At 41.1% G+C, this 57,671-nt stretch carries 54 protein-coding genes (2 of these 54 cut by a window edge); 34 read left to right on the plus strand and 20 right to left on the minus strand.

The genetic code is table 11. From position 1 onward, the window contains the following. The 3 genes from V5804_RS14095 to V5804_RS14105 form a co-directional block, all read right to left on the minus strand. Window positions 1–516 carry the 5' portion of an ABC transporter permease gene (locus V5804_RS14095; RefSeq protein ID WP_369592037.1) on the minus strand. Its footprint begins 1,884 nt before the window's first position, so the window shows 516 of its 2,400 coding nt (coding positions 1–516); it begins with the start codon at window positions 514–516; the stop codon falls past the left edge of the window. 100 nt (window positions 517–616) lie between these two features. Beyond that, window positions 617–3,004, minus strand: coding sequence for an ABC transporter permease (locus tag V5804_RS14100; protein WP_369592038.1), 2,388 nt, complete (start codon window positions 3,002–3,004; stop codon window positions 617–619). Between the two features lie 154 nt (window positions 3,005–3,158). Then, on the minus strand, window positions 3,159–4,193 hold the full coding sequence (locus V5804_RS14105; protein WP_369592039.1) for a hypothetical protein: 1,035 nt from the start codon (window positions 4,191–4,193) through the stop codon (window positions 3,159–3,161). A 413-nt stretch (window positions 4,194–4,606) separates the two neighbouring features. Here V5804_RS14105 and V5804_RS14110 point away from each other — a divergent pair, with 413 nt between their 5' ends. Together V5804_RS14110 and V5804_RS14115 are read left to right on the plus strand one after the other, a co-directional pair. Next, window positions 4,607–4,819, plus strand: coding sequence for a hypothetical protein (locus V5804_RS14110; protein ID WP_369592040.1), 213 nt, complete (start codon window positions 4,607–4,609; stop codon window positions 4,817–4,819). After that, a complete protein-coding gene (locus V5804_RS14115; protein WP_369592041.1) occupies window positions 4,809–5,219 on the plus strand; it encodes a type II toxin-antitoxin system VapC family toxin in 411 nt (136 codons plus the stop codon). Before V5804_RS14110 ends, V5804_RS14115 begins: the two co-directional genes overlap by 11 nt. A 122-nt stretch (window positions 5,220–5,341) precedes the next feature. Here the strand turns inward: V5804_RS14115 and V5804_RS14120 are convergent, their stop codons facing one another. The 4 genes from V5804_RS14120 to V5804_RS14135 form a co-directional block, all read right to left on the minus strand. Further along, window positions 5,342–7,774 (minus strand): ABC transporter permease, encoded by a 2,433-nt coding sequence (locus tag V5804_RS14120; RefSeq protein WP_369592042.1) that lies wholly within the window; start codon window positions 7,772–7,774, stop codon window positions 5,342–5,344. A gap of 257 nt (window positions 7,775–8,031) precedes the next feature. Beyond that, window positions 8,032–10,413, minus strand: a complete 2,382-nt coding sequence (locus V5804_RS14125; RefSeq protein ID WP_369592043.1) for an ABC transporter permease — start codon at window positions 10,411–10,413, stop codon at window positions 8,032–8,034. A 114-nt stretch (window positions 10,414–10,527) separates the two neighbouring features. Then, complete coding sequence (locus V5804_RS14130; RefSeq protein WP_369592044.1) at window positions 10,528–12,894, minus strand: ABC transporter permease; 2,367 nt, start codon at window positions 12,892–12,894, stop codon at window positions 10,528–10,530. A 128-nt stretch (window positions 12,895–13,022) separates the two neighbouring features. Continuing rightward, window positions 13,023–15,413: an ABC transporter permease gene (locus tag V5804_RS14135; protein WP_369592045.1), complete on the minus strand. Its 2,391-nt coding sequence runs from the start codon at window positions 15,411–15,413 to the stop codon at window positions 13,023–13,025. A 52-nt stretch (window positions 15,414–15,465) separates the two neighbouring features. On the opposite strand from V5804_RS14135, the gene V5804_RS14140 reads away from it, so the two are divergent. After that, window positions 15,466–15,678, plus strand: a complete 213-nt coding sequence (locus tag V5804_RS14140) for a hypothetical protein (protein ID WP_369592046.1) — start codon at window positions 15,466–15,468, stop codon at window positions 15,676–15,678. After that, on the plus strand, window positions 15,668–16,072 hold the full coding sequence (locus tag V5804_RS14145; RefSeq protein ID WP_369592047.1) for a PIN domain-containing protein: 405 nt from the start codon (window positions 15,668–15,670) through the stop codon (window positions 16,070–16,072). The genes V5804_RS14140 and V5804_RS14145 overlap by 11 nt, the downstream gene beginning before the upstream one ends. A gap of 126 nt (window positions 16,073–16,198) precedes the next feature. Here the strand turns inward: V5804_RS14145 and V5804_RS14150 are convergent, their stop codons facing one another. Further along, a complete protein-coding gene (locus tag V5804_RS14150) occupies window positions 16,199–16,876 on the minus strand; it encodes an ABC transporter ATP-binding protein (RefSeq protein ID WP_369592048.1) in 678 nt (225 codons plus the stop codon). A 245-nt stretch (window positions 16,877–17,121) separates the two neighbouring features. Beyond that, window positions 17,122–18,378, minus strand: coding sequence for an efflux RND transporter periplasmic adaptor subunit (locus V5804_RS14155; RefSeq protein WP_369592049.1), 1,257 nt, complete (start codon window positions 18,376–18,378; stop codon window positions 17,122–17,124). Between the two features lie 398 nt (window positions 18,379–18,776). Between V5804_RS14155 and V5804_RS14160 the strand changes: the two genes are divergently transcribed. The 10 genes from V5804_RS14160 to V5804_RS14205 all read left to right on the plus strand — a co-directional run bounded on the left by V5804_RS14160 (window position 18,777) and on the right by V5804_RS14205 (window position 30,827). After that, window positions 18,777–21,164, plus strand: coding sequence for an ABC transporter permease (locus V5804_RS14160; protein WP_369592050.1), 2,388 nt, complete (start codon window positions 18,777–18,779; stop codon window positions 21,162–21,164). Window positions 21,165–21,349: 185 nt separating this feature from the next. Further along, on the plus strand, window positions 21,350–23,734 hold the full coding sequence (locus V5804_RS14165; RefSeq protein ID WP_369592051.1) for an ABC transporter permease: 2,385 nt from the start codon (window positions 21,350–21,352) through the stop codon (window positions 23,732–23,734). 227 nt (window positions 23,735–23,961) lie between these two features. Continuing rightward, a complete protein-coding gene (locus tag V5804_RS14170) occupies window positions 23,962–25,317 on the plus strand; it encodes a sigma-54-dependent transcriptional regulator (RefSeq protein ID WP_369592052.1) in 1,356 nt (451 codons plus the stop codon). Next, window positions 25,307–26,782 carry a PAS domain-containing sensor histidine kinase gene (locus tag V5804_RS14175; RefSeq protein WP_369592053.1) on the plus strand — a complete coding sequence of 492 codons (1,476 nt, stop codon included), beginning with the start codon at window positions 25,307–25,309 and terminating at the stop codon, window positions 26,780–26,782. Before V5804_RS14170 ends, V5804_RS14175 begins: the two co-directional genes overlap by 11 nt. A 58-nt stretch (window positions 26,783–26,840) precedes the next feature. Then, window positions 26,841–27,461 (plus strand): FMN-binding negative transcriptional regulator, encoded by a 621-nt coding sequence (locus V5804_RS14180; RefSeq protein WP_369592054.1) that lies wholly within the window; start codon window positions 26,841–26,843, stop codon window positions 27,459–27,461. Window positions 27,462–27,471: 10 nt separating this feature from the next. Next, window positions 27,472–27,639 (plus strand): hypothetical protein, encoded by a 168-nt coding sequence (locus V5804_RS14185; RefSeq protein ID WP_369592055.1) that lies wholly within the window; start codon window positions 27,472–27,474, stop codon window positions 27,637–27,639. A 177-nt stretch (window positions 27,640–27,816) separates the two neighbouring features. Further along, a complete protein-coding gene (locus V5804_RS14190) occupies window positions 27,817–28,410 on the plus strand; it encodes a DJ-1/PfpI family protein (protein WP_369592056.1) in 594 nt (197 codons plus the stop codon). 98 nt (window positions 28,411–28,508) lie between these two features. Continuing rightward, the gene (locus tag V5804_RS14195) at window positions 28,509–29,522 is read left to right on the plus strand and encodes an MBL fold metallo-hydrolase (RefSeq protein ID WP_369592057.1); all 1,014 of its coding nucleotides are present in this window, start codon (window positions 28,509–28,511) and stop codon (window positions 29,520–29,522) included. A gap of 86 nt (window positions 29,523–29,608) precedes the next feature. Beyond that, on the plus strand, window positions 29,609–29,782 hold the full coding sequence (locus V5804_RS14200) for a zinc-binding dehydrogenase (RefSeq protein WP_369592097.1): 174 nt from the start codon (window positions 29,609–29,611) through the stop codon (window positions 29,780–29,782). Between the two features lie 70 nt (window positions 29,783–29,852). Next, window positions 29,853–30,827 (plus strand): PHB depolymerase family esterase, encoded by a 975-nt coding sequence (locus tag V5804_RS14205; RefSeq protein ID WP_369592058.1) that lies wholly within the window; start codon window positions 29,853–29,855, stop codon window positions 30,825–30,827. 322 nt (window positions 30,828–31,149) lie between these two features. On the opposite strand, the gene V5804_RS14210 is transcribed toward V5804_RS14205, so the two are convergent. Then, entirely contained in the window at window positions 31,150–31,509 is a 360-nt protein-coding gene (locus tag V5804_RS14210; protein ID WP_369592059.1) for a hypothetical protein, read from the minus strand. A 287-nt stretch (window positions 31,510–31,796) separates the two neighbouring features. Here V5804_RS14210 and V5804_RS14215 point away from each other — a divergent pair, with 287 nt between their 5' ends. Both V5804_RS14215 and V5804_RS14220 read left to right on the plus strand, forming a co-directional pair. Next, on the plus strand, window positions 31,797–32,075 hold the full coding sequence (locus tag V5804_RS14215) for a type II toxin-antitoxin system RelE/ParE family toxin (protein ID WP_369592060.1): 279 nt from the start codon (window positions 31,797–31,799) through the stop codon (window positions 32,073–32,075). 20 nt (window positions 32,076–32,095) lie between these two features. Beyond that, window positions 32,096–32,401 (plus strand): HigA family addiction module antitoxin, encoded by a 306-nt coding sequence (locus tag V5804_RS14220; RefSeq protein ID WP_369592061.1) that lies wholly within the window; start codon window positions 32,096–32,098, stop codon window positions 32,399–32,401. A gap of 129 nt (window positions 32,402–32,530) precedes the next feature. Here the strand turns inward: V5804_RS14220 and clpB are convergent, their stop codons facing one another. Next, a complete protein-coding gene (gene clpB, locus V5804_RS14225; protein WP_369592062.1) occupies window positions 32,531–35,122 on the minus strand; it encodes an ATP-dependent chaperone ClpB in 2,592 nt (863 codons plus the stop codon). A 139-nt stretch (window positions 35,123–35,261) separates the two neighbouring features. After that, a complete protein-coding gene (locus tag V5804_RS14230; RefSeq protein WP_369592063.1) occupies window positions 35,262–36,680 on the minus strand; it encodes an ATP-dependent RecD-like DNA helicase in 1,419 nt (472 codons plus the stop codon). Window positions 36,681–36,745: 65 nt separating this feature from the next. Between V5804_RS14230 and V5804_RS14235 the strand changes: the two genes are divergently transcribed. The 4 genes from V5804_RS14235 to coaD are packed head-to-tail and all read left to right on the plus strand — an operon-like array spanning window position 36,746 to window position 38,945. Further along, on the plus strand, window positions 36,746–37,546 hold the full coding sequence (locus V5804_RS14235) for a DUF3822 family protein (protein ID WP_369592064.1): 801 nt from the start codon (window positions 36,746–36,748) through the stop codon (window positions 37,544–37,546). Then, entirely contained in the window at window positions 37,546–38,079 is a 534-nt protein-coding gene (locus V5804_RS14240) for an RsmD family RNA methyltransferase (RefSeq protein WP_369592098.1), read from the plus strand. Before V5804_RS14235 ends, V5804_RS14240 begins: the two co-directional genes overlap by 1 nt. A 28-nt stretch (window positions 38,080–38,107) precedes the next feature. Continuing rightward, the gene (locus V5804_RS14245) at window positions 38,108–38,464 is read left to right on the plus strand and encodes a type II toxin-antitoxin system HigA family antitoxin (protein ID WP_369592065.1); all 357 of its coding nucleotides are present in this window, start codon (window positions 38,108–38,110) and stop codon (window positions 38,462–38,464) included. A 19-nt stretch (window positions 38,465–38,483) separates the two neighbouring features. Then, window positions 38,484–38,945: a pantetheine-phosphate adenylyltransferase gene (gene coaD / locus V5804_RS14250; RefSeq protein ID WP_369592066.1), complete on the plus strand. Its 462-nt coding sequence runs from the start codon at window positions 38,484–38,486 to the stop codon at window positions 38,943–38,945. Here the strand turns inward: coaD and V5804_RS14255 are convergent. Together V5804_RS14255 and V5804_RS14260 are read right to left on the minus strand one after the other, a co-directional pair. Continuing rightward, window positions 38,920–39,561: an NUDIX hydrolase gene (locus tag V5804_RS14255; protein ID WP_369592067.1), complete on the minus strand. Its 642-nt coding sequence runs from the start codon at window positions 39,559–39,561 to the stop codon at window positions 38,920–38,922. The two genes, coaD and V5804_RS14255, sit on opposite strands and share 26 nt — an antisense overlap. 407 nt (window positions 39,562–39,968) lie before the next feature. Beyond that, window positions 39,969–40,139 (minus strand): hypothetical protein, encoded by a 171-nt coding sequence (locus tag V5804_RS14260; protein ID WP_299289630.1) that lies wholly within the window; start codon window positions 40,137–40,139, stop codon window positions 39,969–39,971. Window positions 40,140–40,497: 358 nt separating this feature from the next. On the opposite strand from V5804_RS14260, the gene pyrE reads away from it, so the two are divergent. The 5 genes from pyrE to V5804_RS14285 all read left to right on the plus strand — a co-directional run bounded on the left by pyrE (window position 40,498) and on the right by V5804_RS14285 (window position 44,394). Continuing rightward, window positions 40,498–41,139: an orotate phosphoribosyltransferase gene (gene pyrE / locus V5804_RS14265; protein WP_369592068.1), complete on the plus strand. Its 642-nt coding sequence runs from the start codon at window positions 40,498–40,500 to the stop codon at window positions 41,137–41,139. A 23-nt stretch (window positions 41,140–41,162) separates the two neighbouring features. Then, entirely contained in the window at window positions 41,163–41,561 is a 399-nt protein-coding gene (locus tag V5804_RS14270; RefSeq protein ID WP_369592069.1) for an SRPBCC family protein, read from the plus strand. Window positions 41,562–41,629: 68 nt separating this feature from the next. Continuing rightward, on the plus strand, window positions 41,630–42,478 hold the full coding sequence (locus V5804_RS14275; protein WP_369592070.1) for an Rpn family recombination-promoting nuclease/putative transposase: 849 nt from the start codon (window positions 41,630–41,632) through the stop codon (window positions 42,476–42,478). 150 nt (window positions 42,479–42,628) lie between these two features. After that, window positions 42,629–43,288, plus strand: coding sequence for a peptide-methionine (S)-S-oxide reductase MsrA (gene msrA / locus V5804_RS14280; RefSeq protein ID WP_369592071.1), 660 nt, complete (start codon window positions 42,629–42,631; stop codon window positions 43,286–43,288). A gap of 128 nt (window positions 43,289–43,416) precedes the next feature. Further along, on the plus strand, window positions 43,417–44,394 hold the full coding sequence (locus tag V5804_RS14285) for a glycosyltransferase family 9 protein (protein ID WP_369592072.1): 978 nt from the start codon (window positions 43,417–43,419) through the stop codon (window positions 44,392–44,394). Window positions 44,395–44,659: 265 nt separating this feature from the next. Here V5804_RS14285 and V5804_RS14290 read toward each other — a convergent pair whose 3' ends face one another. The 3 genes from V5804_RS14290 to V5804_RS14300 all read right to left on the minus strand — a co-directional run bounded on the left by V5804_RS14290 (window position 44,660) and on the right by V5804_RS14300 (window position 47,480). Continuing rightward, window positions 44,660–45,130, minus strand: coding sequence for a hypothetical protein (locus V5804_RS14290; RefSeq protein WP_369592073.1), 471 nt, complete (start codon window positions 45,128–45,130; stop codon window positions 44,660–44,662). 173 nt (window positions 45,131–45,303) lie between these two features. After that, on the minus strand, window positions 45,304–46,230 hold the full coding sequence (gene fmt, locus V5804_RS14295; protein WP_369592074.1) for a methionyl-tRNA formyltransferase: 927 nt from the start codon (window positions 46,228–46,230) through the stop codon (window positions 45,304–45,306). An 8-nt stretch (window positions 46,231–46,238) separates the two neighbouring features. Next, window positions 46,239–47,480 carry an exo-beta-N-acetylmuramidase NamZ domain-containing protein gene (locus V5804_RS14300; RefSeq protein ID WP_369592075.1) on the minus strand — a complete coding sequence of 414 codons (1,242 nt, stop codon included), beginning with the start codon at window positions 47,478–47,480 and terminating at the stop codon, window positions 46,239–46,241. A gap of 145 nt (window positions 47,481–47,625) precedes the next feature. On the opposite strand from V5804_RS14300, the gene V5804_RS14305 reads away from it, so the two are divergent. Continuing rightward, the gene (locus V5804_RS14305; RefSeq protein ID WP_369592076.1) at window positions 47,626–48,846 is read left to right on the plus strand and encodes an ABC transporter permease; all 1,221 of its coding nucleotides are present in this window, start codon (window positions 47,626–47,628) and stop codon (window positions 48,844–48,846) included. A 10-nt stretch (window positions 48,847–48,856) separates the two neighbouring features. Here the strand turns inward: V5804_RS14305 and V5804_RS14310 are convergent, their stop codons facing one another. Continuing rightward, window positions 48,857–49,228, minus strand: coding sequence for a nucleotidyltransferase family protein (locus tag V5804_RS14310; RefSeq protein WP_369592077.1), 372 nt, complete (start codon window positions 49,226–49,228; stop codon window positions 48,857–48,859). A 368-nt stretch (window positions 49,229–49,596) separates the two neighbouring features. Here V5804_RS14310 and V5804_RS14315 point away from each other — a divergent pair, with 368 nt between their 5' ends. The 6 genes from V5804_RS14315 (at window position 49,597) to V5804_RS14340 (ending at window position 54,950) form a co-directional block, all read left to right on the plus strand. Then, window positions 49,597–50,715, plus strand: a complete 1,119-nt coding sequence (locus V5804_RS14315) for an NADH:flavin oxidoreductase (protein WP_369592078.1) — start codon at window positions 49,597–49,599, stop codon at window positions 50,713–50,715. Window positions 50,716–50,882: 167 nt separating this feature from the next. Beyond that, window positions 50,883–51,746 carry an SDR family oxidoreductase gene (locus V5804_RS14320; RefSeq protein WP_369592079.1) on the plus strand — a complete coding sequence of 288 codons (864 nt, stop codon included), beginning with the start codon at window positions 50,883–50,885 and terminating at the stop codon, window positions 51,744–51,746. A gap of 61 nt (window positions 51,747–51,807) precedes the next feature. Then, on the plus strand, window positions 51,808–52,533 hold the full coding sequence (locus V5804_RS14325) for a hypothetical protein (protein WP_369592080.1): 726 nt from the start codon (window positions 51,808–51,810) through the stop codon (window positions 52,531–52,533). A 53-nt stretch (window positions 52,534–52,586) separates the two neighbouring features. Beyond that, window positions 52,587–53,351 carry an alpha/beta fold hydrolase gene (locus V5804_RS14330; protein ID WP_369592081.1) on the plus strand — a complete coding sequence of 255 codons (765 nt, stop codon included), beginning with the start codon at window positions 52,587–52,589 and terminating at the stop codon, window positions 53,349–53,351. An 87-nt stretch (window positions 53,352–53,438) separates the two neighbouring features. Next, the gene (locus V5804_RS14335; RefSeq protein ID WP_369592082.1) at window positions 53,439–54,230 is read left to right on the plus strand and encodes a hypothetical protein; all 792 of its coding nucleotides are present in this window, start codon (window positions 53,439–53,441) and stop codon (window positions 54,228–54,230) included. 117 nt (window positions 54,231–54,347) lie between these two features. Next, the gene (locus V5804_RS14340) at window positions 54,348–54,950 is read left to right on the plus strand and encodes a GNAT family N-acetyltransferase (protein WP_369592083.1); all 603 of its coding nucleotides are present in this window, start codon (window positions 54,348–54,350) and stop codon (window positions 54,948–54,950) included. 31 nt (window positions 54,951–54,981) lie between these two features. Here the strand turns inward: V5804_RS14340 and V5804_RS14345 are convergent, their stop codons facing one another. Beyond that, window positions 54,982–55,191 carry a hypothetical protein gene (locus tag V5804_RS14345; RefSeq protein WP_369592084.1) on the minus strand — a complete coding sequence of 70 codons (210 nt, stop codon included), beginning with the start codon at window positions 55,189–55,191 and terminating at the stop codon, window positions 54,982–54,984. 227 nt (window positions 55,192–55,418) lie between these two features. Here V5804_RS14345 and V5804_RS14350 point away from each other — a divergent pair, with 227 nt between their 5' ends. Further along, entirely contained in the window at window positions 55,419–55,895 is a 477-nt protein-coding gene (locus V5804_RS14350) for an inorganic diphosphatase (RefSeq protein WP_369592085.1), read from the plus strand. A 7-nt stretch (window positions 55,896–55,902) separates the two neighbouring features. Further along, the gene (locus V5804_RS14355) at window positions 55,903–56,412 is read left to right on the plus strand and encodes a 2'-5' RNA ligase family protein (protein ID WP_369592086.1); all 510 of its coding nucleotides are present in this window, start codon (window positions 55,903–55,905) and stop codon (window positions 56,410–56,412) included. A gap of 111 nt (window positions 56,413–56,523) precedes the next feature. Here the strand turns inward: V5804_RS14355 and V5804_RS14360 are convergent, their stop codons facing one another. Then, on the minus strand, window positions 56,524–57,671 hold the final stretch of the coding sequence (locus V5804_RS14360; RefSeq protein ID WP_369592087.1) for a carboxypeptidase regulatory-like domain-containing protein. Its footprint extends 1,576 nt past the window's final position; the window shows 1,148 of its 2,724 coding nt (coding positions 1,577–2,724); its start codon lies off the right edge, out of view; the stop codon is at window positions 56,524–56,526.

Below are 57,671 nucleotides of genomic sequence, written 5' to 3' on the forward strand. Positions count from 1 at the left end.
ACCAACCGCTTGCTCCGTATTAAAATATTTTTTAGCCAGGTTTAAAGTAATAACCGCGGTATAAGGATTAGTTAAAGCCGTACTTGGATTGCCTGAAACCCAATGGTAAGTAAACATTTTAAACCAGTTGTTATCCGTGAAAGCAACGTTTTCAAATTCATAAAAAAGGCTTTGTTTACCCTGGTTTTTTTGAGGTATGGAAATGGTAAAACTGCGCTTGCTTAGCAATGCCGTTTCGTTGGCGACTACAGGCAACTGGTTTAAGAGTTGGCCTAAAACATAAGGTGAGCCTTGGTCATACTCAATACTGCCGTCCGGAATATGCAAATCTGTTACTGTTCTAAAAATTCGTTTGGCGTTGGTGTGGTAACGATCAAAACTTAAATGGTAGGAGATAAACAGGAATAAAATGATTGTACAAGCGATACCGATTGCCAAACCAAACACATTGATACCAGAATAAAACTTTTGCTTGTAAAAGTTACGCCAGGCGATTTTGAGGTAGTTTTTAAACATGGTTTTAGTTTTTTAAATGATGCTTCTTTTATCGGTATATTTTTGGTGTGAGGTATGAGGCTTTGCAAATCGCTGATACCTCGTACCTCAAACTTCCAACCTATTCGCTCCTCAAACTCTTCACCGGATTGGCCAATGCTGCTTTTACCGATTGAAAGCTGATGGTGAGCAAGGCAATTACGATGGCTAAGCTTCCGGCCAAAGCAAACATCCACCATTTTATTTCGATGCGGTAGGCAAAATCCTGTAACCATTTTTGCATGGTAAAAAAAGCAATAGGCGAGGCGATAAGGATGGCCAGTATCACCAATACAACAAAATCTTTGGAAAGCAACGCGGTAATTTGAGAAACGGATGCACCTAATACTTTCCGGATCCCGATTTCTTTGGTGCGTTGTTCGGCGGAGAAAGTTGCCAGGCCGAAAAGTCCAAGACAGGCAATAAAAATGGTAAGGCCAATAAACAGGCTAAATATATTAGCTAACCGGTCTTCTGCCTTAAACATCGCATTAAAAGTTTCATCCACAAACTGGTACTCAAAGGGCGTTTCCTTATCGTATTGGTTATATACTTTTTTTATTTGGGTAACCAATTCAGGCAGGTTGGTTTTACGGGCAGTTTTAATAAGGAGATAACTTCCGAAGTTGCCTGCCTGCCCCCATAGCGTTGTTGTATCCGGAGCAATAAACAAGGCAAGTGCATCAATTTTAGCCTCAAGCGATTGGTAATTGAAATTTTTAACTACACCTATAACCTCGGATTGCCGGTTGACAAAATCTATTGTCTGGCCGATTGGGTTACCTTGTAAATGAAGTTTTCCAATTGCAGCTTCATTGATAATTACTTTGTTTGGCCGGGTCATTTCTGCTTCCGAAGAGGGCTGAATTTTCCACTTAATACCTAACGTCGGTATAAAATTTTTATCAACAAGAAAACTTGGAAGCCCAATATTGGATTTTGTAAAATATTCATCATACCCTTTATACATTGCATAGTGGGCCGTAGCTACTTCTTGTACACCTGCCAAATTTTGAATGTCTTTTTTTAACGCCTGGTAATGTTTGCCAATCGTTTTTTGTACGGGAATGGTTAATACATTTTCGCGGTTTACGCCTGTTTCGGTATGGCGCATATAATACAGTTGCCGGTCTATAACAATCCCGCAAATAATCAAAGCAACAGAAATTACAAATTGTAAAACCGTAAATGTTTTTCTTACCCAAACGCCGCCAGTTTTATTGCTCATCTTTCCACTTAAAGTGGCTACAGGCTTAAAAGCCGATAAGATGATGGCCGGATAACTGCCAGTGCCAATAATCGTGGCCAGCAAGAAGATGATCATCATACCATTTACGGTTGGACTATATATAAAACCAGTATCAATTTTTAATTGCAGCAGATTGAAGAACCAGTTGTGTGATAAATTAACCAGTATATAAGCCAGTACAAATGACAGGACGGCATATAAGGCAGATTCGATATAAAACTGAAGAGCAATCGTTTTACGACTGGCACCTGTTACTTTTCTTACGCCAACTTCTTTAGCCCGAAGTGTTGACCGTGCCGTTGAAAGGCTCATGTAATTAACCAAAGCCAAAAGCAAAACCAAAGCAGCAACAAAGGGAAATATCCGAATGTATTTTAAGTTTGCTGTATCATCAAAATTCATCTTTAAATGCAGGTCGGGTAAGGCTGTGAGCAAATATTTATCGCTTGATTCAGGGGAACTTTTTTTTGCGATTGTTTGCATTGTTTGCTCTACATGTGCAGCATCTGAAGGTTTTTTGAGTGTGAAATAAGTTGCAAAACCTCCGCCTTGTAATAGTTGAGACTGCATGAGGCCAGCTCCTTCGGGCATTTTATTTAAGCTGGAAACCGATGCAACAAAATTTGCACCCAAGTCAGTATTTGAAGGACTGTTTTCCATCACACCGGTAACCTGAAAGGTAAAAGTACTTCCGCCAAGTAAGTTCAATGTTTTTCCAACAGGGTTTTCATTTCCAAAATATTTTTGGGCGATGTCTTTAGAAATCACAACTTGAAAAGGTTGATTAAGCACTGCATTGTTCTTCCCGGATAATAATCTGAATGAAAAGAACTGAAAGAAATTAGCGTCTGCATAAAGGATGTTGCTTTCGGAAAAACGCAAATCTTCATTTTCAGGGTTTTGTACCGTAACAGCAGCATATTGTTTAAAAATACGCATACTTGAAGTAACCGAACCATCGCTTTTTTTGACTAACGGAGCAGTTGCAAAACTCATTTTTGGCATTTGTATGGTATCAGAACCCATCACAAATTTAGAATGGACAGAAAATATACGGCCAGCATTGGCATGGAAACGATCAAAACTATACTCGTGTGCCACGTAAAGCATAATCAACATGCAGATGGCAAGCCCGAGCGCAAGTCCACTGATATTGATAAAGCTATATAGTTTATTCCGCCACAAATTACGGATAGCCGTTTTAAAATAATTCCTAATCATGTTTTTCGTTTTTTAGCCTAATGCTTCTTTTATCGGTACTTTTTTAGTGAGAGGTTTTTTTAGGTTCGAGGTAAGAGGTATGAGGGCTTTGCCATTCACTGATACCTCATACCTCCAACCTCATACCTGATAGCTCATACCCCACACCTCAACCCTACATCGTCAAATTAATCCCGCCGATACTCGTTTTAACCGTAACCGGGATGCCGCCGCCGTTCAATTTGCCCACCATGCGGCTGTCGTCTTTTTCGCCGTTAAAGTTGCTGGTTACGTTGGTACTGATGCGGTTGCCGTGCAAGTCCAAATCCAAGCCTTTGCCGCTAGGTATTTGCAAATCAACATGGCCAACGCTGCCGTTAATTTTGATGTATTTGCCCAAGCTTTCCATCTGCACATGTGTGCTGCCCGCGCTGGTCGAAGTTTCCAAACTACAGGCCATCGCCGTTAAATTAATGCTGCCGCCCGAAGTCCCGGTAACCAGTTCGCCCGAAATATGGTCGCCACTGATGCCGCCACCGCTCGTCCTGGCGTTGATGGTTCCGTTTAAGTTGGCCAAACGCAAAGCACCGCCCGAAGTACTCAGCGTAATCATACCCTCACAATTTTCGGCATTAATACTGCCTCCGCTGGTGCGCAACTCGATGTTACTTTTAGAATTGGTTACGCTGATGGAACCGCCGGAAGTATGCCCTTTTATAATACCGTTCAACCGGTCAATAGTCAAACTGCCGCCGCTGGTTGTAAAATTTTGTTCGCCGTTCAGGTTGCTTAGGTTGATGCTTCCGCCGCTGGTGGTTAAATTGGTTGATACTTCTTTTGGCACATAAATTTTAAAGGAAATGCTCAAGGATTTTTTCCAGTTGAAATTGTTTTTGGCTTTTGCTGTCGCTTGCAGTTCGTTTCCGTTTAAAGAAACATCCAAGTCGTAATTTTTCAGGCGTTCCGTCAGTTCTTCTTTCGATACGTTTTCATTGTTGTTATTCGCGTTAACATAAACTTCCACATGCGCATTGGCTGCGCTTCCGCCGCTCACCGTAATGCTGCCGCCGGAAGTTTTCACGTTCACGTTTTTAATCGCTGCGTTGGCAAACGACTTGTTTAAATAAGGCTGCTGGTTGTTGTTTTGTGCCGAAGTTGCCAAAGCCTGGCCAAGCAGGAACAGCATAAAAGTAGTTTTAAAAGTTTTCATAACGATATTTGGTTTTAGGGGATTAGGGGCCACCTTTTTCCCCTCCCAAAAAATGGGAGAGGATTTCAGGCTTCATTTAACATTAACATTTAACTCAGAACAACAGTACTCCTACTGCAGGTTAATCTGTACATCAGTTGTACCAAAGTTGTAACTAATTGATTATAAAAGAAGTAGTATTCTGGATTTTGTGCCGATGTCCGCTTTCGTTACAAAGACTGTTCGGTTATGGGCAAGGTTGAGGTGCGAGGATCGGGAACTTTGCAATCGCTCGTACCTCAAACCTAGTACCTCTTGCCCCAAACCCAATGCTTCTTTTACCGGTGTTTTTTCATTCCCGTTTAAATACCAAATTACTTGTACATCTATTTATTTGTATATTTAACCCTGATTCATTCTTTACTAAATTTATTATGAATACAATCACAATCAGAAAAAAATTAGAATCTGCCACAATCAAATTGGGTAAAGAAGCAGAAGCTTTGGTAGGCAAAAATGTGGAAATTATTATCCGAGAAGTAACCGATAAAAAACCAACTGAAAGAAAATGGACAACGATTGGAAGTGTATCTATCGGTACGGAGTCGGATAAAATAAATATTCGGGATTTTGCTTATGAAGACTAACCTCCTTATTGATACCAATGTGCTGATTTACACATTGAATAAGGATTCTGTTTATCATCAGGTTGCGGATGATTTATTGCTTAACCCCAATTATAATCTATTTGTTACAACTAAAAATATTAGCGAGTTTTTTGCTGTAGCATCTAAACTTAAGATTGCATTGTCATCCTGCTTAAGTTTTTATGCTGAAGTAAAATTAAATTTTACGATTTTGTTCCCGTCAATAACAAGTTTGCTAATCTTTGAAAAACTGGTACAACAATACCAGCCTAAAGGAAACCTTGTATTTGATTTGGAAATTGTTTCTATCATGCTTGATAACGGTATTGATCAAATTGCCACTTTCAACCAAAAAGATTTTGTCAATATAAAAGAAGTACATGTACTCGAACTTCCGTAGTGAACATTGCAAATCCCTCAAACCCAATGCTTCTTTTATCGGTGTTTTTTTGGTGAGAGGTTTGAGGTACGGCGTATGAGAACTTTGCAAGGTGCTGATGCCTCATACCTCTCACCCCAAACCTATTCGCTCCTCAAACTCTTCACCGGATTAGCCAATGCTGCTTTTACCGCTTGAAAACTTACCGTTGCCAAAGCGATGAAAAGGGCGATAGCGGCCGCAATGGCGAAAACCCACCAACTGATATTAGTGCGGTAAGCAAAGCTTTGCAGCCATTTGTTCATGGCAAACCAGGCAATTGGCGCGGCAATCAAAATGGCGATAAAAACAAGTTTGATAAAATCTTTAGAGAGCAGGGCGGTAACATTTGTTACGGTTGCGCCTAAAACTTTTCTAATACCTATTTCTTTGGTGCGTTGTTCGGCGGCGTAGGTAATCAACCCAAATAATCCAAGACAAGCAATCAAAATTGCAAAAAAGGCAAAAGAAATAAAGAGTTTTCCGGTGCGTTGCTCGGACTGGTAAAGATGGTCGAAATCCTCATCCATAAACGAATAAATAAATGGCTGGCTTTGCATTTCTTTAACCACGCCGTGATATTTGGTTTCTATTTGTGCGATAACCTGCGGCATGTTATTGCTTTTGATTCGAAATATAAATTTGTCAGCATATTTAGAAAGCCGGAGCACAATTGGCAAAGTTTTATTGCGTAAAGAACCGGTATTAAAATCTTTTACAACACCGATAATCTGACGTGCGTTTGTGGTGTTGTCCTGATTAGCATCGTACAATTTTTGCTGTACAGGATTTTTGAAACCCAAAAGGCGTGCAGCGGTTTCGTTGATAATCAAAGCATTAGAATCTGTTGGCATTTGGGCAGAAAAGTTTCGGCCGGCTGCAATTTGCATACCTAAACTCGAAATATAATCTGCATCAACAGACCAATCAGCAAGAGTTACAGATTCTGCCGCACTCATGGAAGCATCTTTCGAAAAAGCATTCTGGTTAAAATTTTGTTCGCTTGAAGTGGGTAAAGCACTGGCTCGCGCGCCAGAAGTTACGCCGGGAATTTGCAAAACTTCGTTCTTAAAAGTCTGTGCATAATTGCCAAGCGAATAGGCGTTCTTCAAAACCAAAACCTGGTCGCGGTTATAACCTAAGTTTTTGTTGCGGATATAATTAAGCTGATTGTAGATAACCAATGTACCGATGATCAAAATAATGGCGGTAGAAAACTGAAAAACAACCAGCGTATTACGCAGCCAGCTTCCTTTAAAACCGGTGGACATTTTGCCTTTTAAAACTGCAATTGGCTGAAAGGCGGACAAGAAAAACGCAGGATAAAGTCCGGCCAGAATGCCGATAAAAACCGTAATCAGCAGGAGCGCAGGAAGCGTCCAAACAGAAGAAAAAAGACTTAAACCCGTTTCTTTTCCGGCAAGCTGATTAAAGTAGGGTAAAAACAGCATCGCGATAAACAAGGCAATTACCATCGCCAGCAAACTGGTCAACACGGATTCGGTGAGAAACTGAGCAATTAGTGTTGATTTATCAGAACCTAAAACTTTTCGCACACCAACTTCTTTTGAACGGCCGGCTGAACGCGCGGTAGAAAGGTTCATAAAATTTACGCAAGCCAGCAGCAGGATAAAAACGGCAATCACAATAAAAATATAAACATATTGGATATTGCCGGAAGGTTCCGTTTCGTTCGTTAAATCCGAAAATAAATGGATGCGTGTTAACGGTATTGTTTGGTAGCGCAGGAAATCACCCTTTTTTGCCAGGTCGCTAAAGCTGCTGTGAAAAAGCGTTTGCACTTGTGGTTCTGCATATTTTTTTGCTGCTTCCTTTAAATAATTATCAACCGATTGCTGACTGGTGCCCGGACGAACAAGCAGATAAGTAACAAAGCTATTGTTTAGCCAAACCGCATTATTGGCAAATTCATTGCCAACCAACGATTTTATAAATTTAAAATGCAGGTGGGAAGCAGCAGGCATATCTTTAAATACGCCTGTAATTTTGTAAAAGGTGGTATTATCAACTTTTAAAGTTTTGCCGATAACATCCATCGTATTAAAATATTTTTTGGCGATAGCTGCCGAAATCACCATTGTTTTTGGCTGAGTTAACGCAGTTTTCGGATCGCCGGCAATCATCGGCAGCGTAAAAACATCAAATAAATTTTGATCGGCAGAAAAAGAATTGGGTTCGACTACGGTTTCTTCGCCTTTTGTAACCAGCATATCGTCATCAGCGCCTAATCGAACCGCTTGTTCAATCTGCGGATAATCTTTTACCAAAGCAGCAGCCATAGGAGCAGGCGTAACGCGCTGTTTAAAATCGCTGCCATTAAGGTGGATGTAAGTGTTTACGCGGTAAATGCGGTCGGCTTTTTTGTTGTAGCGGTCGTAGCTTAATTCATCAATTACGAACAAAGTAATCAGCAGGCAAATCGCCAAACCAATAGCCAGTCCGAAAATATTGATGGCCGAATAGCCTTTGCTTTTCCAAAGGTTCCTGAAAGCGATTTTAAAATGGTTTTTGATCATGGTTGTAGTGCTTTTAAAGTTCAATATTTTGGTGTGAGGTTTGAGGTGCGAGGACTTTGCAAGTTGATCTGACCTCAAACCCGATGCTTCTTTTATAGGTATATTTTTGGTGCAGAGATGCGGAGAGCGAGGTTCGAGGAATTGCAAGTTGCTCTTACCTTAAACCTGATGCTTCTTTTATCGGTGTTTTTTTGGTGAGAGGTATCAGGTACGAGGCATGAGGGCTTGCAAGACGCTCATACCTCAAACCTCAAAACCTATTCACTCCTCAAACTCTCCACCGGGTTGGCCAATGCTGCTTTTACCGCTTGAAAACTGATGGTGGCAATCGCAATTAGACAGGCCGCAGTTCCCGCAATCAAAAAAATCCAAAAGCTGATTTCGATGCGGTACTGGTAAGCTTGCAGCCATTGGTGCATCGCCCACCAGGCAATAGGGAAAGACAGGAGACAAGATAAACCAACGAGTTTTAAAAAATCAAACGACAACAAGCCGGCAATGCTGCCTACACTTGCGCCTAAAACTTTTCGTACGCCAATTTCCTTTGTCCGGCGTTCTGCGGTGTAGGCGGCTAACCCAAATAAACCGAGACAAGAAATGATGATGGCAAGCGATGCAAAAACGCGCGATAATTTGCTGATCAGTGTTTCGCTGATAAATAGCTGGTTAAACTGGTCGTCCACAAATTTGTAGTTGAAAGGATAAGCAGGATTATTTTTCCTGATAATTGTTTCAACCTTAGCCAAAGCTTGCTCCATATTAGTGTTGTGTTTTATCCGCAGGTACATTTTGTTTAAACGATTTAGCGGTGTGGCCAAAAACAGTACCGGATCTGGCGTACCATACATGTTGCCGTAAACGTAATCGTTGGTTACGCCAATTACCGTCATCTTTGTCCCGCTGGTATCGCCCGAACTCCAAATGGCTTTACCCACGGCACTTTCATTCCCCATCAATTTTTCCATCGTTCGGGTGATGATGACGTTTACATTTTTAGATTTTAAGGAATCTGTCGGAACAAAATCACGGCCTTCCAACAGTTTGATGCCAGACGTGCTGATATATTCGGGCGAAATCTTTCTAAAAGAAACCAAAACTTTTGAGCCGGCCGACTTCCCCTGCCAGGTTAAATTCCCCGTATTTGTACCGCCGTAAAGTGTGGGATGGTTTGATAAAGCAACGTTGCTAACCACGCCGCTTTGCAGCAAATCCTGCTTTAACGGATTGTAATATTTGCTGGCATCGCCCTGCGCATCTGTTTCGATCAAGTTGTTTTTATCAAAACCTAAAACCCTGTTTTTTACGTGTTGTATTTGTTGGTAAATGATAATGGTACTGATAATAAGCACAATGGAAACCGTAAATTGCAGGACCACCAAACTTTTACGGATAAAAGAAGCATTGCCGTCTTTCAGCTTTGCGCCTTTTAAAACCGAAACCGGACTAAAAGAAGACAAATAAAACGAAGGATAACTTCCGGCCACCAAACCACAGATGGTAGCAATCAACAATAAAACCGCCAAATGCGAAGGCTGTGTAAAACCCAACGAAAGCTGTTTTTGCACTAAGTTATTAAACGCGGGCAACGTGATCGCCAATAAAACAACGGCAACAACCGCCGCTAATAATGCCATCAGCAAGGCTTCGCCAATAAACTGGAAAACAAGGCTTTGCTTGCCTGCGCCAAGTACTTTCCGCACGCCAACTTCCCGTGCACGTTTTTCGCTGCGCGCGGTAGAAAGGTTCATAAAATTGATACAGGCAATCAGCAAAATTATCCAGGCGATTATGGAAAAAAGGTGGACGTATTGGATTTGTCCGCCGCCGGTTGCCTTGCCGTTTTCAAATTCATCGTACAAATGCCACTGGCTCATGTTCCACAAAAACGGACGGGAAACAGACTGTGGCGCGTGCTGCCGAATAAAACCAAGTAATTGTTTATTTACTGCGGAAAGGTTTGCTTTAGGTTTTAATTCAACATAAGTGCTCAACCAGTTTGATCCCCAACGCTTCGAATTTAGATCTTCATCAAACACAATTTTAAAAGGCGCAACATATTCAAATTGGAGGGTGGAATTGGTTGGAATGTCTTTTAAAACACCCGAAACAATGTAATCCTGTTTGTTGTCTACGCGGATAGTTTTGCCGACTACGTTTCTGGCGTTACCAAAAAACTTCTTCGCCGTTTTTTCTGTGATAACCAATGAAAAAGGTTGGCTAAAAGCAGTATGTGCATTGCCTTGCACAAAAGGCAAAGCAAACATGCTAAACAAAGCAGGGTCGGCATAAATACCACCGGCATATATGGTTTTATTGCCGATAGCAAAAAGCGTGGCATCCATATCGTAAATGCGGCAGGTATTGGCAACGCCGGGAATATCGGCCAGCATTTGCGGTGCTAAAAGGGCTGGCGTAGAACCTGTGGTTGCGGTGTAAGAATCGTACTTTTCATTAACCCGCACAAAGAACAGGTTGTCTTTTTTCAGGTTGAATTTATCCCAATTCACTTCATCTTCTACCCAAAGAAAAATAAGTGCGGCACAAGTAATACCGATAGCCAACCCAAAAATATTGAGCAAACTAAAACCCTTGTTGGTTTTGAAACTGCGCGCGGCAGATTTTAAATAGTTCCAAATCATAATTTAAATTTTTATAGGTGATGCTTCTTTTATCGGTGTTTTTTTGGTGAGAGGTTTGAGGTACGAAGACTTTGCAAGATGCCCTTGCCTGATACCTCTCACCTCAAACCTTCCTCATTCACTCCTCAAACTCTTCACCGGGTTGGCCAATGCTGCTTTTACCGACTGAAAACTGATGGTGGCCAAAGCAATCAACATGGCTCCGGCACCGGCCAACACAAAAAACCATACGCTGATACTGATTTTATAGGTATAACTTTCTAACCATTTGTGCATGGCCCACCAGGCAACCGGCGATGCAATTACGATGGAGACCAGCACCAACTTTAAAAAATCTTTAGAAAGCAGGGTTGTGATGTTGGCCACAGAAGCACCTAAAACTTTGCGCACGCCAATTTCTTTAAGCCGGTTTTCGGCCATGTAGGTAGCCAAGCCAAACAAGCCTAAGCAGGAAATAAAGATGGTTAAGCCGGCAAACAAACCAGCCAACGCGCTTATACGTTGCTCGTCCTGAAACTTTTTGGCATATTCTTCATCCACAAACTTATATTCAAAAGGATATTGCGGGTTATTTTGCTTAAATATTTGTTCAATCTTGGCTAAATCTTCTGCAACTGGTTTTGCCGGGTTAAGCTTAATATGCATCACACTAAAGAAAGAACCCGGCCCAAAAACCATCAACTGATGTACATTTTCGTAAGGAGATTCGAAAATGAAATCCTTAACAACGCCAATTACATGCCAATCGTCGCGGCCGTTGCCCTTTATCGTTTGGCCTATCGGGTTTTTTAAGTGCATTACTTTTACGGCGGCTTCATTCAGCAAAACAGCAGTTGAATCGGAAGGGTAATTTTTGATGTCAATGTCCCGTCCCTGCAAAAGTTTTACCCCCATTGTTTTTACAAAATCAGCTTCAGAGGATTGCCTGATGAAATCTATTTTTTGATCCTGTTCTGTATTTCCTGACCAGGAATAGCCCCAGCCGTCGCTGTTCCGTTGTGTAATCGGACTCATAGATTTGGTTACAGCCGTAGCTGCTCCTGAAGAAACCAACTCGCTTTTAATCAGGTCATAATGTTTTCCTATATCACCTTGAAGATTCATATAAATCAGGTTGTCTTTTGAATAACCTGTTTCTCTCAATTGCGCATATTTAATTTGGCGGACCACAACAATGGTACAAATGATGAGCGCAATGGCAAACGTGAATTGTATCACCACCAAAACCTTGCGTGGCGTAACCAAAGCATTGGCCGCTTTAAAAGTGCCTTTTAATACTTTTACCGGTTTAAAAGAAGACAAATAAAGGGCAGGATAACTACCGGCCAGCAAGCCGGTAAACAAAATAAAGGTAATGGCAAACAGCCAGTAAAAAGGGTTGGAGAAAGGAATGAACAATGTTTTATCCACCAAATGGTTAAAGCTGGGAAGGCTTAGTTCAACGATCAAAATTGCAATAATTCCGGCAAGAAAAGCCAACAGAATACTTTCGCCAATAAATTGGGCGATTAGAGAGCTTTTTGGCGCACCAACCACTTTGCGGATGCCAACTTCCTTAGCCCGCTTTTCGCTGCGTGCCGTGCTTAAATTCATAAAATTGATACAGGCAATCAGTAAGATAAAGGCAGCAATGATTCCGAACAATTTCACCCTTTCTATCCGTCCGCCTACGTATCCTCCGTTCTCGGATTTATTATTCAAGTAAGCGTCGCTAAACAGTTGGGTAAATACCTGCGCACTTACTTTATAAGCATCTTTGTTATGGCTAATGCTGATGTTTTTGATTTTTGCATCAAAACTTGCTTGTGTAACGCCGGGCTTTAACAGGATAAAGGTGGTAATAGAGTTATTGCTCCAGCTATTGTCATCCCCACCAATTTTTGTTAAGTACGACCACGGCAATAGGTATTCAAAATCAAAAGCTGTATTGTTGGGCAAATCTTTTAGCACGCCGGTAACGGTAAAAATATCGGTACTGTCTATCTTGACGGTTTTGCCCATGGCATCCTCGTTACCAAACAATTTTTTTGCTGTTTTTTGGGTAAGTACAATATTGTATTTGCCATTTAAAGCTTTGGGATTGCCTTCTGATAGCGGAAAACTAAATACATTAAAAAAGCCAGGATCAGTAAAATAACCTGACAAATTGAGGTGTTTATCACCAACGGTAAACAAAAAAGGCGCATTGGTTATGCGCACAGCATCTTCTACTTCGGGATATTCCTGTTTTAAGGTCCCGGCCAATGGTTTCGCTGTAATGCTATAGGCCAATGTTTCACCATTAATCTTATCGCGGTTGTTTGCTGTATACAATCGGTCTTTTTTCTCATGAAACCGGTCGTGGCTCATCTCATTTTGTATCCATAACAAAATCAGGATCGCGCTGGCCATGCCCATTGCCAAACCCAAAATGTTGATGGTAGAAAAGCCTTTGTTTCGCAATAGATTACGCAGGGCAATTTTGAAATAGTTTTTAAACATAATATTTGGTTTTATAACTGATGCTTCTTTTATCGGTATATTTTTGGTGAGAGGTTTGAGGTACGGGGTATGAGGACTTTGCAAGATGCCCTTACCTGATACCTCAAACCTCTTACCTCAAACCTTCCTCACTCAACCTTCAAACTCTTCACCGGATTGGCCAATGCTGCTTTTATGGACTGAAAACTGATGGTGATAAAAGCAATCAGCAATGAGCCCAAACCGGTGAAAAGCAAAATCCAGAAACTTAGGTTGATGCGGTACGGGAAGTTTTCCAGCCATTTGTTCATGGCAAACCAGGCAAGCGGCGAGGCAATCACTACGGCAATCAAAACCAGCTTTAAAAAATTGACGGTCAGTATCCCGGTAATATCGGTTAAGGTGGCGCCTAAAACTTTGCGGATGCCAATTTCTTTTACCCGTTGCTCAATTGCTAATGTTGCCAAACCAAATAAACCTAAACAAGAAATCAGAATGGACATCACGGAAGCAATGGTGATGATTTGTTTCCACCGGCTTTCCTGATCGTATTGTCCGGCAAGCATATCGGTTAAAAAATTATAAGTGCAGGGATAATCCGGCACCATCTTTTTAAATTCTGTGTTGATGGCTTTTAAGGCTGCTACCTTTTGGTTTTCGTCAATTTTTATCAATACCTGGCCGTATGTAGCGGCTGCTGTTTGTTTCAAAACCAAAGGTTCAATCTTGGAATTTAAAGAAGCATTATGAAAATCAGCGGTAACACCAATTACAGTATACACGTGTTTATTCTCTCCAATTAAGTGTCCGATCGGACTGTCTTTCCAACCGGCAGCTTTTGCAAAAGACTGGTTGACGAGACAATGCGTAGTATCTCCGGCAACGGTTGTAAACCCTCTTCCTTGTTTGATTGGGATGTTTAATTCTTTTAAAAATTGATCGTCAATTTCAAAGAACGGTGTGTTTAATTTTTTGCCGTCAACATCAAATTCCATTCCTGTCCAGGCGGTAAAAGGCGATCCTTGTCCGGATACTTCTTTTATGGATGGATATTTGGAAAGCTGGCTTTTAAAAACTTCAAAGTTTGGATGTTTTTCCTGCGGAAATTGTACATCTACAATGTTTTGTGGTTGGTACCCAAGATCAGCATTAATCAACAAGTTAAATTGTTTTTGCATTACAATTGTCCCGATAGCCAAAAATACGGCAACCACAAATTGTACAACAACCAAACTTTTGGCCAGGTAATTATTACTGCTGATTTTAAGTTTGCCATACAAAGTTTGCACCGGGTTAAAACCAGAAAGCACAACGGCAGGATAAAAGCCCGCCAGTAAAGTATTTGCTAAAATAAGGAGGATAAAAACAGCTAAAGTTTGGCCGTTAACGAGATAAGAAGTTTGCAGTTGTTTGCCGGACAACTGGTTAAATTCGGGTAAACAGATGACCACTAAAATTATGGCGATAAAAGAAGCAATCAGCGTAAGCAGCAACGACTCGCCAAGAAATTGCAAGATTAATTGTCCACGTGTGCTGCCATTTACTTTGCGGATGCCAATTTCTTTGCTTCTCCTTAAAGAACTGGATAAGCTTAAGTTGATAAAATTGATGCAGGCAATAAACAGGATAAACAAAGCAATACCACCTAAAATATAAGAAAAATCAACTTTGCTTGAAGGCGTTATACCATTGCCAGTGCCGTAATCTTTATCTAAGTGAATGTTATAATAAGGTTGTAACTTATAACTGGAAACTGCTTTTTCACCATAGGTTTTTTTCATTTCGGCTATTAGTTTGCCTGCATATTGGTTAAATACCTGTGCCATTTTTTGCTCTGCAACCTGTGGGTTTGCACCTTTTTTTAAATAGATAAAAGAGTTGAGGAAAGAATTGAACCAATCCAACGAAGTATATTTTGGAGGAAGCGTACGTTCAATATTCAGCAAAAAATCAAACCTTACGGTAGAATTATAAGGGGTTTCATTGGCCACGCCCGACACGATAAAAGGTACAAAACTACCATTCTGATTAATCTGTAAAGTTTTACCTATCGGGTTTTGATCGCCAAAGTATTTTTTTGCAATGGTTGTTGTAATAACCACATTGGTAATTTGATCCAATGCTATTTTAGGGTTGCCTTTTACCAAGGGAAAAGAGAACATTCTGAAAAAGCTTTTATCAGCATAAAGCATTTTTTCGGGAAGTACATCTTCACCTTTTTTTACCAATTCTTCGCCGCCGCCATTTATCCGGCAAAAATCCTGTATTTCGGGTATTTCCTGTTTAAACGTTTCGCCTTGTACGGCTCCTGTAAACCCGCTTTTAGATTCTGTACCGTCCGGCCTGTGCCCATCTTGTACAATCCGGTAAATTTGTGCGCCATTTGCTTGAAAGCGGTCAAAACTAAGGTCATCTTTAATATATAATGCAATCAGCATAACGCAAGCCAGGCCGATGCTTAAACCAAAAATGTTGATGGCGGTGTAAGTTTTGTTCCGCAGCATGGTTTTGATTGCCGTTTTAAAGTAGTTCTTAAGCATGGTTAATACTCGGTTTAATGATTAATTTTGTATTTTGTTAATAACCAATGATATGATCAGGGAAATTGTTATACCTACCAATACCAAGCAAACCATTGAGTTTCCGAAGGAATTTATTGGCAAGCAAGTAGAAATTATTGCCTTTACAATTGAAGAAAAAACCATAGGCCAGCCTGAAACGGAAAAAGCTTTTGACTTTTGGAAGTCGCACAGCATTGATATGGGCAATTTTAAATTTAACCGCGACGAAGCCAATGAACGCTGATTTTTTTATTGACTCGAACATTGCTTTGTATGCTTTTGATAATGCTACTTTTAAAAATAAAATTGCTTTGGGTTTGATTAGAACCAGGCCGATAATCAGTACCCAGGTTGTGATGGAAAGTGTTAACATTTGCTTAAAAAAATTTAAGTTTTCAAAAGAGGTTTCGTATCAGCACGGCATCAATTTAATGGCTACTTGTAATTTAAAATTGATTGATGAAACAACAATTAATTTAGCTTTTGAAATTTCCTTTCAGTATCAATATTCTCATTGGGACAGTTTAATTATCGCCTCGGCCCTGCAAAACAATTGTACAAAGTTGTATTCCGAAGATTTACAAAACGGGCAGGTAATTAGAAACAAGTTGACCATTATTAATCTCTTTCTCTCATAAAATAAGCTAAATGTTGATGCTTCTTTTATCAATGTTTTTTTTAGTGAAAAGTGCGGGGAGCGAGGTTCGAGGATTTGCAAGGCACTGATACCTCATACCTCTTACCTCAAACCTCCCACCCCACACCTATACCAACAAATTCTCCGTTACCGTTTGCCCGTCCAGCATCCGGATAATGCGATGGCTGTACCGTGCATCATGTTCCGAGTGCGTAACCATCACGATGGTAGTTCCTTGCTCGTTCAATTCGGTCAACAATTGCATCACTTCGTTACCGTTAGACGAATCCAGGTTACCCGTCGGCTCATCCGCCAGGATCAATTTTGGGTTGTTCACAACCGCACGGGCAACAGCAACACGCTGCTGCTGTCCGCCGGAAAGCTGTTGCGGAAAGTGGTTGCGGCGGTGCATAATCTGCATTTTGTCTAACACCACATCCACCCGTTTTTTGCGTTCGGCACTGTCCACACCCAAATAGATCAGCGGCAGTTCCACGTTTTCAAAAACGGTCAGTTCGTCAATCAGGTTAAAGCTTTGGAACACAAAGCCGATGTTGCGTTTGCGCAGGTCGGCACGTTTGCGTTCATTAAAACCGGCCACTTCAATGCCGTTGAACATAAAACTGCCCCCATCCGGGTCGTCCAGCAATCCAAGTATGTTGAGCAAAGTAGATTTGCCGCAGCCGGATGGGCCCATGACGGCCACAAATTCGCCGTCGTTTACATGGATGGTTAACTTGTTTAGTGCCGAAGTTTCGATGTCTTCGGTGCGGTAGATTTTTTCGAGGTCGGTTATTTTTATCATTGTGTGAGAGGTTTGAATTGTTAGTTGTGAATTCTAAAACACTTTATATTTGATGTATTTTCGATTGAAGGACACACCCCTGACCCCTCTCAAGAGGGGAAGTATAGCGGCTATCTTTCTATTGTTTAGCTAACTTCGTTTTTTGTTTAGGTAGAAGTCGGTTGCAGGTTTCCCCTCTCGAGAGGGGTTAGGGGTGTGTTTCATTGTCATGCGCTTGATTCTTGATACTAAATACTTGATACCAATCATTCCTTCTTCAACACCAACTCCTGCATCGTTCCATAATTCTCATAACTACTCGTAACCACTTTATCGCCAGGTTTTAAACCTTGCAAAATTTCGTAATAATCCGGGTTTTGGCGGCCAAGCTGTACATCAACTTTGTAAGCCGTTTTACCGTCATCGCTGACTTTAAAAATCCAGTTGCCGCCGGTTTGCTGGTAAAAACCGCCTTTAGCCAAGAGTAAAGCTTTAGTTTCATCGCCCAAAGCCAGGCGGATTTGCAGCGTTTGCCCTCTGCGGATGCCTTCCGGAACTTTGCCTACAAATTCCATATCAACCTGGAAACGGCCATTGGTAACCTGCGTAAAAACCTTTTTGATCTTCAGTTTATAGGTTTTGTCGGAGAAGTCAAAGTCGCCGGTCAGACCCGTGAAAATGCGCGAGATGTAATGCTCGTCCACATCCACGCGGACTTTAAACCCACTCAAAACATCAATCTGACCCAGCCGCTCGCCCTGGTGTTTGTTTTGTCCGATCTCCGCATCCAAAGAAGTCAACTGGCCGTCAACCGGCGCACGGACAATTAAATCGCCCACTTTTTGCCGCATCACGGCCAAAGCATTTTGGGTACGGCCGAACGATTGTTTTGATTGGTCCAACTCCTGTTTGGTCGAAACTGAATCCTGCTTCAAAATCTGCTGCGTCAGCTTTTTGCGCTTCACCTGATAATCGTAAGCAATTTGCGATTGCTTAAATTCCTGCAAACCAATGGCTTTCTGTTCGTACAAATGCTTGTTGAGCAAATATAAACGTTCGGCTTCTTTAAACGCATTGTCCACGTCTGCCATTTGGTTTAGTTTGCTGATGGTATTTTGCTGTGCCGCATTTCGCGAAATCTGCATCTGCGTAAGCAAATTGAAAACAGAGGTTTCCTGGTTCACCAAACTCAGTTCCAGATCGGTGTTGGCCAGTTTCATAATCGGGTCGCCTTTTTTCATCACCGTGCCGTCTTCCACAAATTTTTGTTCCACGCGGCCGCCTTCCATCGCATCCAAATAAATCGTCGTGATTGGCATCACTACGCCATTCACCGGAATAAACTCTTGGAACGGGCCGTTCTTCACTTCGCTGATCGTGATCCTTTCGGTGTCCACGTTCAGTTTAGATTTGCCCGAAGTAAAATAATAACTGCTGCCGATCAACAAAACCAGGGCTGTAATTCCGCCGATGGTTAAAAGGCGTTTGGTTGTCCATTTCTTTTTTGCAATAACTCTGTCCACGATGCTTCTTTTATCAGTATTTTTTTAGTGTACTATTTCTGCCATTGTTATAGGAAAAGCTGTGCCATTCAGACTAAATAATTGAAAAACAATATTTTAGGTGATAAAAGAAGTATCCGGTTGTGCGTTTGCATTACAGCCAGTGTTCGGTTTTGATACAGTGCGATCCAGATTGATTGTTTAGGAACAGAATTGTTTTGTTGAAAAAGCAAACCCTAAATCTGCTGTCCGTAAACGGACACTTGCTGTACGAAGGCGAACGGTTTTTGAGATAGATAATAGAAAGATTGTTGATTTACAATGGTTTATAGAATTGGTATCAGTTATGTTTATCCATCAGGGAACAATTAATTGATATTGCCTCAAACCTGATACCTCAACCCTGATACCTCAAACCCATGACCAAAAACTATTTTAAAATCGCGTGGCGGAATTTAAAGCGTAACCAGTCCTACACTTTAATCAATGTTTTAGGATTGTCGTTGGGCATGGCTTGCGGCATCCTGATTTTTGCGTTGGTGAAATACCATTTAAGTTTTGATAATTTTCACTCAAATAAAGACTGCATTTACCGGATAGTTACCGAATTGCATGAAGATAATATTGAGTACTCGCAAGGCGTTCCGTCGCCGCTGGGTAAAGCTTTTCGCAATGATTATGCTTTTGCAGAAAAAACAGCACGTGTAGTAACTTATAAAAACAGCCTGATTTCTATCCCGGAAAGCAAAGACAATAAAAAGTTTAAAGAAGAAAACGGCGTTGCTTTTGCCGAACCGGAATTTTTCGACATCTTCAATTTTCCCTTAAAAACAGGCGATAAAAGAAGCATGCTGACGGAACTGAATACAGCAGTCATCACCCAAAACATAGCCGATAAATACTTTGCCAAAGAAAACCCAATTGGTAAAATTATTCGCTTAAGCAACAAAATCAATTTTAAAATTACCGGGATCCTCAAAAATATTCCAGCAAATACAGACCGGAAACAGGAAATCTATCTTTCCTATCCAACATTAAAACAAAAGAACGCATGGCTGGCCAGCGATAGCAGTTGGGCCGGCATAAACAGCGACACTCAATGTTTTATTTTGTTGAAACCACATGTTTTGCCTGCCGATGTTGCAAAGGTATTTCCAACTTTTCGTAAAAAATATTTAGGCAAAGATGAAGTGAACGAGTTCTTTTTTAACCTGCAGCCGCTTGCCGATATTCATTTTAATACCAATTACGATGGTTACGTTAATAAAAAATATTTGTGGGCTTTGGCCTTGATCGGTTTGTTTTTAATTACAACGGCTTGCGTCAACTTTATCAATTTGGCAACCGCGCAAGCTTTAAAACGAGCAAAAGAAATTGGTGTGCGCAAAGTTTTGGGCAGTTTAAAAACGCAGCTTTTCTGGCAGTTTATTGCAGAAACGGCACTGATTACTGTTTTTGCCTTGTTTATTTCCTGGTGCCTGGCAGAAATGGCTATTCCGTACATCAACCAATTGTTTAAAACCGAACTTTCCATCAGCGTTTTCCACGACTTCAATTTAACTATGTTTTTGCTGTTGCTTTCGGTGGTAATTGTATTTCTCGCCGGTTCTTATCCGGGTTTAATCTTGGCCAACTTTCAGCCAGTTGTTGCCTTAAAAGGAAAACTGACGCAAAAAGATGCAGGCGGGTTTCCGTTAAGAAGAGTTTTGGTAATTGTACAGTTTGCCATTTCGCAATTGCTAATTATTGGAACAATTGTTATCTCGGCACAAATACGTTATGCGGCCAAAGCCGATTTGGGTTTTAGAAAAGATGGAATTGTTTTGTTGAACCTGCCAGATTCTTCTAAAACAAAAATGAACACGTTAAAGACAAGATTGATGGCTGTTGCCGGTGCCGAAAAGTTAAGTTTTTGTCATGAGGCACCAGCTTCAGAAAACAATAATACAACTGATATTATTTATGAAAACAGGCCGGTAAAAGAAGCATTTCAAATCAATACAAAAGATGCAGATGACCAGTACGTGCTAACTTTTGGTCTAAAATTAGTTGCCGGTAGAAACATTTTTCCTTCGGATACTATTCGGGAATATTTAGTTAACGAAGCTACTGTAAAAAAACTCCGGCTAGGATTTGCACAGGAAATCATTGGTAAAACAATTACTGTAGATGGCAAAAAAGCAGCCGTAGTTGGTGTTGTAAAAGATTTTAATACAGAATCTTTCCGCAGCAATATCAGTCCGATTGTAATTGCGCCAAAGTATTTGCAATACAATTACGCTGCTGTCCGCATCAACCTCAACAACATCAAACCAACTTTAACTGCTATGGAAAAGGTTTGGAAAGAAACTTATCCCGATTATGTTTATTCGGCCACTTTTTTGGATGAAAAGATTGCCAAATTTTACGAACTGGACAACACGATACTGCGCTTGGTGCAAGTTTTTGCCGGCATTGCCATTCTGATTGGTTGTCTGGGTTTGTATGGTTTGGTTTCTTTTATGGCCGCACAAAAAACCAAAGAAATTGGCGTGCGCAAAGTGCTTGGTGCCAGTTTACAAAACATTTTATGGCTGTTTGGCAAAGAGTTTTCTCGGCTGCTACTGATCGCATTTGTAATTGCCGCACCGGTTTCCTGGCTGGTAATGCACCACTGGCTGCAGGAATTTGTTTACCGTATCAATATCGGTCCCTGGATTTTTCTGGTTGCCATTCTTTCAACCTTTGTCATAGCTGCGATAACCGTTGGATTTAGGTCGGTAAAAGCAGCATTGGCCAATCCGGTAAAGAGTTTGAGGAGTGAATGAGGTGAGAGGTTTGAGGTAAGAGGTATCAGGTATCGGCATCTTGCAAAGCCTCATACCTTTTGCCTCGAACCCTTTAAATAGTAAACTATAAAGATAATACGCCATAGTTCCTCCCCTTTGGTGAGGTTAGGTGGGGCTAAAAAAACACCGATAAAAGAAGCATCAGCTATAAAAACTAAAATATCATGATCAAAAACTATTTTAAAATTGCCTGGCGGAACTTAAAGCGCAACCAATCCTACACTTTAATCAATGTTTTAGGATTGTCATTAGGTATGGCTTGCGGCATCCTGATTTTTGCGCTGGTGAAATACCATTTAAGTTTTGATGATTTTCATCCAAATAAAGACCGCATTTATCGAATCGTTACTGAATTTCATGAAGACAATGTTAATTACTCGCAAGGCGTTCCAGCACCTTTGGGCAAAGCTTTTCGCAATGATTATGCTTTTGCCGAAAAAACTGCTCGTGTAATAACTTATGGAAACAGCCTGGTTTCTATTCCATCCAGCAAAGACAACAAAAAATTTGAGGAGGAAAACGGTGTTGCTTTTGCCGAACCGGAGTTTTTCGATATTTTCAATTTTCCCTTAAAAACAGGCGATAAAAGAAGTATGCTGACAGAATTGAATACAGCAATCATCACACAAAACCTGGCCAACAAATACTTTGCAAAACAAAACCCAATTGGCCAAATCATCCGGCTAAACAACAAAATCGATTTTAAGATAACTGGTATTTTAAAAAATATCCCAATTAATACAGACCGGAAACAGGAAATCTATCTTTCTTATTCCAGTTTAAAACAACGTAGTAAATCGATGGCCAGCGACAGTAGTTGGGGCAGTGTAGCAAGCGGAATGCAGTGTTTTGTACGGTTGAAACCGCATGTTTTGCCTGCCGATGTTGCAAAAGTTTTTCCTGCTTTCCGAAAAAAATATCTTGGAAAAGATGCCTTGACTGACTTTTTTAATTTACAACCACTCTCCGATATTCATTTTAATACCGATTACGATGGTTATGTGAACAAAAAATATTTATGGGCTTTGATTTTGATCGGGTTGTTTTTAATCACTACCGCTTGTGTCAACTTTATCAATTTAGCAACGGCGCAAGCGTTAAAACGGGCTAAAGAAATAGGTGTTCGTAAAGTTTTGGGCAGCTTAAAAACACAACTCTTTTGGCAGTTTATTGCAGAAACCGCGCTGATTACTGTTTTTGCCCTGTTCATTTCCTGGTGCCTGGCAGAAATGGCTATCCCGTACATCAACCAATTATTTAAAACCGAGCTTTCCATCAGCATTTTTCACGACTTCAATTTAACCGTGTTTTTGGTGTTGCTTTCGGTGGTCATTGTGTTTCTGGCTGGCTCTTACCCGGGACTGATTTTGGCCAATTTTCAACCAGTAGTTGCTTTAAAAGGAAAACTGACGCAAAAAGATGCAGGCGGGTTTCCGTTAAGAAGGGTTTTGGTAATTGTACAGTTTGCCATTTCGCAAATACTAATTATCGGGACGATTGTAATTTCGGCACAAATCCATTATGCGGCCAAAGCTGATTTGGGTTTTAGAAAAGACGGAATCGTTTTGTTGAACCTGCCGGGTTCTTCTAAAACAAAATTGAACACGTTAAAAACCAGGCTACTTGCTATTGCCGGTGCCGAAAAGCTAAGTTTTTGTTTTGAACCACCTGCATCTGATAATAACAACGAAACAGATATTACCTACGAAAACAGGCCGGTAAAAGAAGTATTTCAAATCAATACAAAAGATGCCGATGACCAATACGTGCCAACATTTAATTTAAAATTAGTTGCCGGTAGAAACATTTTTCCTTCGGATACGACCCAGGAATTTTTGGTGAACGAAACGGCTGTCAAGAAACTCCGGCTAAAATCACCGCAGGAAATTATTGGTAAAACAATTACCGTAAGTGGCAAAAAAGCAGCCGTAGTTGGTGTTTTAAAGGATTTTTACACAGAATCATTCCGCAGCAATATCAGTCCGATTGTAATTGCGCCAAAGTATTTGCAGTATAATTACGCTGCTGTCCGCATCAACCTCAACAACATCAAACCAACTTTAACTGCTATGGAAAAAGTTTTGAAAGAAAATTATCCCGATTATGTTTATTCGGCCACTTTTTTGGATGAAAAGATTGCCAAATTTTACGAACTGGACAACACGATATTGCGCTTGGTGCAAGGTTTTGCCGGCATTGCCATCCTGATTGGTTGCTTGGGTTTGTATGGTTTGGTTTCTTTTATGGCTGCACAAAAAACTAAAGAAATTGGCGTGCGCAAAGTGCTTGGTGCCAGTTTGCAAAACATTTTATGGCTGTTTGGCAAAGAGTTTTCTCGGCTGCTGCTGATCGCATTTGTAATTGCCGCACCAATTTCCTGGCTGGTAATGCACCACTGGCTACAGGAATTTGTGTACCGCATCAATATCGGCCCGTGGATTTTCCTGGTTGCCATTCTTTCAACTTTTGTTATTGCGGCGATCACGGTTGGATTTAGGTCGGTAAAAGCAGCATTGGCCAATCCCGTAAAGAGTTTGCGGAGTGAATGAGGTGAGAGGTTTGAGGTATCAGGTAAGAGGTGTGAGCGCCTTGCAAAGCCTCATACCTCACACCTGATACCTAAAAAGAGAGGGCTTTTGTATAGCGAACCATAAAGGTCTGCGCCATAGTTCCTCCCTTTTGGGGAGGTTAGGTGGGGCTAAAAAAACACCGATAAAAGAAGCATTCCGCTGAAATCCGACCGCCGTTTGTTATAATTGCTTCACCAAAAAATCCTATGAGCCTAAAACATGCCTGCATCCTGATTATTGATGACGATACAGACGTATTGACCGCCGTTCGCCTCTTGTTAAAACCAGTGGTAAAAGAAGTAGTTACCGAAAAAAACCCGGAAAACATCCGCTCTATTTTGGCCAAAAACACATTTGATCTAATCCTGCTCGACATGAATTTTAACAGCTCGATCAATACGGGAAATGAAGGTTTGTTCTGGCTGAAAAAGATCCGGGAGTTTAAGTCGGATGCAGCCGTCATTATGATCACCGCTTACGGCGATATTGACCTGGCTGTCCGTTCGTTAAAAGAAGGTGCGGCAGATTTTATGGTAAAGCCCTGGCACAATGAAGTGCTGCTGAACGTGATTACGGAAGCGTTGGACAAGCATTCCAAAGTAAAAACAACTGCTTTTAACGTTGAACGCAATTCCATTATCGGGAAAGAGCTGTTGGGCGAATCCGAGATTATGCACGAGATTTTCTACAAGATCGAAAAGATCGCACCAACGGATGCAAATATTTTGATTTTGGGCGAGAACGGAACCGGGAAGGATTTGATCGCGAAAGCCATTCATCAGCAATCGCTTCGTTCGGCCAAACCTTATGTTAAAGTTGATGTGGGTGCCTTGTCCGAAAATTTGTTTGAAAGCGAATTGTTCGGTCATAAAAAAGGCGCGTTTACCGATGCGCGCGAAGATAGGGTCGGCCGTTTTGAAGCGGCAAATACCGGTACTTTGTTTTTGGATGAAATCGGGAACATTGCTTTGCACCAACAATCCAAACTACTGACCGTTTTGCAAAACCGGCAGGTAACCAAGTTGGGCAGCAACCAACCGGTTGATGTGAATATCCGTTTGATTTGTGCCACTAACGTTCCGCTTTTTGAACTGGCCAACGAAAGCCGTTTCCGCCGGGATTTGATGTACCGCATTAACACGGTAGAAATAACGGTTCCGCCGCTGCGCAAACGCGGGAAAGACATTGAAGTTTTGGCCAATCATTTCAGCAAATTGTACAGTAATAAATATCTGAAGCCGGTTTTAGAACTTGAGCCGAAAGCCTTGCTCAAACTGCAGCAATATTATTTCCCCGGCAACGTGCGCGAACTGCAATACATTATGGAACGCGCCGTCATCATGTCCGACGGGCCGGTTTTACGCGCCGATGAACTGATATTTTCGCCGATAGAATCCGTGCACGAAATGCAGCAGCCCGACGAACTTCGCCTCAGTTCCATCGAAAAAAATACCATTTTACGCGTGATCGAACTCCACAATGGTAACATCACCAAAGCCGCCAAAGAACTGGGTTTAACCCGAACGGCACTGTATAGGAGGTTGAGCAAGTATGAGATTTAGGGGAGGAGCGGGGAACGAAGTGCGGGGGAGCGGAATGCAAGGTATAAATGAATGCCACAATTTTGATCGTAATTTAGTTGATTTAGACATATCTTCAATCCCCGCTCCCCGCTCTTCCATGAAATCCTACCACTGGCCCATCCTACTTCGCATACTGTTTTTACCGGTAACATTTTGCCTGGCGGGGTATCTTTTTTTGCATCATTTATCCGGTTTGTTTTATGGAATGCTGGTTTTGATATTGATCCAATTGGCCGAACTGTACAACTTCCACCAAAAAATTTATCTTGAGTTAGACCAGTTTGCCGAAGCCATCCGTTACCGCGATTTTTCCCGGCATTATAATACCAAAGGTTCTACCGTTGGCTTAGAAAATTTGCGGGTCGGTTTCAATGCCATCAACACTACTTTTAAAACTATTTCGCGCGAAAAGGAAACGCAATATCAATATTTACAGAAAATTTTGGAACTGGTTGGAACGGGGATTTTATCGTACGATGCAGAAACCGGCGACGTACTTTGGATGAACGAAACGCTGAAATCCATGCTTCTTTTACCGTACTTAAAAAACATCCGTTCGTTGCAAAAGCGCGACGGGCATTTGTACCGGGAAATCATCAGCCTTAAAAACAGCAACAGCACAATTGTTACTTTGCAAGGGCCGCAATCTTCCATCAAGATTTTGTTGTCGGCCACCGGGTTTCAAACCGAAGGGAAAAAGTATAGATTGCTGGCTTTGCAAAACGTAAACGAAGCGTTGGACGAAACCGAATCGCGCGCCTGGCAAAAGTTGTTGAGCGTGATGACGCATGAGATCATGAATTCCATCGCGCCGATTTCATCTTTGGCGCATACCTTGAAAAACCGTTTGCAGGAAGCCAATGCTTCTTTTACCGACCAAAAATCAGAATCGGTTTTGCTGGAAGATTTGGAACTGGGCATTGATACCATCCAACGCCGAAGCGAGGGCTTGCTGAAGTTTGCCGAGACTTACCGCAACCTGAACAAGATCACCACTTTAAACGTCAAAAAAGTTTACGTTAGAGACCTTTTCGAAAGTTTAAATACGTTGATGGAGCCAACTTTGGAACAGAAAAACATTGAATTGGACATTGTTTTAAAAGATCCCGGACTAACCGTAGAAGTTGACCCGATGCTGATGGAACAAGTGCTGATCAACCTTTTGGTGAACGCGATTGAAGCCGTAAAAGAACGCGAAAAGCCTTTGATCGTGCTTTCCGGATCTGTTTTGAACGATAAAAAAACCATCATCAAAATAACCGACAACGGCACCGGCATGGCCGAAGATTTACTGGAGCAGATTTTCGTTCCGTTTTTCAGCACCAAAAAAAATGGCAGCGGCATCGGTTTGAGTTTGTGCAAGCAAATTATGTTGTTGCACAAGGCGCAGATTCAAGCACAATCGGTAGAAGGGGAAGGGACGGCGTTTTTGTTGCAGTTTTGAGAAGTAATTAGATATTAGTTGTAGTTTTATACAATTTCAAAAGTAAAATTCCCTCGTAATGTATATTCCTAAAATAAATTTAACGACAGACAGAGACGAAATTGTTGCTTTTATGAAACAATTTAGTTTTGCAACAATCATTACCGCAAAAGACAATTTTCCAGTTGCAACACATTTGCCTTTTCTTGTTTCTATCAAAGACGACAATGTTATTTTGACTTCACATTTTGCAAAAGCAAATGAGCATTGGACTGATATTGAAAATGATAAAGTTTTAGTGATTTTTAGCGAACCTCATGCTTATATTTCACCAACAAATTACGATAAAGAATTAAATGTACCAACTTGGAATTATATTTCTATTCATGCTTATGGACAAGGGAAGTTAATTTTGGAAATAGAAAAGGCTTTTGAAGTACTCGAAGCAACCATTGACAATTATGAAAGTTCGTACAAACAACAATGGGGAAATTTGCCAGAAGATTATAAGTTAAAGTTGGTAAAAGGAATTGTTGCATTTGAAATTGTTGTGACAGAATTACAAGCAAAGAAAAAACTTAGTCAAAATAAAACTGAAGTTGAGCAGCAAAAAATTATTGACTCCCTTTTAACAAGTAAATATAGTAATGAGAATCTTGTGGCTAATTATATGCAAGAAAACCTTAAAACTAACAGATAAAAATATAATAATGGAAAATGTTGATTTAAAAGATCAGGAATTACTAAAGAAAATTGAAAAAGGTTTGGATTTAACTTTTAAAAAGTTGTTAAAAGCTAAACGCCAAACTGATGGTGTTTTTGTTTTTTCTGAAAATGGAAAAATAATAAAAGTTAAAGCCAGGGACATGAAAGATTAAAATATATGGTTTAAAACAATGCTTCTTTTACCCTATAAAATTTGTTCTTGTGTTTTATATATCTGCATACAACCAAACATAAGCTTCAATGATTTTTATGGCATAAAAGAAGCATATTTTCAATATAAATTGAAACAATTCCTTAACTATTATCAATCCCTAAACCACAAATAAAAAATGAAAGTAGCCATCTTGTTATTTGACGACTTTGAAACATTGGACGTATTTGGCCCTGTTGAAATTTTAGGCAGATTAAAAGACTATTATCAAATATCCTTTTATTCTCTTTTGGGCGGCCTAATCAATAACAGTCACGGAGTTTCAATTTTAACAAAAAATCTTGATGGCCTAAAAAATGGAGGCGATGTGTTTTTGATCCCGGGAGGCACCGGAACAAGAAAAGAAGTAAACAATGGTTTATTTATTGATAAAATCAGACAAATATCCCAATTAAGCAAATTTGTGCTTACCGTGTGTACAGGAAGTGCATTGCTTGCAAAGACAGGGCTTTTGGATGGTAAAAACGCTACCTCAAATAAAAGGGCTTTTAATTGGGTAATGACTCAGGGACAAAATGTGAATTGGATTAAAAAAGCCCGTTGGACGATAGATGGTAAATATTACACATCATCTGGTGTGAGTGCCGGCATGGACATGACATTGGGTTTTCTAAAAGATGTACATGGAATTGAATTTGCCAAAAAAGCAGCTTTTGATATAGAATACTGTTGGAACGAAAATAAAGATGTTGATGGTTTTTATGAGCAGTAAAAAAGAACTGCAACCATTATTTTATTTAAGTGCCGCATGTTATTACTTTAGTTTCACCTTTTTGCAAGTTGCCTTTATTTGTGCAATAAACCGATACAATGCCAAATAACCAAATCAAAACCTACCAAAACAATACACAATTAAAAACACCAAAAGCCCCTGAAGGATGGCAGGGAACACCTGTTGACCAAAAAGGTAAATTTGTGAACCTTAACCATCCTTTTGTCCCAAACTTTGCCGATGTTTTTCGTTGGAAATTGGAAAGCAGCCCTTTTAAAAAAGAAAAAAAGGCAGAAGTTTGGAACCCAACTGTTTTTAAAAATGATTCCTGGCTGAAAGGAACCGAAGATATTATTGTTTGGCTTGGGCATAGCACATTTTATATCCGTATTAATGGCACCCGAATAATAACCGACCCTGTGTTTGGCGATATTCTTTCTGTTAAACGCCGGTCTGAATTTCCTGTTGACCCACACCAGTTAACAAACCTTGATTATGTTTTATTGTCGCACGACCATCGGAACCACCTGGATGAAAAAAGTTTGAAACTATTATCAAAGCAAAACCCAAATGTTAGATACTTGACGGGATTGGGCATGAAAGAAATCGTACAAACTTTCACCAAATCCAACAAAATAGAAGAGGCAGGCTGGTACCAGCAATACGAAACCGGCAGCAGTCCCATAAAAATTACTTTTATTCCTTCCCGGCATTGGTCAAGCCGCAGTTTGCTGGATGCCAACCAGCGGCTTTGGGGAGGGTTTGTAATAGAAACGGCAAACAAGCGTATTTTATTTGGGGGCGATAGCGGGTACGATACACATTACAAACAATTGGCGACCATTTTTGGTTGTTTTGATTATGCCATTTTAGGGATTGGCGCTTATGAACCTGCCTGGTTTATGAGCACCAACCACCAGTCTCCGGCAGATGCGTTAAAAGGGTTTACAGAATTGAACGCCGCCCGTTTTATACCGATGCATTACGGTACTTTTGATCTTTCGGACGAGCCATTGAGCCAGCCTTTAAAAGATTTGCATACAGCAGCGAAGGGCCTTAACTTGGAAGGAAAATTGGATGTGTTGAGTATCGGTAAACCATTGGTTTTATAATTTGATTTCAGATGCTTCTTTTACCACCTAAAAATTGGTATTTAAAACTTGGATAATAATTCTAATTTTTATCTGATAAAAGAAGTATTTTTTATTTAGAAACTTGTAAGCAAGAAGATATGTTGGCTATAGTTCAACTGTTGAACGAGGGAAAAATCAAACCCGTTATAGCAAAGGTTTTTCCATCGGAACAGGCAGCAGAAGCAAAGCAATTTTTAGAGCAGATGAAGCCTGTTGGAAAAGTCATTTTAAAACAATAATTGATTTAGTTTTGTATGGTAACATTTAATATGAAACAATAAAATCAACTCTTTAATAATTAAAAAAAAGATGAACCAAACTATCATTATTATCGTTGGCATCCTGCTGGTTTTTGGGCTGATTGCTTATTTTTATTTTGCTTATGCTCCAGCTCCGAACAAACCTCAGCTTAGTTCAAAAATTGAACAGGCCACAATCCAAATAGCTAATCAAACGAGAAGTTATTTGTTCTACGTTCCAAAAGAGCTGAGTACTAAACCGGCGTTAATCATTGCTTTGCACGGAAGCGGGATGGATGCGGCTAAAATGCGGCAATGGACAGCTTACGAGTTTGACCAATTGGCAGACCAAAAAGGGTTTGCAGTGATCTACCCAAATGGTTATAAAGGGAATTGGAACGACTGCCGAAGCGGTGCACCTTTTCCGGCAAAAAAAGAAAATATTGATGATGTTGGGTTGATCCGAAATTTGATCGAAAAATTCAAAAAAGATTATGAAATTGACCCGGGCAAAGTGTTTGTATTTGGGTTTTCAAATGGTGGACATATGGCTTTGCGCCTTGCTATGGAACAGCCGAATTTGATAGCTGCTGTTTCGGCTGTCAGTGCCAATATTCCAACGCCGGCCACTTGTTCCTGCACTTTAAAAGGGCAAACATCAAGGGTGATGCTAATTACCGGAACCAAAGATCCAATCAACCCATATAATGGGGGCAATGTAACGCTGTTTGGATTTAAAAAACTCGGGGCAGTGGTTTCTGCACAAGCATCTGCAGAAAATTTGACTGAACGGAATGGAATTACAACAAAACCTTTAACAGAAAAATTGTACAATGCAAAAGAAAATGACTTGGAAAAAAATAACGACATTTACTCGGAACGACAATCTTGGATAAAATCAGGGCAAACCGTAGTTGAACTTTGCACGATTAATGGCGGCGGACATGCAATTCCCCAGCCCAACTTTAGGTTTCCAAGATTGCTGGGCAAAACTTCTAAAAGCTTTGATGCACCTCAACAAGCTGTTTCCTTTTTTGGTATTTAAACTAACAAAAAGAGACTTTCAATTTTATAAGCAACTATCATTTTACATGCTTCTTTTATGCACTAAAAATTTGTAAACTTTCTAAAATAAAGGTGCTAAAAGCAGTATTCAAAATAATTTTTCAAACAAAAAGGAGTTTCCAACTTAACGGAAACCCCTTTTAATTTGGATGCTTCTTTTACCACTGCTTTTTAAGAGTTCAAAAGCACAAAGTTATGGTCAAATTCATTCTAATGTTTTTGTTAATCTTGCTGAACAAAATCTAAGATTGGGATTTACAATTTAAAAACATCGAATTTTAAGTTGTAAATAAAAAATGCAATTATTTAACTGCCCGCTTCAGGTTAACATGTAAAGGGTTTCCTTTATAGTCAATATCCAGTGCAATAGAATCAGTAAATACAGTGCCTTTATGCGGCAAGTCCAAACCATTCAAATTAACACTAAAAGTTATTTCTTTGTCGGTGGCTTTACCATTTTCAATCGCTCCTTTACCATAAGCACTTTCGAAACTGCCGGTAAGCTTTGTGCCGTCAACTTTAAATGTATAATCTAATTGCGAAGTATTGCCATCAGGGCTGTTCAAAATGCCTGTCCATTTGCCAGTTAAATCTGCGATAGTGGCCAAGGCAACACCGATGCTTCCAATAAGCAGCAGGGCAACGATAATTGTTTTTTTCATTTTCATTTGATTTAGGTTTAGAATTAATAATTATACCGGTAAGACTGCCAACAGGCAGATTAGGTTACAGCCCAAGATAAGTAATTATATTATAAAACTAAACAATTTTGAAGATTTAAATCAAAACAAAAAAGGAGTTTCCAATTTAACGGAAACCCCTTTTATTTTGGATGCTTCTTTTAGCACTACTTTTTAGGGATTCAAAAACACAAATTTGTGGTCAAACTTGTTTACATTAATTTTGCTGTCTTTGTTTGCAAATGGCACCTTTATCGTTACATTTGTTAATGATTTTGAATATACGGCATAAAGGTTTAAAGTTGTATTTTGAAAAGGGCGATGCTTCTAAATTACAACCTCAACACGTAAACAAAATCAGGTTAATCTTAACACGATTGGAAGCCGCAAAAACTTTAAGCGATTTAAATGTCCCGGGTTATGGTTTGCATCAATTAACTGGAGGGTTAAAAAATCATTGGGCAATTAAAGTTGATAAAAACTTCCGCATTGTTTTTCAATTTGTTGGAGAAGACGTTCAGGAAGTTGATTATTTGGACTATCATTAATTTGAGCTATGAAAATGACGATGTTTGATCCGGCCCACCCCGGAGAATTGATAAAAGAAACTTTGGCCGGTATCCGGGAAGAAACCGGACAAAAACTAACGGTGCTTCAGGTTGCCGAAGGTTTAGGCACTACACGCAAAACACTTTCTGCAATTATAAATGGCAAACAAAGTGTTACGCCAGAAATGGCTTTGCGTTTGGCAAAAGCATTTAATACAACGCCCGAATTTTGGCTGCACGTTCAGGAAAATTACGATTTGGCAAAAGCCCGCAAACAGGTTGATGTAGAAGAAGTAAAGGTATTTTGGCAGCCTCAAGTTGCTTAATCAATCTCAAAATGTACAGAAGAGTAGCTTAGAGTTTAATTTAATAGTTGCGAAAGATTGCAAAATAAAAAGGAGCTTCCTTTGCAGAAAACCCCTTTTTGTTTCGATGCTTCTTTTACCACTACTTTTTTAGGAATTCAAGAACACAAAGTTGTGGTCAAATTCATCCAATTTAATGTTGCTGTCTTTGTTTACTTTGCCAGCCAGAATTTGTTTGGACAATTCGTTCAATACTTTTTTCTGGATCACGCGTTTCAACGGTCGCGCACCAAATTGCGGGTCGTAACCCAATTGCCCCAACCAATCCAAAGCCGCATCGGTGGCTTCGATACGGATGCCCATTTCTTCCAGCGTGTGTTGCAACTGGTTAAACTGCAGTTTCACAATATCGCCAATTTCGTTCCGGCTTAATGGTTGGAACATAATGATCTCGTCAATCCGGTTCAAAAACTCCGGGCGTATGGTTTTGCGCAATAGCTCAAACAATTCGTTCTTGGTTTTGGCCACCACTTCGTCATGGTTGTAATCATTCATCAAGGAAAAATTTTCCTGGATAATGTTGGAACCAATATTGGAAGTCATGATGATGATCGTGTTTTTAAAGTTCACCACGCGGCCTTTGTTATCGGTCAAACGGCCATCATCCAAAACCTGCAATAAAATGTTGAACACATCCGGGTGCGCTTTTTCAATCTCGTCCAGCAAAACAACGCTGTAAGGTTTACGGCGCACGGCTTCGGTCAACTGTCCGCCTTCATCGTAACCCACATAACCCGGAGGCGCGCCAATCAACCGCGAAACAGCATGGCGTTCCTGGTATTCGCTCATGTCAATCCGAACCAAAGCTGATTCATCATTGAACAGATATTCGGCCAAAGCTTTCGCCAATTCAGTTTTACCAACACCGGTTGTTCCCAGGAAAATAAAGGAACCAATTGGCCTTCGCTGATCTTGCAAACCGGCACGGCTGCGGCGGATGGCATCAGAAATTGCTTCAATAGCTTCTTCCTGGCCGGCCACGCGTTTGTGCAGTTCGTCTTCCAAATGCAGCAACTTTTCCCGTTCGCTTTGGATCATTTTTGTAACCGGGATGCCTGTCCAACGGGAAACTACGCCGGCAATATCGTCCGCCGTAACTTCTTCTTTTAGCATCCGGCCTTCGCCTTGCTCGTCTTCTATTTGTTTTTTCAGTTTTTCAACTTCGGCTTCCGTTTCTTTGATTTTTCCGTAACGCAGCTCGGCTACTTTACCGTAATCTCCGGCACGTTCGGCCTGTTCGGCTTCCTGTTTAAAATCTTCTATCTGTTCGATTTTTGCGTTTACGTTATCCACCAAATCTTTTTCGCCTTGCCATTTGGCACGTACAGAATCGCGTTGGCTGGAAAGATTGGCGATTTCCTCGCTCAGCTCTTTCACCCGTTTTTCGTCGTTTTCGCGTTTGATGGCTTCGCGCTCGATCTCTAACTGCATGATGCGGCGTTCCAGCTCGTCAACCACTTCCGGAACCGAATCCATTTCCATCCGCAGTTTAGAAGCCGCTTCGTCCATCAAATCAATCGCTTTATCGGGCAAAAAACGATCGGAAATATAACGTTGCGACATTTCTACCGCAGCAATAATCGCTTCGTCTTTGATCCGGACTTTGTGGTGCGCTTCGTATTTTTCTTTGATGCCGCGCAAAATCGAAATCGCATCTGCTGTGTCCGGTTCGTCCACCGTTACTTTTTGAAAACGACGTTCCAAGGCTTTGTCTTTCTCAAAATATTTTTGGTACTCGTTCAACGTTGTCGCACCGATTGCCCGTAATTCGCCGCGCGCCAAAGCCGGTTTCAAAATATTTGCAGCATCCATCGCGCCTTCGCCGCCGCCAGCGCCAACCAAAGTATGGATCTCATCAATAAACAAAATAATTTCGCCTTCGGCCTGCGTTACTTCTTTTACCACCGATTTTAAGCGTTCTTCAAACTCGCCTTTGTATTTGGCACCGGCAATCAAAGCGCCCATATCCAGCGAGTAAACCGTTTTGGTTTTCAAGTTCTCCGGTACATCGCCTTTGATGATCCGAAAAGCAATACCTTCGGCAATGGCCGTTTTGCCAACGCCTGGTTCGCCCACCAAAATTGGGTTGTTTTTAGTACGGCGCGATAAAATTTGCATCACTCGGCGAATCTCATCGTCGCGGCCAATCACCGGGTCCAGTTTGCCGGATTCAGCATATTCGTTCAAATTGCGGGCATACTTATTTAATGAATTGTAAGTTGCTTCTGCATTCTGATCATTTACTTTATTATTGCCGCGCAGTTCGGTAATGGCTTTTTTAAGGTCTTTTTCTGTTGCGCCAAAATCTTTTAAAAGCGACGAAGTTTTATCGTTGGCAGCCAAAACGGCCAGCAAAAGATGCTCTACCGATACAAATTCGTCTTTAAATTCTTTGACGTAAGCCAATGCTTTTTGCAAAGTACTGTTGGTATCGGCCGATAGGTAAACATTACTACCGCTTACTTTTGGATAAGTAGCAATCAGTTCGTCCAACGAAGTATTAAGTCGGCTTGTATTAACGTTGATTTTTTTTAAGAGATAATTCACAACGTTTTCATCCACCAGCAACATGCCTTTCAGCAAATGCGCATTTTCAATCGCCTGCTGCTGGTTTCCGGTCGTGATCTCAGATGCTTTCTGGATCGCTTCCTGTGCTTTTATGGTATAGTTGTTTAAGTTCATATCTTATTCTGTACAAATACGTTACCAAAAATTTAAAATTGAAGCAGAAGGAAAAATTGTCATGCGATTTTAATTTTTAACGACAAAAGGGCAGGTTGTTTTTTATGGAAATCCTGATGCTTCTTTTACCACTATAATTTTATTCCGCCAAAGCTTCCTGGTAAAATCGCTGGTTAAAATTGATGAGGAAAAGCTCTTTGGTTGCACGCGTACAAGCCGTATAAAACCAGCGTAAAAAATCAGTGTTCAGCATTTCTTCGGTTAGATAACCCTGATCTACAAAAACCGCTTCCCACTGGCCGCCCTGCGCTTTATGACAAGTAACCGCATACGCAAATTTGATCTGCAAAGCGTTGAAATAAGGGTTTTTCTTCAACTCTTCCATCTTTTTTTGCCGACTGGCGATGTGCTCGTAATCCTTCATCACTTCTTCGTAAAAACGTTGGTTTTCGCTGTATGATAGACTGGGCGTTTCGGTGTATAACGTATTGAGCATCACCATACAATCTAACGTTAAAGCGTCGGCATAATCGGTAAATTCCAATTGCACGTCTGCAAACTGAAAGCCGTACATTTCGCGGATGTTGCGAACCCTTTTTATCTGCCCGATATCGCCGTTGGCAATAAAATCAGTGCTGGTTTCTTCATTGTCTTTTAACCAGAAATAATTGTTGCGCACCACCATCACAAAATCGCCGCCAGTCAGTTCTTCTTCGCGGTACAAAATCCGGGCGCGAACCTGCTGGTTATAAATGTTAGCGTTTTTGTTGGAACGACAGATGACCAACGTATTCTCCAAACCGTATTTATTATAAGCGTAGTTTAAACCTTCTTCCAGCCGTTCGCCGTTCATCCGGTAAATGTCTTTAAACCCTTGAGTCTTGATCTGCGGGTATTCTGCTTCTTCTTTTCGGATCAGGTTCCTGACAGCCGTAACGTTTTCCAAAATCCCGGAATTTTTTTCCTGCCGCATCACTTCCGTCAACTCAAAACTAAAAACACGGAGACGGAACAAATCTTTCAGCAACTTCGGTTCCAACGCCGCGCTGTTTTCAGAACCAACTGGCGGAAGTTGTGCCGTATCGCCAATCAGCAGCAGCTTGCAGTTCCTGGAATTGTACACAAACTCGACCAAATCGTGCAGCAAACTGCTGCCGTTTCCGTTGCTTTCATCCGAAATCATCGAAGCTTCATCTACAATAAATAAGGTGTCTTCGTGCAAATTATCAGCCGTTGCAAAATTCAAATCCGGTGTTACGGCACTCTTTTTACGGTATATTTTTTTGTGTATGGTAAAGGCTTTTTTGCCCGAATAACTGCTCATCACTTTTGCCGCGCGGCCGGTTGGCGCCAGCAAAAACGAAGCATAATTGTAGTTTTTTAGGAGTTTGACCAAAGCAGCCAACACGGTAGTTTTCCCGGTGCCGGCGTAGCCTTTTAAAATGAAACAAGTATCTTCATCAGCGCTGGTCAAAAACTGGTGCAGCAAATTAAACAGTTCCATTTGCTGCAAAGTTGGCGTGTGCGGAAAGGATTTGCGGATGAGATCTTCGTTCATATTCCTCAAAAATGAAACAAAAACCGTGAAAGTCAATTGCCAAAAATTTTTACTTTTGTTTACCGATGCACTTTGTCCCCATAAACTTTACCGATCCTGGTTTTAATCCCGCCTATACGGCTGATTTTGAATTGCTTGTTGTTATCAATCAACATCATTTTAGTTATGCCGTTCGTCATCCGGCCACACAAAGGTTGGTTCGGGTAAACACCGGAAATGGATTGGACGAACTTTGGAACGAGGAAAAAGGTTCAGAACTGATTGCATCAAATTATAAAAAAGTAAATATTGCTATCGAAACCCAAAGCTTTTGTTTGGTACCGAATGCTGTTTTTAGCCAGGAAGATTTGTTGGACTATACCAAATTTTTAGTGGTAAAAGAAGCAGATGTAATTTTGACGGATGAAATAGAAAACGGAGACAACACGGTTATTTTTACTTTTCCAAAAGAGGTGATCAGCAAGTTAACCGCACAATTTCAAACTTCAAAAATTGAATTTGCGCCGAAAGGATGGATCAAAGCGGTAATGCAGGCACAACTTCCTGGCCAGAATTTATATTTATATTTAGAAGAAAACAGGCTGCAGTTGTTGTTTCCCGAAGGAGAAAATATTCGTTTTTACAACCAGTTCGATTGTTCAACTTTAGATGAACTTGTTTATTTTACAGCTTTAGTAACCGAACAATTAAAATTGAAACCGGAAGAAACAACGTTGATTTTGTGCGGCAGGATAGAAGAAGGCGGCGAACAACAGCTTTATTTGCAACAGTTTTTTGATCAAGTTAGCTTGTTTAATTCTGCTGATTTCCGGCAGCATTCGGTTTTAAAACAAAACCAGGTTGCAAATTTTTTAGGTTTAGCTTGATGCGGATTATCGGAGGACGCTTAAAAGGGTTACGGTTAAACCCGCCCAACAACTTACCAGTTCGGCCAACAACGGATTTGGCCAAAGAAGCACTGTTCAACATTTTAAACAACCAGTTGGATTTTGAAGGTTTAAAAGTGTTGGATTTGTTTAGCGGGACCGGAAACATTGCGATGGAATTTGCTTCGCGGGACGCAGAAAAAGTAATTGCCGTTGATCGTGCGCAGCAATGTGTTTTTTATTTAAAAGACATGGCCGCCAAACATAAATTCCCGGAAATCATTGTTTTTAAGGCCGATGTTTTTAAGTTTCTGGAGATGGAAACCGAGCCATACGATTTGATTTTTGCCGATCCGCCTTATGATCTGGATAAAATCCCGCAATTGCCCAATGCTGTTTTTACCAGGCAATTATTGGTGGCCGATGGTTTGCTGATTATCGAACACCCAGCCTATCAAAATTTAAGCAACCAACCCAATTTCAGCGAAAAACGGATTTATGGGAATACGGCGTTTTCGTTCTTTAAGGGATAAAAGAAGCATTATGTTTAATTTAGTAAACATGAATATCAAACCAATTAAAACTAAACAAGATTATCAGGAAGCTTTAGCCAGGCTCGAAGTAATTTTTGATTCAGATTTAAATACTCCAGAAGGCGATGAATTGGAAGTTCTGGGGATATTAATTGAAAAATACGAAGACGAACATTTCCCGATTGGTTTGCCTGACCCAATTGAAGCCATTAAATTTAGAATGGAACAAATGGGATACAACCAACAAGATTTGGCTAAAATGGTAGGATTGAAAAGCCGTGCAAGTGAAATTTTAAACAGAAAGCGGAAATTATCTTTAGAAATGATCCGGTTATTGCATGAAGGCTTAAAAATTCCAACAGAAGTATTGGTTCAGGCTTATTAAATTTTGATTTTGTTGAATAATGAAAATAGCCCTTTTCCCAGGTTCGTTTGATCCGGTTACCAAAGCACACGTTGATATTTTGCAGCGTTCCATCAGCTTGTTTGATAAAGTCTATATTGGCATCGGTTTAAACAGCACGAAAAAACCTTTTATCGCACCCGAAAAACGCGAGCAAATGCTGAAAGCTGTTTTTGCAGAAGAACCAAAGGTTGAAGTGATTGCGTATGAAGGTTTAACAGTTGCCTTTTGCAAACAAATTGGTGCCAGTTACATGATCCGCGGAATCCGTACCGTTTCTGATTTTGAGTACGAAAAAGCGATTGCACAAATGAACCACGCCCTGGAACCCGAAATTGAAAGCATCTTTATTGTGAGCAAACCGGGTTATTCTTCCATCAGCTCCACTATTGTACGCGAAATTTTAAAATACAACGGCGATGTCAGCCAGTTTATCCCTAAAGCTGCGCTTCCTTTTCTTTGATCAAACCCATCGTATCCAAAACATCTAAAATAGAAGGATAAGTGTTTTCGGCAAGGATTGAAAATTTTTCGCGCGTAAACCAGCAGGCTTTGGTAATGCCTTCTTCCTTTTGCGGTTTCAGTTTATCTTGTCCTTCGGCCTTCATGCGGTACCAATGTGTTTTTTTCAGCGCCAGTTCGTCGTTGCGCTGCCGGTAAACGTGGTAGGTTTTGCAAATTTTCCGTCCTGTTTTTTTTACTTTGATGCCGCATTCTTCCTCCACTTCGCGCACGGCAGCTTTTTGGGTTTTTTCGCCTTCTTCAATTTTTCCTTTTGGCAAATCCCACAAACCGTTCCTAAAAATAACCAGGTATTCTTTGCGTTCGTTTTTCACCAAACCACCGGCCGCCTCAATTAAACGGATACTTTTAGACAGTTTCCTCAACGTTGTTTTGGCATTTTTGCACAAGTACAAAAAAGTTTGCTTGCCATCGGGTTTAGAAACTGATTGGTAGATCAGGTTCAGGTCGGGTTTTTCCACGTTCAGTTCCTGATAGTTTTGTAAACCTTTTGGCACCGCTTCGGCAACCACCAAATGCTTGTCGTTGATGTAAATATGGTAGCTTGTGTTTTGCATAAAATCTTTCCCAACAGTTTTCTGATCAGTATTTTTTGGTTTTTTCATCTGCCAAAAACAACACCAATTTTTAGTGGATAAAAGAAGCATGCACTTCAAACCCCCTTAAAAACCTTCGCCAAATAACGGAATAAATTTTACCGGCAAAAATATTTTTGAGGGCAGGTTTAAATTTCTATCGTAAAAATATTTGATGCTTCTTTTATGCCCATAAATTTTGTGCCCATCATTATTACGGAACAAAAACCACAAAGTAACAATGATTTTTAGGCGGTAAAAGAAGCATCGAAAATATTTAAACAAAATTGGCATTGATAAAAAAAATGCAAAAACTAAAAAAGCTTGCACCCATTGGATTTGATCCAACAGGCACAAGCCTTACCTATAATCAGAAATAATTTGATAAATTACATCAGCATCGGCAGCGCACTAAAAATAGTGCTGTAGTTTTCTATCGCAACTTCCAACTCAGCTTTAATATTGCTTGTTTCGCGGTGCTCGGATTCGGCCATGCTCAACAAACTGTTTTTTTCTTCGATATCCTGGCTTAATTTCTTTAATAATGATTGAATTTCCATGTCGTTTTAGTTTTGTTAACGCCTTTTACGAACGCTTCGTTATCAGGGTTACTGCTGTTGTTAAAAAAGTTATTAACAAATTGTACACATTAAAAATTAACGAAATCTTGCAGAAGGCAGATTTTTAAAAAATAAAAAAAGCAGTTTAACAATTATTTGATGCGGGGAAGTTGCGTTAAAACCTTTAAGATTTTTATCTTTGTTAAGCTGCGCCGACATTTAAAAAGCAGATGCCAGTCCGACAATTGATAGATAAATATGATTAAACCTTCCTGCCGGAAAGCAAATTCTCCGGAAATTGAATGCTACAATTTCAACAAAAAGCGTAACTGTTTTTTTAACCTGAAAACCGGCAGCCATGTTTGATAAATCAGAGGTTGCACAGCAGGTTGCAGAATTTTTGTTACAGATCAAAGCCATTAAACTACAGCCCGACAAACCTTTTACCTGGGCATCCGGCTGGAAATCACCTATTTATTGTGATAATCGTTTAACGCTTTCGCACCCTGCCATCCGCACTTATATCCGCCAGCAAATGGTGGCCATGATTCAGGAAGAGTTTGGTGCCGTCAGTTGTATTGCAGGCGTGGCTACGGCCGGTATCCCGCAAGGTGTTTTAATTGCCCAGGAACTGGGGATGCCGTTTTTATACGTTCGCTCGAAACCAAAAGAACACGGGACGGGGAATTTGGTGGAAGGCGAACTGCACCGCGGCCAGCGCATTGTGGTGGTGGAAGATTTGATTTCGACCGGTAAAAGCAGTTTGCAAGCGGTAGAAGCTTTGCGTGCAGCCGGTGGCGATGTTGCAGGTTTGGCTGCAATTTTTACTTACGGTTTGGACGAAGCGACCGAAAACTTTAAAAATGCGCGTTGCCGTTTCGCTACTTTGTCCAACTATGCGGCTTTAATTAAATATGCGGCTGCCCATCAATACATCAACGAAAATCAAATTGCGGTTTTACAACAATGGCGCGAAAACCCTGTTGATTGGGGAAAATGAATTGTTAAGATCAATGTTTTGTTATGACCACGATTGAAAGTAAAGTTACTGTTGATGCACCTGCGGCATCCGTTTACCAGTTTTTGGCAGATTTGAACAACCACCGCCAATTGATGCCCGAAAATATTACCGATTGGAAATCAACCAAAGACGAAGCCCGTTTTAATATTCAAAATATGGCGAAGCTGGTTTTGGAGATCACCAACCGCAGCCCAAATTCTGAAATTTTGATTGCTGCGATCGAAAATCCGCCTTTTCCCTTACAGTTAAAATGGGAATTACAAGAAGCCGGAACGCAAACTCACGCTTCATTTACCATTGCTGCCGAACTGAACATGATGATGAAAATGCTGGCAGGCGGCCAATTGCAAAAACTGGCCGATTATGAAACCGAGAGGTTAAAGGCGTTGGTAAAGGTGTAATAACACCAGCTACGAATCGCCTGGAGCCTTAAATTTTCATAATTTTATGGTTGATTTTCAGGAAAACGATGAAAGCGAAATACATAAACCCTTATACAGATTTCGGTTTTAAGAAAATATTCGGTGAAGAAGCGAGTAAACCTTTGCTCATTGATTTTTTGAACGCACTTTTGCCCGAACAAAATGAAATAATTGACCTGACGTTTAAAAATACAGAACAGCTTGGGCAAACGGATTTCGACCGAAAAGCGATTTACGATATTTACTGCGAAAACGATAAAGGCGAAAAGTTTATCGTAGAACTTCAAAAAGCAAAACAAAATTATTTTAGGGAAAGAACAATTTATTATTCAACATTCCCCATCCGGGAACAAGCTGAGAAAGGGGAATGGAACTACAACCTGAAAGCCGTATATTGTATCGGTATTTTAGATTTTACTTTTGATGATTATGAAACAGAACCGGAACGCAATGAAGTGCTTCATGTCATCAAATTAAAAAACCAGAACGGTAAAATCTTTTATAATAAGCTGACTTATCTATACCTGGAGATGCCCAACTTTACAAAACAGGAAAATGAACTGGAAACGCGTTTGGATAAATGGCTCTATTTCATTAAAAACTTAGAGGATTTTCAGCAAATACCAACTATATTTAAAGATGATGTATTCACTAAAGCTTTTGAGAAAGCAGAACTTGCCAACATGAAACAAGATGAACTGGACAAATACGAAACAAGCCTGAAAGTTTTTAGGGACAATAAAGCAACTTACGATTATGCCAAACAAACAGCTTACAATGAAGGCAAAATCGAAGGCAAAATCGAGATTGCAAAATCTGCTAAACTGATGGGGCTTTCTGTTACAGACATTGCTAAACTGACCGGCCTATCAGAAGAAGAGATAAGCAGGTTGTAATGCTTCTTTTATAGGTATAAAATCTATTTTATCAATTAATCTTTATAGTGTAACAGGATTGCAAGTTTTCCTATTGCTAAATATTAAAAAGCTTTTTCCTGCGTATATCTTTACAAATATAAATCTGCCACTATGAAAATCGCTCCTAATATGCTAAACCTTATTTTTGCCGCTTTGCTGTTTGCTTCCTGCGGACAAGCTTCTTCTTCTAATTTAACGGCTGCTGGTCTCCCCGGAAAAGACGGCGTTCGGAAAATAAACCTGGTGGCGCCAAAAGGCAAAGCCATTGCCGCTTTTGCCGAAGGTTGTTTTTGGTGTTCTGAAGAAATTTTTGAAGATGTGGCCGGGGTAGATTCTGTCATTTCGGGTTATTCCGGCGGAAACGTACCAAACCCAACTTACGAAAAAGTAAGTACCGGCACCACGGGTTACGCTGAATCGGTTTTGGTTTATTACAATCCGGCAAAAGTTTCTTATGCCGAACTGCTTAAAGTTTTTTATGCTTCGCACGATGCAACAACCTTGAACAAACAAGGCCCGGACGAAGGCACGCAATACCGTTCGGTTGTATTTTATGCTAATTCAACAGAAAAATCCATGGCCGAAACTGCCAAAACAAATGCCTTAAAATCAGGGATGTTCCAGCGTGCCATCGTTACCCAGATTTCTCCTTTAACTGCTTTTTACCGCGCCGAAGAATACCACCAAAATTATGCAAAACACAACGGCGATAACCCGTATATCCAAAATGTATCAGAACAACGTTTTCAGCAATTTAAGAAAACTTACAAAGGCAAGCTGAAACAATAAACCGCCGCTCTTTGCATTTTGATTTTTTTTAGCCTTGATACTGTTTTTATGCCGATAAAAACAGTATCAAGGCTTTTTACAGCAAACATAATTTTGTCAAAAAGGTTAACCAGGCAATTATAACCCCTATGCTTTCTGCACATCCAATCCAAAAAATCGTTGTTTTCCGGGCCTTGCAATTAGGCGATTTGCTATGTTCGATCCCGGCTTTTCGTGCTTTGCGCACCACTTATCCTGATGCGCAAATTACTTTAGTCGGTTTGCCCTGGGCCGATAGTTTGGTAACGCGTTTCCCGGATTATTTTGATGCTTTTATTGCTTTTCCAGGTTATCCGGGTTTACCGGAGCAGGAAATTTTCCCTGAAAAAATAACTGCTTTTTTGCAGGAAATCCAGCAGCAAAAATTTGATTTGGCCTTGCAGATGCAGGGGAACGGTTCTATCGTAAACCCTTTGGTAGAGTTGTTTGGCGCTTTTTATACCGCCGGTTTTTATCGGGAAGAAGATTATCGCCCAAGCCCTTTGTTCCTAAAATATCCGGAAGGCATTCCCGAAATCCAACGCCATTTGCTACTGATGAACCATTTAGGCATTCCTGCTGTTGGAACGGAACTTGAATTCCCGTTAAACAGCTATGATTATGATGCTTTCGACCAGTTAAATTTACAGATCATTCCACAGAAATACGTTTGCATCCATCCCGGTTCCCGCAGTGTTGAGCGGCAATGGCCTACTGCTTATTTTGCCGCACTGGCCGATTATTGCCAAGAGCAGGGATTTGATGTCGTGATTACCGGAACCGAGGATGAAGCCCACCTGGCCGAAGAAGTGATGCAAAAAATGCAACACGAAGCCTATAACCTTACCGGAAAAACCACTTTGGGCGCAGTGGCGGTTTTGATAAAACATTCCTTTGCTTTGATTTCAAATTGCACCGGCGTTTCGCACATTGCCGCTGCTTATGGTACGCCAAGTGTAGTCATCAGTTTGCATGGCGAACCGGAACGCTGGTCGCCATTAGACCAAATGAAACACCGAACCATTGATTGGAGCACCACGCCAAACTTTAATTTGGTAATGGAGCGTTTGGTAGAAGTTGTTGCTTAAACAGCTAAAGTTGTTTAAACTTTTTTCGGGCCTTTTTTTTGGCTGATGCTTCTTTTACCCTATAAAAATTGATTTTTGCATCGGCCTAAACCAATCAAAACAAATTGCCCACCAATTTTATATGGGTAAAAGAAGCATGGTGTAAAGCACAAAAAAATAAATTTAAACACGTTCTCTGTTTGCTGCTAAAACGTACACTTGATTAAACAAAAAAGGCCGCCCTGTTGCTACAAGGCGGCCTTTTTTGGTAAAAAATAACTTGCAGTTATTTTCTTGGTGAACCAGAACCAGTTGAGCCTGAACCAGATGTACCGCTGCCAGAACCGGAACCACTGCCGGAAGTACCTGAACCAGAACCACTGCTTCTGCCGCTTTTGCCTGAACGTGAACCGGATGTACCGCTGCCGGAAGTACCAGAGCCAGACATGCCAGAACCTGCACTACCTGAACCCATTGTAGTAGAACCAGAGCCGGAACCAGACATGCCAGAACCTGAACCAGACATACCGGAAGAACCTTTTCTCATTGAGCTTTTGTGTGATTTGCCCATTTTGGAAGATTTTCCGGAGTGGTGGCTGCCAGATGATTGGGTTTCAGATTGCATACCAGAACCAGAACCTGAAGAGCCAGAACCGGTAGAAGTGCTGCCAGAACCACTTGTTCCTGTTTGTGCGGATACATCCTGTACCGCCCACATAAACAGGGCTAAAAACATTGCCAAACTTAACTTTTTCATAATCGTTTAATTTTTTGATTTATTACTCTTACAACAACCATTTATAGTAAGAGGTTTTAAATTTTCTTAATAAAGTAAATTTTTTTATCCCGGATTAAATCATGGAAAAATAAGCTTGTTGGGCTTTCGTTTTGATACAGAATTTATACCGGTAAAAGAAGCATCAATGAGGTTTAAAGCTTGATGCCCCGTAAAAATTCATCAACCTTCATCCGTTTTTTGCCTTCCAACTGTACTTCTTTTAGGCTGATAAAACCATCGGTGCAGGCAAATTTTAAAAAAGTTTTGTGATCGGTTAAAAAAGCACCAGGATAAATTCCGGGATCGGTTTCTTGTTTTTCAGCTAAGAAAACCTTTAAAACCTTGTTGTTCAAATGCGTAAAAGCAGTTGGGTACGGGCTTAAACCACGGATAAAATCATAAACTTTTTCTACCGGCTGCGCCCAGTTGACCTGGCAATCTTCCTTAAAAATTTTTGGTGCATGTTTTAGTTCGACGGCTTCTTCATTTCCGGTCAAATCTTTTTGCGAAACCTCTTGGTAATTTCCGCTTTCAATTAACGCTACTGTTTTTACCAGTAGTTTTGCACCGATCTCCATCAGTTTATCGTGTACATCACCAGCCGTATCGGTTTCCAAAATGTTGGTTTGATCGGTCAAAATCAAATCGCCGGTATCAATTTCCTGCTTCAAAAAAAAGGTACTTACGCCAGTTTGCTTTTCGCCATTTATCACCGCCCAATTAATTGGCGCCGCGCCACGGTACTGCGGCAGGAGCGAGGCATGGAGATTGATCGTCCCTTTTGGCGGCATTTTCCACACAACTTCCGGCAGCATCCTAAAAGCAACCACCACCTGCAAATCGGCTTTAAAACTTTCCAACTCCTGTAAAAATTCCGGGTTTTTCAATTTTTCGGGCTGAAGTATGGGAAGTTGTTTTTGCAAGGCAAATTCTTTTACCGCCGATTGCTGAATTTGCCTGCCGCGCCCTGCCGGTTTATCGGGCGCGGTAACTACGGCAACCACTTCTTGTCCGGCTTGCAGCAAGGCATCCAGCGAAGCCACGGCAAATTCCGGCGTGCCCATAAAAATTATCCTCATTGGTGTTTCTATTTATAAAGCAGGTATTTTTTCCGCATCAATTTATATTCGCTTAAACCCGGCTCCCAGCTTTGGCGGATTTCCTGTTCCGTTTTTCCTGCTGAAATTTGTTCTTTAAAAGCAGAAACGCCGGCCAGAAAATCAATATTGCCAATCTGTTTGCTTTGTTTACGATCAAAAAACTTTGCTTTGTCCGGGTAAGCGTTAAACAAATCCATTATCCATTTCAGGTTGATTTTTCCGCTTTTACGCAAAGTTTCTGTATTGTAATTACGCAGATCCAAACCGTAACAAACCTGGTTTTGGTACAAAGGCGTTTCAGATTTTCCGGGAATGCTAACCGGCGTAAACGTAAAATCGTAAGTTCCTTTTAAATACGGGCTTCCCAAAACCGTAAAAGGCATGTAAGTTCCGCGGCCCTGGCTTACGGTTGTCCCTTCAAACAAACACAACGACGGATACAGTAAAACCGATTGCTGCGTATTCAAATTTGGCGAAGGGTTGACCGGCAAAGTATAAGCCATATCGTGTTTGTAGTTTTTGACCGGGATCACCCTGATTTTGCATTGCGCATTGTTGGGCAGCCAGCATTGGCCGTTGATCATTTTTGCAAACTCACCAATCGTCATGCCATGCAAAATCGGGATTGGATATTTGCCCACGCCCGATTTCAGTTTCATATCCAAAACCGGCCCATCAACATAAGCGTTTGGGTTTGGCCGATCCAAAATAATTAGTTCTTTGCCAAACTCGGCACAAGCTTCCATCACATCGCCCAAAGTATTGATGTTGGTGTAAAAACGGCAGCCCACGTCCTGAATGTCAAAAACCATTACATCTACCGAATCCAAATCGCTTTTTGAAGGTTTCCTTTTTGCGCCATAAAGCGAAACAATGTTGATGCCGGTTTTCGGATCCACCTCATCGCCAACTTTGGCACCGTTGCTGGCATTTCCCCTGAAACCATGTTCCGGGCCAAAAACACGCTTGATTTTGATGCCACGCTTTAGCAAACTATCCACACTCGAAACGTTTTTACTGCCGATGACCGAAGTTTGATTAACCACCATGCCCACGTTTTTACCTTTCAAAAGCGGCAAATACAATTGGGTTTGATCAGCGCCGGTTTGGATATTTGCGTTTTGCGCACAACAAAATTGTGCCGATAAAAACAGTATCGCGCAAAATAAAGCAAAGGTGGTTTTGGATTGAAAAAGGGTTTTCCGTTTAATCATCGTTTGTTGGGCCATGCTTCTTTTATCGGATAAAAATTGGTATCGGCAATAATAAAAAACTAAAACCGGCAAGTCTGCGTTTTCAGCTTACGTCTGCAAAAATATGTTTGGTATAAAACTGCATATTTGGCCAGATATAAAAAAATCAAAACCACGCCGTTTGAATATAGCCACTTTTATCGCCAGCCGCATTTCGTTCCGCAGCAAACGCACGTTTTCTAAAATGATCGTCCGCATTGCCATTACCGGTATCATGCTGGGTTTGGGCGTGATGATTTTGAGCCTGGCCATTGTAAAAGGTTTTAAGCAGGAAATCCGGGAAAAAGTAAGGGGTTTTTCGGGCGATATCCAAGTGGTAAAGTACGATTTGAATTCTTCCTACGAAAATTCCCCGTTTGTTGCCGACCCTTCTTTTTTGCGTGATGTTGCTCATAACAAAGCTTTCACGCACATCCAGCCTTTCGCCACCAAACCGGCCATTATCAAAGCAAACGATGCGATTGAAGGCGTGGTTTTAAAAGGTGTGGACGAAACCTACAACTGGAATTTCTTCAACAAAAACATGGCTTCCGGCCACGTTTTAAATTTAAAAGATTCGGCAGCGGCAGAAAAACAAATCATGATCTCGCAGTTTACAGCCGACCGGTTGAAGCTGAAAGTGGGCGATGATTTTTTGATGTATTTTGTGCAGCAGCCGTTGCGCAAACGCAAGTTTAAAATCATCGGTATTTTTAATGTGGGGGTAGAAGAAGTAGACAAAACTTACGTCATGGGCGCGCTTTCGCTGATCCGCAGGCTAAACAATTGGAAACCAAACGAAGTTGGCGGTTACGAAATCCAGATCCCGGAGTTTGGCCAGTTGCAACAAGCCAGTGAAACGCTGAGCAACATTTTGCCGGTCCAGTTCAAATCTTTTACCGTACAGGAATTTTACCCAACCATTTTTGAGTGGCTCAGTTTGTTGGATGTAAACACGCAGGTAATTTTGATTTTGATGCTGATTGTGGCCGTCATCAACATGATTTCGGCCTTGCTGATCATGATTTTAGAACGGACGAGCATGATCGGAATGCTGAAAGCTTTGGGCGCAAACAACTGGCGCATCCAGCAAATTTTCCTGTTAAATTCTCTGTACCTGATTGCGGCCGGTTTGCTGCTGGGCAATATTTTTGGCGTTGGTTTGAGTTATTTTCAACACCAAACCCACCTTTTTAAATTAGACCAAGCTTCTTATTACATGACTTTTGTGCCCATCCAACTCAACCTGTCGGATGTTTTGCTGCTCAATATCGGCACGCTGGTGGTTTGTGTACTGGTTTTGCTGATTCCTTCGATGTTGGTTACTTCCATTTCTCCAGTAAAGGCGATCAGGTTTAAGTGAAGTTTTGGCTTTATTTTTCGTCTTTGCCTTCCGGTTTTTTGGTTTGAAATTCCTGTCCTGACTCGTTTAAATTTATGGCGAAGTTACTGTACAATACTTCAAACTGCTTCTCGATGTTTTTATGGAAACTTGCGGGCAGCTTGGCCCAATCCCACAATTCCACCAAAATCGGAATGTTGCTGTTTGTTATTTTTTCGCGCAATTTCAGATAAACAGCAATCGGGAGCGGTTTCAAGTCTGGGCTTCGCGCTACCAAATCCAAATCGCTTCCATCGTGTGCGGTGCCGGTTACGCGGCTGCCGTAAGCCCAAACCTCCATTGGTGTTTTTACCGATGAAAAAATTTGGATTAAGGATTGCCGGTCTTTATCTCTTAATAACATGTTATAGTTGTGCTGATGTAAATGCTTTTGAAATATTCCAATTAAGTGGTATCAATATCCATCAGCCAATATCTTTTTCAAAAAATTTTTGTTTTTATGTTGAAAATTTGCAGGACGTTAAAATTGCCGCACCGTAAAAATCAAATGAAAACAAAAGCAAGTTTAAAAATTTATCTGCTAAAAGAAGCATCAACTTGATTAATCTCAATGGCTGGGGAAAAGCGCATGCTTCTTTTATCGGCAAAAAATTGGTAAGCATCAGCAAAGTGTAAACCTAAAATGCTTCTGTCAGTCAGCAGCAACAAATCCAGTCCTGATAACTGCTTTTCATTATAACTTGATAGCTTAGGCTTTTATTACAGATAATTATGGAAACGACAACAAATTATTCCCGGTTAGATACACTTTTTCGTCCGTTCCGGTTAAAATCATTAAACCTGAAAAACCGGATTGTGATGGCACCCATGACACGTTCTTTTTCGCCAAACGGTATTCCCGGCGACAATGTGGCCGACTATTATCGCCGCAGGGCAGAAGGTGAAGCCGGATTGATTCTTTCGGAAGGAACAGTGATCGGCCGGCCTGCTTCTTCCAACGATCCTAATATCCCTCATTTTTACGGTGAAGAATCTTTGGCCGGATGGAAAAAAGTGATCAACGAAGTACATGCCGCAGGCGGTGCAATGGCACCACAAATTTGGCATATGGGCATTATGGCACCGCAGGGAAGCTGGCTGCCGTCAACGCCTTTTGAAGGCCCATCAGGTTTTGTGGCCGAAGGCGTGCAAGGCGGTGTAGCCATGGGCGAAAATGCTCTAACTGATACTATTGCTGCTTTCGCCAGTGCCGCTGCGGATGCCAAGCGTTTAGGTTTTGATGCGGTAGAGTTACACGGTGCGCACGGATATTTGATCGACCAGTTTTTTTGGGGTGCTTTTAACCAGCGTACCGATGCTTTTGGCGGAAAAACCATTGCCGAACGCAGCCATTTTGCGGTAGAAGTGATCAAAGCAGTCCGTGCTGCTGTTGGCGAAGATTTTGCGATCATCATCCGTTTATCGCAATGGAAACAACAAAATTTAAGCGTAAAATTAGCAAACACACCAGATGAAATGGCTGCCTGGTTAAACCCGATGGCCGAAGTTGGTGTGGATATTTTCCATTGCTCGCAACGCCGTTTTTGGGAGCCGGAGTTTGAAGGTTCTGACTTGAACTTTGCCGGCTGGGCAAAAAAACTGACCGGAAAAGCAACCATTTCAGTTGGTTCTGTTGGTTTATCGGGAGAATTTATGGCAGCTTTCGCCGGAGAAGCTTCTCAGCCAAAATCATTAGAAGAATTGGTAAACCGGATGGAAAAAGGCGAATTTGATCTAATCGCCGTTGGCCGCGCTTTACTGGCCGACCCGGAATGGATCAAAAAAGTAACGCAAGGCCGCACCAACGAATTAAAAGGCTTTACAAAAGAAGCATTGGGCACGTTGGTTTAATTTACAAAATACTTCTTTTACCACCTCTTTTTATACAAGGCCGGAAACATTTCCGGCTTTTTCTTTCTTCAAAAATATCCAAACCAGATTAAAAAAGAAATAAATTTTATTACTGGTTAAACTGGTTGGGTTTTTGCAAAGCTAAACGCAAAACTAAAACAACTAAAATGGAACAAAAACCAACCCAGCTTCCCGGCGATGAAAAGCAGGAATCCCAGCCCGGAATTGAAGAACAAATGAACCCAAAGCCCGAATACATCAGCGAAAGCTACCAGGGTTCGGGCAAATTAGAAGGCAAAAAAGCTTTAATTACCGGCGGCGATAGCGGCATTGGTCGTGCTGTTGCCGTACATTTTGCCCGCGAAGGTGCCGATGTAGCCATTGTTTATTTGGGCGAAGACGAGGATGCGGAAAAAACAAAAGTTTTGATTGAAGCGGAAGGCGGCAAAGCATTGTTGATAAAAGGCGACGTGAGCGACCCGGAAACCAGCGTAAAAGCTGTGCAGCAAACGGTGGAAGCTTTTGGCGGATTGAACATTTTGGTGAACAACGCCGCGCAGCAATTTCCGCAGAAAGACATTGAAGGCATCAGCAATGAGCAGTTGGAAAAAACTTTTAAAACCAACATTTTCGCGCATTTTTACTTTGCAAAAGAAGCATTGAAACATTTTGAGGAAGGCGATTGCATCATCAACACCACTTCGGTTACGGCTTACCGCTCGTCGCCCAATTTGTTGGATTATTCGTCTTCCAAAGGAGCCATCACGGCTTTCACACGTTCGTTGGGAACCAATTTGGCCGAGAAAAAGATCCGTGTAAACGGCGTTGCGCCCGGCCCGATCTGGACACCGCTGATCGTTTCTACTTTCGACAAAGAAAAAATCGAAAAATTTGGAAAAGAAACACCAATGGGCCGCCCTGGCCAGCCATCAGAAGTTGCGCCGGCTTATGTTTTCCTGGCTTCGCATGATGCTTCTTATATCACCGGCCAGATTATCCACGTAAATGGCGGCGAAGTGGTGAATGCGTAATTCAATTTAAGAATGATAATTTTATAGGCCGGATCATTTCCGGCCTTTTTTATTCAAACCGATGCTTCTTTTACCCGATAAAAATCCAGATCAAAACCAGGAAGCCATTGTTTTGCTGGAAAAAGAAATTGCTTTGCTGGAAGCCGAACTGCGCGGGTTGGAATCCAACTTAAACGTTTTTCAAACTAAAATCCGTTCGGTTTTATCAATCCAAATTAGCCGTATCCGCGCTTTGACCGATCTTTACAAATCTCAAAAAAAGGCAAAAAAACTGAAACGGCTGGAACAAAAAAAGCGCGGCAAAAATTACAAAGAGCCGCTTGATTTGAAAATAAACCATGCTTCTTTTACCGCACCAGATTTGGTTTCTGCGGATGACAAGCAGGAACTGAAACGTTTATTTAAAGAAGCGGTGGTGCAAATCCATCCCGACAAATTAATTAATGCCGATGTAGATTTAAACAAATGCGCTACTGATGTTACCGCCAAACTCAATGAAGTGTACCAAAGCGGCGACCTGGAAGAGTTGAGCCGTTTGCACGAGTTTATTATCAGCGGAAATGCGTTGACTTATGTTCCTGAGCAGCCTCAAACTATCAAAAATTCATTTGTAATGATCCAGTTTTTGCAGGATAAAAAACGCCAATTGTTACAGTTGATTACGGAAATTAAATCATCAGAACTTTATCAATTGTGGACAAACGGAAGAGATATTGAAACCATTATTGCCGAACTGAGATTGGCTTTTGAACGTCGGATCATTGTAATGGAAAAGCGGACCAGATAACGCCAACACAAATTATAAACGCAACTGTTAAACCGGAAAGTTTTAAATAATCCATGGATATTATACCTCATTCTGATCCGCAGAACGCTGCCATAACTGAAAAAGAGACTTTAGTTTTTTTGCATTATTTTGGTGGTTCGGCGCAAAGCTGGACTTGGACGATAGCACTTTTACAGCAGGAATACAATTGTATCGCCTTAAATTTGCCTGGTTTTGGCGGAGAACCTGCGCTGCCCGAACCTTCTATTGCAAGCTTTACTTCTTTTATCCAGCAAAAATTGGATGAGCTGAATGTTGAATCGTACGTGCTGATCGGGCATTCGATGAGCGGAAAAATTGCTGTTGATGTGGCTACCAACGATCCTAATTTTTCGGTCAGGCATTTGATCTTGGTGGCGCCTTCCCCACCAACTGTTGAACATATTGGCGATGAAGAATTGCAAAGGATGCTGATCCATCCAAACCAAAAAGAAGCCGAAATTACTTTAAAAGGCATAACCCTAAAACCTTTGACGGATGAACAGCGGGAATTGGTGATACAAAACAATTTGGAAACCGACCCGAAAACTTGGGACTGGTGGCTGCTGGAAGGCGTACACCATTCTATTGCAGAAGATGCGGCAAATTTGTTTTTGCCGATCACGGTTTTGGCTTCCGAAGATGACCCGGCCATCAGTTTTGAAAGTATTTTGAAGGAAACCATGCCGCATTTGCCCGATGCAAAACTGATCACGACAAAAGGTGTTGGCCATTTAAGCCCGATGGAAGCACCGGAATGGCTGGCCTCGGAAATCAAAACAACACTAGCCAAAGATTAGTGCATACTGTTTTTACCGGCAAAAAAATGGTGCTTGATATCAGCTATGAGCCATTAACCATTAACCATCAACTATTAACTAATACAATTGAAACGCTACCGTTTTTTTGAGTTTGAAGATTACCATTGGTTCCCGGATGTATTGCGCACTGGTATGTTGGACTATTTGCGTTTTTTGATACGGTTGCTGCGCGTTTATAATTCCATCACACCCGTTTTATTGGAAGTTTTGGAGAAAACCGGAGAAACGCAAATTGTAGATTTGGGTTCGGGCGGCGGCGGGCCGGTGTTACAAGTCAGGCAAAATTTAAACTTGCAAAACAAGCAGGTTGCTTTTATTTTGACAGATAAATTCCCAAATTTGGATGCCTGGCGTTACTTGCGAGAAAACACAAACCAGCAGATTGATTTTTATCCAACATCGGTTGATGCGGAAAATGTGCCCGAAACTTTGCACGGAATCCGTACTTTGTTTTCAACGGCGCACCATTTTCGGCCAGCACAAATCAAAGCAATTTTACAAGCTTCAGTCAATCAAAAGCAAGCCATTTGTTTGTTTGATGGCGGCGATAAAAACTGGTTTTTCCTGTTGGGCTCGCTGATTGTGCACCCGGTAGTTTTCTTTTTTTGCACACCATTTTTGCGCCCTTTTAAAATTTCCAGGTTGGTTTTTACTTATCTCATCCCGCTTATTCCGCTTTCTACTATTTGGGATGGCTGTGTTTCACTTTTGCGTTTGTACCAACCGCAGGAGTTTTTACAATTGGCACAATCTATCCCCACAAAAACCTATACTTGGAAAGCGGGTAAGACCAAAAACAACTTGGGCGTGCATGTTGCTTATTTAATTGGATATCCAAACTTGGATACTGAAATTTAGGTGGTAAAAGAAGTATTGGTTTCGAACCCAAAAAATATTTCAATAAATCCAATTGTATTTTAAAATTTCAATCTTTAAATTATAACTTGTACAATTGCAAAAAATACAAATTACAACATGCCTCAACCTTTTGATTTTTCTGCAGATTATATCTTAGAAGATGATTTCGTGCAGCTTCGCCCGTTAACAGAAAACGATTATGAAAGCTTGCTGCCTTTTGCTTTGAACGAACCCGAAACTTGGAAGTATTCGATGGTTCCGGTAGCGGGCGCGCAAGGGTTAAAAACTTATATTGAAGCTGCTTTGGCCGCGCGGGAAGCAAAAAAAGAATATCCTTTTATTGTGTTTGACAAGCGGCGGCAAAAGTATGCGGGCAGCACGCGCTTTTACGATATTAACTTGCCTTACAATTCTTTACAATTGGGTTTTACCTGGTATGGAAGCCAGTTTCAAGGAACCGGATTAAACAAACATTGCAAGTTTTTACTGTTGCGATTTGCTTTTGAACAGATGGGGATGGAGCGCGTAGAATTCCGTGCCGACAATAACAATAAACGGAGCATTGCCGCTATGCAAAGTATCGGCTGTACCATCGAAGGCGTGTTGCGCAGCCATTTGCCCTTGCCCGATGGAACACGCAGGAACACCATTGTTTTAAGTATTTTAAAAGAGGAATGGTTTGGCACGGTAAAAGAAGCATTGCAAAGCAAGCTACAATAATGGCTATTTGAAAGGGTTGATGATGGTAATTTTATCTTCGATCATTTGCTTCGTCGCGGTTAAATTGGTAACCTTTTGTATCAATGGCCAATGCTTCAAACGTTACTTTTTTTTGTAAGGCATGTTTCGCTAAACCTTCATCTTTTGCGAATACAATCATTTCAATCTCCTTCCCAACATAGTTTTCAGGGATAACAACCGAAATTGTTTTTTCGTTAGGGGTAATTGTTGTGTGAAGCATATTTAAAATTTTAAAACTTTTAATTGTTAACGATAAAATTACAGCTTAAATATACAATAACAAAGCTTTAACAAATCACCGACTTCACGTCAAAATCCTACTGGGTTTTTTACTTATCAACCTTGATTTTTAACCGATAAAAACAGTATCATTATTTTCAGTTTCTTTTCCCTAACAATAATTGCTTACAACCTAAACATTACTTGTGTTTGCAAAGTTATCTAAGTATGAAATCTGTAACCGCAATTATCGAAAGCCCGAAAGGGCAGGGCCATAAATATGATTATGAACCGGAAAGCCACTGTTTTAAACTGATGAAAGTTTTGCCCGCAGGATTGGTTTTTCCGTTTGATTTTGGTTTTATCCCGAAAACGAAGGGCGAAGACGGCGACCCGCTGGACGTAGTGGTGGTTTCTGAAATCCCAACCTTTCCAGGATGTTGTTTAGATTGCCGCATCATAGGCTCGATAAAAGCGAACCAAACAGAAAAAGATGGCGAAACCGTGCGCAACGACCGTTTTTTGGCCGTGCCCGAAGTTTCGCAATTATTTAAAGAAACAGAAGATATAGACCATTTGCCCGGACATATTGTAGACCAGATCGAAAACTTTTTTAAGAACTACAACGAGCAGGCCGGCAAAAAATTTGAACCGATAGAAAGGGTAAATGCCGAGGAAGCTTTTAACATGATTAAGTTTGAATAAAACCCAGATGCCTACCGAAAACCCCGTTATCCTCACCCTGAAAATTGACCCTGAAGCGGCTGCTTATTTTACCGATTTGCGCAAGCAGCATTTCCCTGCGGAGCGAAATTATCTGGACGCGCATTTAACCTTGTTCCACCACTTGCCCGCAAGTGAAGACACCATATTTGAGGCGGTAAAAACAGTATGCGCCATACAAAAGCCAATGGTTTTACAAGTTACCGAAGTTGTAAGCATTGGTGCCGGCGTGGCATTCAAAATAGAAAGCGCAGAACTAAAGCAACTGCACAAAAACCTGCAGCAACAATGGCAACTTTGGCTAACGCCGCAGGATAAGCAACCGCTTTGGCCGCATATTACCATCCAAAACAAAGTTGACCGGCAAACGGCTGTACAATTGCAGCAAGCGTTGAGTTTAGATTTTAAGCCTTTTGAAATTCAAGGGTTGGGTTTAACGTTTTGGGAATATTTAAACGGTCCGTGGCGGTTGATTGAGAATGTTGATTTTGAAGGTTAAATAAATAGAAAATTTAGAACACACCCCTGGCCCCTCTCGAGAGGGGAAGCATGACGGAGACCTTTCTATCGTTTACCTTTCAGCCTTTCACCCTCCAACCTTTTACCTTAATTACTGCACTTTGTACCGATAATTAAACCGGCCAATGTTGCCGTCCTTATCAATACCTTCGGCAATAACGCGGTAGGTGCCTTTTCCGTCCGAATTGTAGAATTCAAAAGCAGCGTTTCCTTTTGCATCCGTCAGCACATTTGGGTTCCAGTAAATGGTACTGCGGTAATCCAAACCTTGCATCGTACTTCGGCTTACCTCATATTTGGGCGAGTAAAAAACGCGGCTGTTGCTATAACCTTTGGGCACAAATTTTACAACGCTTGGCTGCGGAAGCAAATCTTCCAAATCTTTCATGGTTACTTTTTTCCTGACCACTTTTTTCATGTTCACCACCAAAACGCCGTTTGTGTTGTACGTGCGGTTGATGCCGCTCAATTCGTCTTTTAGAAATACTTCAACAGATTCTACATCAGGTGCTTCCAAGCTGTTGAGGTAATTGATATCAACCGGCATCCCGTTGACAAATACCTGCACCGGTGTTTTATTTCCGTTCTGGTAATCGCGCCGTACAAACAGGTTGTTATCTACATAAGTTAAACCTAAAAGGCTGCCTTGCAAACAAGTTAAAAACTGGTTGCAAGGCGTCAACCTGTCGCCTTGGATTACCTGGTCGGGCATACTGCTCAACCCTGTTAAAGCCGGAAAATCAAGGTGGCTTGGTTTTTTTACGTTCGAAACACCTTTTACGGTTACTTCTTTCAATGTCCGGCCGTTAAAATATTGCCTTTTGCTGTTTTGCAGATAAGTGTTCAACGTGCTATCAATATTCAATATTTCGTCCGGCGATTGCGGGTTTTTGCTGGCGGCTTGTGCGGAAGTTCCGTTGAGCATGATCATCATGTTCCGGCTGTTTGAATTGCCTTTTGCGCTCAGGATCACTTGTGAAGAATCAATCACCAAAACTTTGGGAAAAGTAAAAATACCGTTTGCATCCGTTGCGGCCTGCGAAGTATAATTACGGTCGGGAACCTGTAGTTTGACCACGCCGCGCGAAATCGGCATTCCGGTCAGATCACGCAGGGTGCCGGAAATATCTATCCCGGCTTCGGGCAAAAACGTAACCGGCGGATAAGTGCCTGCTAAAATTGCCTGGTAATTAAACCGTCGGTAACCTTGCGTCAGCATCAAAACATCCAGATCGGCAG

The organism is Mucilaginibacter sp., assembly GCF_041088075.1.
Lineage (GTDB): Bacteria > Bacteroidota > Bacteroidia > Sphingobacteriales > Sphingobacteriaceae > Mucilaginibacter_A.

Coding starts and splice junctions, on each gene's coding strand:
- V5804_RS14100 (WP_369592038.1), bottom strand. CDS start 3,004: ATGATTAGGAATTATTTTAAAACGGCTATCCGTAATTTGTGGCGGAAT.
- V5804_RS14105 (WP_369592039.1), bottom strand. CDS start 4,193: ATGAAAACTTTTAAAACTACTTTTATGCTGTTCCTGCTTGGCCAGGCT.
- V5804_RS14110 (WP_369592040.1), top strand. CDS start 4,607: ATGAATACAATCACAATCAGAAAAAAATTAGAATCTGCCACAATCAAA.
- V5804_RS14115 (WP_369592041.1), top strand. CDS start 4,809: ATGAAGACTAACCTCCTTATTGATACCAATGTGCTGATTTACACATTG.
- V5804_RS14120 (WP_369592042.1), bottom strand. CDS start 7,774: ATGATCAAAAACCATTTTAAAATCGCTTTCAGGAACCTTTGGAAAAGC.
- V5804_RS14125 (WP_369592043.1), bottom strand. CDS start 10,413: ATGATTTGGAACTATTTAAAATCTGCCGCGCGCAGTTTCAAAACCAAC.
- V5804_RS14130 (WP_369592044.1), bottom strand. CDS start 12,894: ATGTTTAAAAACTATTTCAAAATTGCCCTGCGTAATCTATTGCGAAAC.
- V5804_RS14135 (WP_369592045.1), bottom strand. CDS start 15,413: ATGCTTAAGAACTACTTTAAAACGGCAATCAAAACCATGCTGCGGAAC.
- V5804_RS14140 (WP_369592046.1), top strand. CDS start 15,466: ATGATCAGGGAAATTGTTATACCTACCAATACCAAGCAAACCATTGAG.
- V5804_RS14145 (WP_369592047.1), top strand. CDS start 15,668: ATGAACGCTGATTTTTTTATTGACTCGAACATTGCTTTGTATGCTTTT.
- V5804_RS14150 (WP_369592048.1), bottom strand. CDS start 16,876: ATGATAAAAATAACCGACCTCGAAAAAATCTACCGCACCGAAGACATC.
- V5804_RS14160 (WP_369592050.1), top strand. CDS start 18,777: ATGACCAAAAACTATTTTAAAATCGCGTGGCGGAATTTAAAGCGTAAC.
- V5804_RS14165 (WP_369592051.1), top strand. CDS start 21,350: ATGATCAAAAACTATTTTAAAATTGCCTGGCGGAACTTAAAGCGCAAC.
- V5804_RS14170 (WP_369592052.1), top strand. CDS start 23,962: ATGAGCCTAAAACATGCCTGCATCCTGATTATTGATGACGATACAGAC.
- V5804_RS14175 (WP_369592053.1), top strand. CDS start 25,307: ATGAGATTTAGGGGAGGAGCGGGGAACGAAGTGCGGGGGAGCGGAATG.
- V5804_RS14180 (WP_369592054.1), top strand. CDS start 26,841: ATGTATATTCCTAAAATAAATTTAACGACAGACAGAGACGAAATTGTT.
- V5804_RS14185 (WP_369592055.1), top strand. CDS start 27,472: ATGGAAAATGTTGATTTAAAAGATCAGGAATTACTAAAGAAAATTGAA.
- V5804_RS14190 (WP_369592056.1), top strand. CDS start 27,817: ATGAAAGTAGCCATCTTGTTATTTGACGACTTTGAAACATTGGACGTA.
- V5804_RS14195 (WP_369592057.1), top strand. CDS start 28,509: ATGCCAAATAACCAAATCAAAACCTACCAAAACAATACACAATTAAAA.
- V5804_RS14205 (WP_369592058.1), top strand. CDS start 29,853: ATGAACCAAACTATCATTATTATCGTTGGCATCCTGCTGGTTTTTGGG.
- V5804_RS14210 (WP_369592059.1), bottom strand. CDS start 31,509: ATGAAAAAAACAATTATCGTTGCCCTGCTGCTTATTGGAAGCATCGGT.
- V5804_RS14215 (WP_369592060.1), top strand. CDS start 31,797: ATGATTTTGAATATACGGCATAAAGGTTTAAAGTTGTATTTTGAAAAG.
- V5804_RS14220 (WP_369592061.1), top strand. CDS start 32,096: ATGTTTGATCCGGCCCACCCCGGAGAATTGATAAAAGAAACTTTGGCC.
- clpB (WP_369592062.1), bottom strand. CDS start 35,122: ATGAACTTAAACAACTATACCATAAAAGCACAGGAAGCGATCCAGAAA.
- V5804_RS14230 (WP_369592063.1), bottom strand. CDS start 36,680: ATGAACGAAGATCTCATCCGCAAATCCTTTCCGCACACGCCAACTTTG.
- V5804_RS14235 (WP_369592064.1), top strand. CDS start 36,746: ATGCACTTTGTCCCCATAAACTTTACCGATCCTGGTTTTAATCCCGCC.
- V5804_RS14240 (WP_369592098.1), top strand. CDS start 37,546: ATGCGGATTATCGGAGGACGCTTAAAAGGGTTACGGTTAAACCCGCCC.
- V5804_RS14245 (WP_369592065.1), top strand. CDS start 38,108: ATGAATATCAAACCAATTAAAACTAAACAAGATTATCAGGAAGCTTTA.
- coaD (WP_369592066.1), top strand. CDS start 38,484: ATGAAAATAGCCCTTTTCCCAGGTTCGTTTGATCCGGTTACCAAAGCA.
- V5804_RS14255 (WP_369592067.1), bottom strand. CDS start 39,561: ATGCAAAACACAAGCTACCATATTTACATCAACGACAAGCATTTGGTG.
- V5804_RS14260 (WP_299289630.1), bottom strand. CDS start 40,139: ATGGAAATTCAATCATTATTAAAGAAATTAAGCCAGGATATCGAAGAA.
- pyrE (WP_369592068.1), top strand. CDS start 40,498: ATGTTTGATAAATCAGAGGTTGCACAGCAGGTTGCAGAATTTTTGTTA.
- V5804_RS14270 (WP_369592069.1), top strand. CDS start 41,163: ATGACCACGATTGAAAGTAAAGTTACTGTTGATGCACCTGCGGCATCC.
- V5804_RS14275 (WP_369592070.1), top strand. CDS start 41,630: ATGAAAGCGAAATACATAAACCCTTATACAGATTTCGGTTTTAAGAAA.
- msrA (WP_369592071.1), top strand. CDS start 42,629: ATGCTAAACCTTATTTTTGCCGCTTTGCTGTTTGCTTCCTGCGGACAA.
- V5804_RS14285 (WP_369592072.1), top strand. CDS start 43,417: ATGCTTTCTGCACATCCAATCCAAAAAATCGTTGTTTTCCGGGCCTTG.
- V5804_RS14290 (WP_369592073.1), bottom strand. CDS start 45,130: ATGAAAAAGTTAAGTTTGGCAATGTTTTTAGCCCTGTTTATGTGGGCG.
- fmt (WP_369592074.1), bottom strand. CDS start 46,230: ATGAGGATAATTTTTATGGGCACGCCGGAATTTGCCGTGGCTTCGCTG.
- V5804_RS14300 (WP_369592075.1), bottom strand. CDS start 47,480: ATGGCCCAACAAACGATGATTAAACGGAAAACCCTTTTTCAATCCAAA.
- V5804_RS14310 (WP_369592077.1), bottom strand. CDS start 49,228: ATGTTATTAAGAGATAAAGACCGGCAATCCTTAATCCAAATTTTTTCA.
- V5804_RS14315 (WP_369592078.1), top strand. CDS start 49,597: ATGGAAACGACAACAAATTATTCCCGGTTAGATACACTTTTTCGTCCG.
- V5804_RS14320 (WP_369592079.1), top strand. CDS start 50,883: ATGGAACAAAAACCAACCCAGCTTCCCGGCGATGAAAAGCAGGAATCC.
- V5804_RS14325 (WP_369592080.1), top strand. CDS start 51,808: ATGCTTCTTTTACCCGATAAAAATCCAGATCAAAACCAGGAAGCCATT.
- V5804_RS14330 (WP_369592081.1), top strand. CDS start 52,587: ATGGATATTATACCTCATTCTGATCCGCAGAACGCTGCCATAACTGAA.
- V5804_RS14340 (WP_369592083.1), top strand. CDS start 54,348: ATGCCTCAACCTTTTGATTTTTCTGCAGATTATATCTTAGAAGATGAT.
- V5804_RS14345 (WP_369592084.1), bottom strand. CDS start 55,191: ATGCTTCACACAACAATTACCCCTAACGAAAAAACAATTTCGGTTGTT.
- V5804_RS14350 (WP_369592085.1), top strand. CDS start 55,419: ATGAAATCTGTAACCGCAATTATCGAAAGCCCGAAAGGGCAGGGCCAT.
- V5804_RS14355 (WP_369592086.1), top strand. CDS start 55,903: ATGCCTACCGAAAACCCCGTTATCCTCACCCTGAAAATTGACCCTGAA.